The sequence below is a fragment of the Roseibium denhamense genome (genome assembly GCF_009711415.1).
In the GTDB taxonomy this organism is placed as follows: domain Bacteria; phylum Pseudomonadota; class Alphaproteobacteria; order Rhizobiales; family Stappiaceae; genus Roseibium; species Roseibium denhamense.
The window spans coordinates 1-57,257 of record NZ_SMLZ01000103.1 but is presented as its reverse complement, the minus strand read 5'-3'; the positions used below and the strand labels follow the sequence as shown (position 1 = coordinate 57,257).

The following is a 57,257-nucleotide window of genomic DNA, read 5'->3' as shown; positions in this document are numbered from 1 at the left end:
ATTGCCGGCCTAGGCATCCCGGCAATTGTTCTGCGTTACAATGGCCGCCACCATGCCAATGGCACACCAGGATACAACTTTTCAAAAACCGTTTATCCCTTCTTCCTGCTGCCGGTCATTTTGTTCGCTGCCGGACTTCTTCTCTACAGCTTCCTCGATCCGGTCAGCGGATCTCAAACAACCTCGCTTGTCTGGCTCATAACCGCGTTCGTGTTCTTGTTTTACGCACACGGCCATTTCATGATTTCCATTAATCACAGTATTGGCCGATACTCGCAAACAACAAAAACCACGGCACTGGGGTGTTTGTTTCAACTGCCTGCGACAGCGTTGGGCGCCTATTTCTTTGGCGCTCCTGGGGCAATGGTGGGTTACCTTGTGCGTCAGGTTCCGCTCTGCGCTGGACTGGTCACGGCGTTGTCAAACGGGCAATGGGACAGCACAGCGGTCACACCACAGATGAAGCGCTACGGCTTCAACAACTGGCTCTCCTCGCTGTTGAACATTTTTTTGCGCACCCGTGTTGAACTGCTTTTTATCGGCGTGTTCTTTTCAGTGACAGAGGTTGGATACTTTGCAGTCGCAATGGCGTTTCCAAGCCTCATTGCACAGATGTCCGACTATCTATCCGCAGGATTAACGCCCACATACGGTAGTCTGAAAGACAGTGAAGCTCTCGAAAAACTTCAACTATCTTACGAACGGGCCTTGCGGGGGCTGGCCTTGTTGCTGGCTCCCATCAGTTTTGGCGGCGCAGCCGTTGTTCCGGAACTGATACCAATGGTGTTTGGGCATGAATTTGGCCCGGCGGTGCTGACGTCCGTACTCTTGATCGCATTCACGTTGCCGCAATCGCTATCCGCGGTACCATTGTCGATCATGCTTGCTTGGGAACAAGATCAACGGCTTCTCGTTCTTAACTGCCTGGCCGCGGTGGCGCTTGTTGCCCTAAACTTGGCAATCACACCCTTTTTTGGAGGGCCGGGCGCAGCATTGATCAAGGGTGGTGTCGGATTGGTCTTGTTTGTATACCTGCTCCATCATTGCCAAGTCAGGCTCGGCTTGCAAAGCTCGTTAGGCGCACTCGGCGCTATCGTTGCCTCTGCTGCCATGTGCGGGTTCGTCGCTTATGCGATTGTGTCTGCGCTCGGAGGGCTCGCAGGCTTGGCCGTTGCAATTCCCGCCGGTGCCTTGGTGTATGGCGTGATGCTGCGCCTGACCCGGGCAATTCCGGCAGACGACCTGGATGTGGTAAGCGGCGGCCTTAAGAAAATCGCTCCAGCGAAAACCCATGCAATGCTGGATCTCTTTCTGTCATATCTGGTCGTTCGCAATCAACAGGACGCGGGCGATACGCAGTAACTGTCGAAATGCCCGTTGATTAAGCTCCCGCTCACGGGTCTGCGATATCCTTGACCAAAACCTTACCCTAAAGAGGCTGAATTTGCGCCGCTCCCAAACTGCCCCTCTGTGCTTCCAAGGAATTTCGGCACTTCTCTCTCTCCCCGATTCCGGAACGGCCGGTGAGACTGGTGTCCTTCTTTGCAGAACCTGGGGAACGGACGAACACTGTGCACGTAAATTGTACCGTATTCTTGCCAGTGAATTGTCGGAGCGCGGTTATCCGGTTTTGCGCTTCGACTATCCAGGAACCGTGGATTCTCTGGACACACCCAGCGGCGAAACTTTTGATGATTGGGTCTTTGCTGCAAAGCAGGCTGAGCAGGAACTCCGCGACAGAACAGGTTGCAAGCGGGTTATTGTCCTGGGACTGGGCATTGGCGCACTTGTGGCGCAGACGCTGGCGCATGAGCTGCCAACGATTGCCGGTTTGATATCGGCTGCGCCTGTAACAAACGGCCGGCGTTTCATCCGTGAGATCAAACTCCGCGCCAAAATCATATTCGAATCCGAAGGGCTTTCTCTATCGCTCTTAAACCAGGACGCCGTGCAGGCAAATGGAACGGTCCTGCCGAGCGGCGTTGTTGAGGGTATTGATGCACTCAAAGCGGACATGCTTCCTGTCCGCGCGGACTTGCCAGTTCTAGCGATTTTCCGGGATACGCCAGGTGAGGTGAAGTTTCGCGACGCCCTGCAAAGTATCTGCGCACAATTCACATACAGGCCGTTTGATGGATATGACGCGCTGATGGCCGATCCCCTGCTTTCGCGCGTACCTGAAGAATTCATTTCGGACGTGATTGCGTGGATCGCTGCAACTGCACCACTTCAGTCTGAAAAGTCATTGCCTGCAATGGCCGGGAAGTGCGCCTTATCCGGGCCTTCTTTCAATGAGTTCGCCGAGTTCACACAAACAGAAACAAAGCAGCTTTTCAGCATTACCTGCGCACCGAAGGACGCCGGTGAGGACACCCCCGTCTTCATCATCGGAAACACCGGCGGGTTCGATCATCATGGCGGCCGGGCGCGCGAGAATGTCCTGTGTTCCAGGAATCTTGCGTCTCATGGGACTGCCGCTGTGCGGTTCGACGGAGCTGATACCGGGGACAGTGACCCGAAAGCAGGCTTTTCCGGCGTGGTCCTTTATTCCGACGTCGCAACGCAAGATTTTATCGACATTTTGAACACAACAGAGCAACAGTTCAAAGGTCCGGTGACACTTGTCGGCCGCTGCAGCAGTGCCTATTCGGCCTTCCATGCCGCCGCGCGCGATGAGCGGGTGACCCAACTCGTTTTGATCAATCAGCTCAAGTATCTTTGGGACCCTGACGAGCCTGTCGACCCGAAGAATATGGGGCACCGCTCCATAGCTCAGTACAAGAACCGGCTAAAGAACAAGCAGACCTTCGTCCGATTGTTCAAAGGCGAGATCCGGCTGAAGGCCGTCGCAATCGCCTTCGGGAAAATCTTCCGGGAAAAAATCTCCCAGTATTCCGCAGCTGTTCTGCCCGGTGCTTCCAAGTTCGGGCGCATGCGGGAGGAAGTACTTGGCATCTTCGAAACCCTGAGGCAGCGCGGTACAAAGGTCCATATTCTATGTACCGTTGATGACGAGAGCGTTGATCAGCTCAAGGCGTATTTCGGCGCGGATCTAAAAGGGCTGCACAAGTTCCCGAATGTGACGGTCATGATGATCCCAGACTCCGATCATAACTTCCTGCCGGACAAGGCCAGGCAGGAAATCGGCACCTATCTGAGCACCCTAGCGCAATCAAGCGCACCGAAGGACCTGACGGACGCTGCCTAATACCAAACTCAATAAGCAAGACCTGGTCATCAAAGGCTGATATGCGCAGGTCTCGAGAGGTTCAGCGCCTTCAACCGGATTGAGCCGGGCGGCTCTTGATGCGTTCTGGAAAGACCAGGCTCGAAGGCAAACTCGACCCGCTTGCCCGGGGCGATATGGGTCCAGTTGTCGCTCGGGCGCAGTCCGGGACACTCAAAATGGGCAAACCACAAGAACCGGTCAGACGTGATCGCCAGTTTTGTTGTGCCACCACTTTCCTCAAGCACCTCAGCCTCAATAGCGGCATCGATCCGGCTGGATCGTGAAAACGCACTCGTGAAGTGAAACGTTTCGGCGAGACAGAGGCCCGTCTCAGGGTTCAGTATCCGCACAGAAGCCACATCGTGCGATGGAGGACCGAAACGATAGGCATATGTTACGTCAAAAAACGCGCCAATCAGTTCGGCGGCATTAAGGGTTTGTGCGCTCCGGGCTTCCAAATCGGCGTTCAGGCTGCCTGAGACGACAGGGGTTTTCCCCTCGCGATAGCACTGCAGCTCGATGGTGACGGGCCGGTCTTCGGGCAACTCGTTGATCAGATGAATGGCGAGCCCGTTCGTCCCCTCATCCGTGACCGCCAGCTGAAGCGGACGGAAAGCCCGTTTCAAGGCGAAATAGACCGGTTTGGGGGCTCCGTCCGGATCCACCACGCCCCAGCCGGCGCCCGGCAGAAGATCCTGATACGTCCAGACCAGGCCGCCCCGGCAATTTGATCCGGCGCGCCGCCATTCCGCAAAGGTCTGTTCCATGACATCGCAAACAACCGCGCGGCCCAAATCCAGATAGGCCGCAGGATCACCATAGCGGAGTTGAAGCGGATCGACCCCGTAGAGGGTCTTCAGATAGTGATCGCGGACATCTTCAAAATCCCAGCCCGCGCCCCGGTCACGCGGTACACGCTGCTTCCAGCGCGGATCATGGCTCGGCGCGACCGGCAAATCGCGGTCGAGCGTCGCCTGGTCTGGAATATTTGAGAAGGCCAGGCATTCGGACGCGAATTTGACGTCCGCCCTGCGGGCATCGTCGAGCGGCTTCAAATAGGCCCCGACACCGTAGTAATGGGCAACACCCTCATTCGGAGAAAATGGCAGCACGCCGCGCATTGGCGAGTTGGCAACATAGGGAACATCCGGGCGATGAGTTGCGGCCAACGGCGGCAATATGTCTTCACACAGTGGCCCCTTCCACCTAGCTTCCGGCAGCCCCATCATCGCGCCCTGCTGATAGATTTCACTGCCGCCACACAGCACGCCAAGCGAAGGGCAGCCTTGCACGTGAGACAGCTGGTCTGCGACTTCGGCCGAAACCTCGGCGACGAACTGCTCGTCCTTCACCGGATAATCATAGTTGGCGAACTGAAAATCCTGCCAGACGAGGATCCCGAGTTCATCGCAAAGCTCAAAGAACGCCCGGCTCTCGTACAGCATCGTGCCGCCGATCCGCAGCATGTTCATTCCCGCATCGCGCGCCGCTTCCAGAAGCGGGCGATACACGTCCCGGTCCGACCTCAGGCCGATGATGTCTGCATTTGTCCAAACCGCCCCGCGGGCAAATACCGGAACATCGTTGACGACAAGGCCGAAGGCATCTCCGTTGGGACCGCGGTCAATTTGAAGGGACCGGAACCCGGTTTTCCCAAGGGAAAAAACATCGCCGTCTGCCTCTACTACAACGTCGTAAAGTGCCGGTGTGCCATGGGTATGCGGCATCCAGGGCTGAACGGATCCAAGTTTGAGGCCGGCTTCAAGCTTCCCATCGCTTCGGCGTGTGAACTCTGATCTTTCGGTGCCGCAAACAAGATGTGCTTCGCCGCTCAGGCCCGGCATGTCGACGGCAACGGACAGCACCCCGCTGCCATCGGCACCGACCGTGCTCTGCAGGCTCAACAGCTTGCAGCTCTTTGCACCGACCGGCCTCAGCACTATCGGACGATAAGGACCAACCGGATGGATTTCCGGGCACCAGCCGGGCATGCGGCCGAGCAATGTTGTCCGGAAAAGGCGCAGGCCTTGCGAGTTTGCAAGCTGCGGTTTCCAGCGGGCACGCGGGCCCTTCTTGGCCAAAAGGGGCTCAAGTGCCCGGAAACAGATGGAAATTGTATTGGCAGCGGGAGCTTCTTGCGTCAGCTCTGTCATGATGGTGTAGCTGCGGAACATGTTGGCGGTCTCAAGGACACGCTCATCATTCACATAGATTTCCGCAACAGTGGCCAGACCGGAAAAATCGATCACATAAGTGCCCGGATTGGCAGTAAACCAGCATTTGTACCAAACATCTTTGGAATGCAGCGGGACCGGGTTCTCACGATCAAAACGGCCAGCGTCACGGAGTGCCTGTGCGGCTGTGCCGGGAACCTTGGCATCAACCCAGTCCCAACCGTGCTCGATCGCGAAGGCCGTTTCATATGCCCCCGGCTCGGTCACCATCAATTGCCAGCCGTCAGTGAGCTGTCTCTCTTCCAGCGCGGATCCTTGAGACATAGCGGCCTCTTGTCAGGGAAATGATGAGATCGTCAGGCGGCAAGAGCCGACGAAATAGCGATGTTCTTGTCAAGGCTTTCTACCATCGCATCCCAGGCGTCAACACAAGGCTGCAGGGCGGGCACAAGCTTATCGAACTTCTTGCGCATGACGGCACGCGCCAGTTGGAATTGCACGGCTTTTGACGTTGTAGAGATTTTCCGGGCCTGCGCTGACGCTTCCGCCAATCCGTCAATCTGGTTGCCGCTCAGCCAATCGAGATGGGCCGCGAACAGTTCGTAGTTGGCGCCCATCTGGCGCAGTGTATTGAAGGCATAGAGATGGAAATACTCAAATGGCCTTTCCGCAACAGCTTCAACTTGGGCTGGAAAGACTTCAGCGAATGCCTTGACGGGGTTGCTGGCCGGGCGCCGCTCCAAATGCTGCTTCAAGAGAAACAAGGCCGTTGCGCGCACATGGTCTTCAGTCCGGCGGACCTCGGGAAACTTCACGAATTCGGTGTAGGGCAGGAAGGGCAACGCGCCTTCTGGAGCGTTTCTCCAGAAAATACCATCGAAATCCTCGCCTTCCAGCCGGTGCAGACCAAGACCATGGAAGTAGTCCATCGACCGCTGCTCAAAGTCGATGCGGTTGATGGCAACCGTTGTCTTGCCGTGAGCCTGGCGGTAGCCAATACCGTGTGTGTCCGGCAAATAGTAGCTATCGACTTCGACCAGCGACAGGCGTCCGCGTGCGATCTGCTCGGCAACGTGGGTCTCGACACGATCATAAATCGCAAGTTCGGTGACCCGCAGCCCGTACAGCCGTTCAAGATCTTCCAGCGGCACCTTGAAGAAAGTGAACTGATCTCCTTCAAAATCCTGGGTGATCGAATACCCCAAGCAGGCCTCGGGCGCGTATCCAAGAGCTGGCAACACCTCGATCCAGACATCGAGGTAGCAATTGGTTTCCGGCCAATCCCGGTCCTGCGCATGCAGGGCATGCCTTTGGTAGCTCGTAGGGTCGAGATCCGGGAAGATCTTGTTCGTCATAGTTGCCTTTCGCCTCAGCTCTCCGGTCAGAGACACTTCGGCCAAATCGTCAAGTTCAAACCACATTCACCCCAGCAGGCTGGTGTCCTGCTTGTTCACCAGCAGCATCGTTGATGTGTTGCCGAGAATACGATCATTGGAGATCATGAGCTGCGCGGAATGCGCATCACGAAGATGCCGGCCGAGGCTGAACGGCGTTCCGTTCTTGTAGCCTGCAATCCCGCAGATCAGCATGCAGTGATTGATGATGGTCAGGATCGTTTGCGACGTGCCGATTTTCACGTTGTTCATGGCAACAGAGAAGCTCATGGCATTCAACGCGTCTTCGTTCCCCTTGCACTCGTCGAACTGCTTCAAGCCTGCAACCACATTGGCTTTGACCAGCTGCAACAGACTGGAAGCCTCAGACAGGCGCAAGGCGCCCGGAGGCACCTGGCCCGGTGTCTTGCGGGCAGCCGCTTTCACGAAACTCTGAGCGCGTGCAAATGCGTCAGCGGCAATGCCGTACCAAAGCGCGCCCCAAAGAAGGTGCGAGACGGCGAGCATGCTCTGAGCCGCGATCTCCGCAAATGGTCTCGGCAGGATCTGTTCCGCTGGGGCTTCAGCCTTGAAAATAAACCCATCAGAACATGTGCCGCGCATGCCGAGCGTGTCCCAGACCGTCGTTCTTTCAAGGGTGAATTGGTCTTTGAGGAACACGGTCGCGACTTGATCGGAATGGGCTGCGTCTGGATGACGCCGGGACGTGACCATGATCGCATCCGAATTGGCGCCGTAGGAGATGACTGTTGCATCCTTCTCCAACCGGGCAATGCCGCCTTCCTCTTCAATCGCGCACAACGAGTTTCTCAAGTTGCCGCCGATGCCCGCCTCACTGGTCGCCGAGGCGATCAACAATTGCTCGTCGCAGATCCGGCGCTGGAAATTCGCATGCCACTCGCTTCCGATTGCATGATCAGCCAAGCTCGCGATCTGGATCTGGTGCATCGCATAGGTCATGGCTGTCGCGGAACAGGCCTGGCCAAGGATGGTACAAATATCAGCGACCTCGATCAGGCTGGCGCCCTCACCGCCGTTTTCCGGTGCAATCATCACACCCAAAAGGCGCTCTTGCTTGAGGGCTTCCATACCTTCGGCAGGAAACCGGCCCTCTTTGTCGACCTGATCGGCAAATTCGGCAGCGACTTTCGCAGCCCGTTTAGCCCGGTCGGCGAGCGCCATGGGGGAGATTTTACCGGCAACGTTCATGATCAGGCCGCCTGTTCTTCAAGGATCTCGGATACAGCCCCTTCAATCGCCTCGATCGAAGAGAAGGATTTGCGGTTCAAAAGATGTTCAGGAAACTCGATGTCGAATTCTTCCTCGAGCGCCAGCATGACCTGCACCGAAGCAAAGGACGATAGTCCAGCATCATAAAGGTCGGCTGCATCGGCGACGTCGGTGACCGCAACAGGAAGATTGCCGTGTTTAGCCAGGAGACCGCGGATAGTGTCATTCATTTTTATGTCCTTTCAAACTCTGCGGCCCTATCGCTTGGGTCCGGAACTCGCAACGTGTTGTAGAGCAAAAAGTCATAAATGACACTTAAGTCACATAGTAAATAATAACGAAGTTCCGCATAAATTTTTTGTTTACGTTAATGCAGAAATAGACATTAACTTTTATTCACTTACAGCCCTTTTGATAGACATCTTATGGCCTTCTCATCTGGAAATCCATCGCAGCTGTGCTTGTAAAAAATCCGCTGGATTACCGCTTCGGGAGAACTACGAAATCCAAGTGCCCGACACACAACTCTAACGTTCCACTCAGAATCCTTTGATGACGGTCGGCCCACCAGTCTGCGATCTCATTTTCCGCGCCTCCGCAACTTTCGGCAAGGGACCGCCAGCCGTCCAGCAGCATCAGAAGAAAGTCCACATCATCCGGCCCTGCCCGCCAATCGGACCGGCCGGACACAACATTTGCACCGGCAGCTTTGAATGCTGCAATGGCGTAATCTGCCGCGCCGGGCCCCAGAGCGGCCCCAAATCCCTTGTCCGTAATCTGGTGCTGGTCATGCGCCTCATGCACAGCCGGATCAGCTGGATGCTCTGGCGAAAACTGAACACGCCCGTCATATGTCAGGCTTGCGAGAAACGGCACGCCGCACGCCATGACAATCTCGACGAGCCGATCCACGAATTCCACGGAAACCAGGTCCAGAAACGCACTCGTGGTGACGGCGTCAACCTTGCCCCATGGCAACGTCTGCAGACCGGCATTCAAATCCAGCTGTAGCGTTTCCACCTTGGCGTTCGGAAATTCCGAGCAGCGTTCCCGCGACCGTTGCAACAGTGCTGGATCATAGTCAGACAAGACCCATTCAATCGTGCCAGGCAGCGCGCGCGACAAAGCCGCCATGGTCGACCCGGCACCGCTTGCCAGATCGAGGATACGAACATCGCTTTTTGGCAGACAATCGAAGAAGCCGTGCTCCACGGTGCTGTTCCGTGCAGCCAAATCCAATGGCTCCCGCAAGGCCAGCCAATCGCTCGAAAATCCGCTCACACTGCATACCCTTTCAAAACGCTCTCAAACTGTTTTGCCGTATCCGCCCAGGCCGGGAAATCAGCCGATGCTTTCCGGGCTGCGTCGGCGAGCCTATGCCATTGAGACCGGTCTACAATCAAGCTCTCAAGGGCTGATTTCATCGCGGGCACGTTGCCGGTTTCACAATAGATTGCCGCACCCTTGGGCAGGGTCCCGCGAACAGCCCCTTCCCCACTGCCAATCACCGGCAGGCCATATGCAATCGCCTCGGTGAAAGCCATGCCGTAGCCTTCATATTGGCTCGCCAGTACAAAGACATGCGCACTCCGGTAATACGCGTCGAGCTGTTCTTGCACGACACTTCCGTGGAATGTCACACGATCTGTGAGAGCGGCTGCATGGAGCTGGCTCTTGAGCGCTTCATAGCAATGGGGGGCAGCTTCGACACCGCCCACGACATCGAGATGCCAGGCATATTCTTTCAGGTCTGCAAGTGCATCGAACAGAAGATCATAGCCTTTTCGCGGCACGACCGTTCCAACACTCAAGAGCCTGACCATATCACCTGGGCGGCCAGCTCTGACGTCCGGAATGTCGGTCCCGGGAAGGGCAATGGTTATCCGGGATTTGGGAATGTTGAAGAGGTCGCCGAGCTGCTCTGCCGTGCCTGGGCTCGTCACAATGACATGATCCGCAAAGGAAAGTGCCTTGGCTTCCGTGTGTTCAAGACCTCTTGCCTGATCCACCGGAAGACCGTTTTCCATGCACAGGGGATGGTGCACCAAAGCGACAATCCGGTGCCGTTCTGAAATCGCTTCGGCGACATCCCCCATGGTGCCGAAGGCAAGCCCATCGACGATTATGGTGCTGTTCGCCGGAAGGCTTAAGAGGGTCTCTTTTGCTTCATCCAGCGTCCCCGGCGCAGGAAATGGGAACCCTTCGCCAAGGGGCACGGGCTGCAAAGGCCATCCAAGCGCTTCCAGCTCCGCTATGATACGCCGGTCATATCCATACCCGCCGGTTGGCGTATTGAGATCGCCCGGATAGGCGAAGGCTGTGATCGGCATCAAATCAGATCTTTGCCTCATACCAGGCACGGGCGACATGGGATTCGGAAATGGTGACCCGGATCGCATGTAATTCACCACCCGGACGGCCCAGCCGGTCATCGCGCGCGGCCTGAGACAGGTGATCATGCACATGCTTGGTCAGGAATTCGGTTGTCGTATTGACGCCTTTGAACTCCGGCACCTCATCCAAATTCTTGTAATTGAGCGGACCAAGAACCTCTTTCAGTGCCTCATGCGCCCGCCCGATATCAATAACAACACCGTTTTCATCAAGGGTCTCGGCGAGAAAGGCTGCATCGATCACGAAGGTCGCCCCGTGAAGGGCCTGAGCTGGGCCAAAGAGGTCTCCCTTGAAGGAATGGGCGATCATGACATGGTCACGGACTTCAACTGCAAACATAACGGGTTCCTGAAATTGGGGATGGGAGGGAAGGACTTATTGCGTGGGCTGGTCATAAACCACGACGGCGGCCAGCACATCTGCGTTTTTGTTCAGTATGGTGGGAAGGTGCTCCGGGAGATCCAGGAAACGGATCTCGTGCGTGATGAGACTGTCCAGCACCGGATCCGCCAACAGGTTGAGCGCGAGTTCAAGGCGGCGGCGGAATGTCCAGCGGGCCTGCCGTTCAGCCGGAATTGTTCCGACCTGACTGGAAACGAGCCTCAAACGGCGGCAATGGAAATCGCCCCCCAGCGGCGCGAGAACGCCGCCCGCCCCATACCAGCTCATCTCGATGACGCTGGCATCATTCCCGGCCGCCTTCAAGGCGGTCTCCAACCCGGCTGACGAGGCTGAAGTGTGGAAGACAAGGTCCTGATTAATTGGCGCTTCTTCCGGGAGTGCAAAACGCGCGCCCAGCTTTTCCGCGATGGAGCGCCGTGCGGAGTTTGTGTCCACGACCGTAACCGCTGATCCGGCAATACGCGCGGCCACGTATGCAGTTAGCAGGCCGACAACCCCACCGCCAACCACGCAGATGTGATCCCCAGGTGATGGTTTTCCGTCCCATAAAGCGTTAATTGCCGTTTCCATATTGGCCGCTAAAACTGCCCGTTTTGCAGAGACTTGATCCGGCACGGGCACCAAATGTTGCATTGCGAGGGAAAAGACATTTTGGTGAGGAAAGAGCGAAAAGACGGTTTTTGCCAAAAGGTCGGGCGCCCCATCGCTGACCACACCGACATTGGCGTATCCATATTTGACCGGAAAGGGGAAAGCCCCTTCCTGAAACGGCGCCCTCATGCGCTCCCATTCGGTTTCGGGCACCTCACCACGATAGACGAGGCCTTCCGTGCCACGGCTGACACAGGTGTACAGGGTGTCGACCAAGACCTCACCTGTTTCATGTCCAGCCATCGTCGCCATCCGCATCTCACAGCATTGCGGACCAGTGTACCAAAGCGCTTGCATTTCCCGTGTGCCGTGGGTCACCGGCCAGATCTCCATCAGAATCTTATCTTTCGCTCGATGCCGACAGCATCGGTCAACAATTGGACATTTTGACATGCGCACTATTGCGATGATCAGCCAGATTGGAAGTCACAAAAATGTTTCAAGCCACTGACGCGCAAGTCTCGGGGTCTCGAACATCCCCCATCACGGCCAGGCGCATGATTTTCGCCGCTCTCGTGGCCACAAGTTTTCTTGCTCTTGCCGGGCTTATGGCCTTCACACTCTCTCCGGGCGGCTATTCGGTCCTTGATCTGATGGTACTCGGATGTTTCATGGTGACCCTGCCATGGACGATTATCGGCTTCTGGAATGCGGTCATCGGGCTCCTGGTCATGCGCCTCGCATCAGACCCGGCCGCAGCGGCCTGTCCGATCACAAAGGCAGACCCCAAAGCGCCCGTCACCAGCTCGACCGCGTTGTTGTCCTGTGTTCGCGACGAGGATGTCGGTGAACTCGAAATCAAGTTGAACGCCATGGCGGCCAACCTGGTCCGGTCCGGCTTCCAAAACCATTTCAGCCTATATGTGCTCAGCGACAGTTCGCAGGACGCAATCGCCCGTGAAGAGCGTGATATGGCCAACCGGCTCCGCGACCGGTACAGCGGACAATTGACCGTGGTGTACCGCCACCGGGACGACAACACCGGCTTCAAAGCCGGAAACATCGAAGACTTCTGCGACCGCTGGGGATCACAACACGATTACGCCCTGACGCTTGATGCCGACAGCTATATGTCTGCCGATGCCATCCTTGAGCTTGTCCGGCATATGGAAGCCAATCCTCAAGTCGGTATTCTTCAGAGCCTTGTTGTTGGATTGCCGGCCGAAAGCGCCTTCGCCCGCATATTTCAGTTTGGCATGCGCCTTGGCATGCGCTCCTACACAATCGGCAGTGCCTGGTGGCAAGGTGATTGCGGACCGTATTGGGGTCACAATGCGCTTATCCGGTTAAAGCCCTTCATGGAGCAGTGCCGGTTGCCGCTCCTGCCCGGCAAAGGCCCGCTCTCCGGTCCAATCCTGTCGCATGACCAGGTTGAAGCCGTACTGATGCGGCGCGCCGGGTATGAAGTGCGCGTAATGCCTCAGGAAACTGGAAGTTACGAGGTCAACCCGCCGCATCTTCTTGAGTTCATCCGGCGGGACCTGCGCTGGTGCCAGGGCAACCTGCAGTACAAGCACCTGCTTCGTATGAAGGGATTGCTGCCGGTGAGCCGCGCACAACTCGTGCTGGCCATGCTGATGTTCCTCGGCTCTCCTGCCTGGATCGGCTTTATGGTCTCCGCAGCCCTTCTGGGAATGACAAGCGATATATCTCCTTACCGCGCGGACACCGGCGCCGTACTGTTTTTCACGGTGCTGACCATGGTGTTTGCACCGAAGCTTGCCACTGTCGCGGATATTATCGTCCGCCGCGATCTCCGGCGGGCGTTTGGCGGGCCCATCCGGATTGTCGCGAGCGTAGCCGCTGAAATCGTTTTTGCAGCAATGCTTGCTCCCATCATGGCGGTGGCGCATACGATTTTCATGGGCGGGCTGGTGTTTGGAAAAACCATCGGCTGGGGCGCCCAGGCCCGCGGTGTCACCCGCCTTCCAGTTGGCCTCAGCATCCGCAAACTGTGGCCTCAAACGGTGTTCGGCCTGCTCGCCTTGGCCTGGCTTACAACGCAGCCGCTGTCGCTGACCTGGCCAATCGTCCCGATCGCCATTGGGCCTCTTCTCGCTGTCTTGATTGCAATCAGCACCTCCACACAGGTGCTGGGACTTTTGGCGGCAAAGTCGAGCCTTTGGCGCATTCCCGAAGAAACAAACCCGCCGCTTGAGCTGTCAGAGCTCGCGCTACCGGCCTTGGCACGCAGCCGGGCTGTGGCGCAACCCGCGCCAGCCGATCCGGCACAGGGAGAACCCGAACCGGCAAAAGCCGCCTGACACTGCCTCTGAAGCTTGCGTGATTTAGCTTAAACAAGAAACCGGTCCTGAATGACTTCAGGACCGGTTTTTTGATTGTTGGTATATGCAGGCGGTCAAGCGGCGTTGGACGACGCCAGCGGATGCGTCAAAAGCTCGTAAATCGCTTCGGCATCTCCTGCACTGCGCAGGCCATTGATGACGGTGTTATCACGCAATTGGCGGGCAATTCTCGCCAAAGCCTTAAGATGATCCGCACCTGCGCCTTCCGGCGCGAGCAGCAGAAACACCACATCGACCGGTTGATCATCCAGGGAATCAAAGTCCACCGGCTTGTCCAGCTTAGCGAACACTCCGACCAACTTGTCGAGCCGGGTCAGCTTTCCATGCGGGATCGCGATCCCATGACCGACCCCAGTTGACCCAAGACGCTCACGCTGGAGCAGCGTGTCGAAAATTTCCCGTTCGGAGAGACCGGTCAGTTCAGCAGCTTTTCCAGAAAGTTCCTGAATCGCCTGCTTCTTGCTCTTTGCCTTCAGGCAAGCAATGACCGCATCTTTACCCAGAAGATCACTAAGATCCATTCTTTTGCCTACATATTTCCGGCGTCCGGCTTCCAAGGGGAAGCCGGCACCATCTGTATCACTATTCGGCAGCCTGGTTTGCTACCAATGCTGGGTCTATCCAGCCTATATTGCCATCTGAGCGGCGATAGACAACGTTGACACCACCGTTTGCCGCATTTTTGAACAGGACAACCGGTGCTTCGGTTAGGTCCAGTTCCATAACGGCCATGCCGACAGTCATTGTCTTTACCTTTGCCGAGGTTTCGGCAATCACCAGAGGATTGAAGTCGACGGGGACTTCCTCTTCCTCATCCGGTGAGGCCAGCACGTACGACGCCGCCTCGATCGCCTCGCGGCCGGAGCCGTTGTGGCTGTGATGGTCCTTCAGTTTACGCTTGTACCGTCGCAACCGTTTTTCAATCTTGTCCGATGCGAGATCGAAACTGTTGCGCGGATCCTGATCCTGTGCCGACACCTGGAGCACAACACCGGTGTCGAGATGCAGACTGCATTCAGACTTAAAGCCTGTACCCTCCCTGCTTAGCGTAACGTGGCCTGTGAAACCGCCGGCGAAATACTTCGATACAGCGTCTTCGATTCGGTCGGTGATGTGCGTGCGCAAAGCCTCGCCAACATCAACATTTTTACCCGAAATCCGCAAAGCCATGGGGACCTCTTCTTCTTCTATTGACCGATAATCATCGATGTTACCATCGACGTTGGGACGCGATACGCCCCAAGATCACAGAATGGACCAGTCAGCGCCGAAGCGCCATCCCCTCTTTCATCACGAGGGCGGTGCTATACTGGTGCTTGCCGGGAGAGTCAAATGTTTATAAAACTGCCTCATCCGGTTACTGGATCCCCCCAATATTTACCGGAATTGCTTCAGCAGAAATTTTTCTCCACTTACGGAAGACTGAAGGATTAATCATCCGGAACAGGCCGGAATTCGGCTAAACACGTGAATTTTTTTCCCGCCGCCGTTGGACGGACGACCCGATTTTCATGGCTTCACGATATTTTGCGACGGTGCGCCGGGCGATATCGACGCCGTCATCCTTCAGAATCTTGACAATGGTATCGTCGGACAGAATTGCCTTCGGATCCTCGGCATCAATCATCTGCTTGATCCGGTGGCGGACCGATTCTGCCGAGTGCGCATCACCACCAACGGTGGCGGATATGGCTGAGGAAAAGAAATACTTCAGTTCATAAATTCCACGCGGTGTCGCCATGAATTTGTTCGACGTCACGCGGCTGACGGTTGATTCATGCATGCTGATTGCGTCAGCCACCGTTTTCAGATTGAGCGGACGCAGATGCGATATGCCGTAGGTCAGAAAGCCATCCTGCTGCCGGACGATCTCCGAAGATACCTTCAGAATCGTGCGGGCCCGCTGATCAAGGCTTTTCGCCAGCCAGTTTGCCGTTTGCAGCGAATCGATCAGGTATTCCTTTTCGGTTGCATTGCGGGCCGTCTTGATCACCCGGGCATAATAGGTCTGGTTGACAAGGACTTTGGGCAGGTTGTCGGAGTTCAGTTCGACCGCCCAGGTGCCGTCATTTGCCGGACGCACAAACACATCCGGAACAACGGGTTGCACGAGCGAGGCCCCGAACACGCTGCCGGGTTTCGGATCCAGCGCCCGAATCTCGGCCACCATGTCCATCAGATCCTCGTCATCGACCCCGCATATCTTTCGAAGGGCCTGCAAGTCCCGTTTGGCAAGCAGTTCGATGTTTTCGATCAGCGCTTCCATGGCCGGATCAAAACGGTTTTTGTCCACCAGCTGAAGCTTGAGGCACTCTGCAAGATTGCGCGCAAAAACACCTGCGGGCTCAAAAGTCTGCACCACGGACAAGACGCTTTCGACCCTTTCCAGATCAACCCCGAGCATATCGGCGGCTTCCTGAAGGTCGGTGAACAGGTAGCCGTTTTCATCGAGCGAGTTGATTAGATGACCGGCAATGAGCTTGTCGGCTTCGTCCGACAAGGCAAGATGCATCTGCTCTTCCAGCGAGGCGCCAAGGGAGGTTTCTTCGGCGACAAACGCCTCCAGATTATAGTCCTCGGAGGCTGCACCCGATGTCGCGTTCTTGTAGCTGTCCCCCGCCTTCAGCAAAGCCGGGTCCGGTGATGCCGGGACACCCGGTTCATCCGGAAACACATTGCTCAGATCGGTATCCATCCGTGAGGCAATGGCTTCTGACCCCGTTTCGAGATCGCTCTGCATCCAGTCATTCGGATCCGTCTGGCCGTTGGAATCGCCCGACCCCTGATCCTGTCCGGATGTATCTTCTCCGCCATCGGGAGCTGAGTCGGTCTCACCCTTTTCGAGCAGCGGATTCCGCTCAAGTTCGGCTTCAACATAGGCAACGAGGTCCAGATTCGACATTTGCAGCAGCTTGATCGCCTGCATCAATTGCGGCGTCATAACCAGCGACTGGCTTTGCCGCATCTCTAGCTTGGTCGAAATTGCCATTGAGTCCCAGGCGCCTTTTAGGTCTTTTGGTCTGCTTCTTGCTTGTTCATTGCAAGTGAGCTTACACCGTAGCCTGAGCTATGTCATCAAAGCGTAAATTGTTCGCCCAGATAAAGCCTGCGGACGTCCGGATTGGTGACAATGTCCTGAGGCAGTCCCTCGGTCAGCACCTCACCGGCCGCAATAATATAGGCGCGATCAATAAGGCCCAGCGTCTCGCGCACATTGTGGTCCGTAATCAAGACGCCGATGCCGCGCTGAGTGAGATGGCGGACAAGCTGCTGGATGTCTCCTACGGCAATCGGGTCAATGCCCGCGAAGGGCTCGTCCAGCAGCATGAAGGAAGGTCGGCTTGCCAGGGCGCGCGCAATCTCTACACGGCGGCGTTCACCCCCGGACAAGGCGATGCTCGGCGATTTGCGAAGATGCGTCAGACCGAACTCAGCCAGCAGCGAATCCAGTTCCTCCCGCCGTTTCTTCCTGTTGGGTTCAATGACTTCCAAAACCGCCCGGATGTTCTCTTCGACGGTCAACCCGCGAAAGATCGATGCTTCCTGAGGCAGATATCCGATCCCCAGACGAGCCCGCCGGTACATCGGCATTTTGGTAATATCAAATCCCTCAAGCGAGATCTGGCCCTGATCGGGACGGATCAACCCGGTGATCATGTAGAAGGTTGTCGTTTTGCCCGCGCCATTGGGGCCAAGAAGACCAACGGCCTCGCCCGGTTTGACTGAAAGGCTTACATATTTGACGACTTGGCGGCGCCCATAGGTCTTTCCGATCCCCTCAACGACCAAGGCCCGCGAAAGATCCGTCCGGGCCATATCCCGCGCCGGATCCGCGCCCGGGAGTCCATCTAGGTCAGAAGAAAAGCTCTTCACAAATGTGCCATCCATGCCGTGATCTTGAGCGCCTCACATAAGGTCTGACCGCAGCGCTGTCGAGTCAGACCTATGGAGCCATTGTCAGTTTTGCACGCTGTTGGGTTGGATGCGCACTTTGACACGGCCGGTTCCGCCATTTGACGGCGCCGCCTGCAGATCGGCCTTGCCCGTTTTCAAATTGACGGTAAGCCGGTTTCCGACAACGACGTTCGGCCCCTGGCTGAGCACGACTTCCTGGCCGGTCATGATCATGATTTCACGGGTCATGTCAAAACTGGCGGCATTACCGGTTGCTGTCTGATCCTTGGACGAAATGTAAACCCCGCCGGCCGCCTCTAGCCGCGAAATCTTCTGCTGCACCGCCTGACCGCCATCATCTGTGCCAGATCCGGCGTAGAAGACTTTCAGCCGCTGCGTTTTCAGGCTGGTGTCGCCCTGGGTTACCAGGACATCGCCGACAAACGTCGCGGTACTGTTCTGGTCTTCCACGCGCAGTTCGCTGGCCTCGATTTCGATCGGCGCCCCGTCATTGGCGCCGAAGCCTGCAAAGGCATCGGAGAATGTCTGCCCGTGAGCAGCAGTCGCGAGGCCGAACATGACTGCAGCCGCAGCCATGACGTTTTTGAAAATATGCGAAGCCATTGTCTATTGCCCTTCTGCCGCCGGGTTCAGCGTCATCTTAATTCCGTCCGTGAACCGGACCAAGCCTTTGTCTTGATCGTAGGAGAGTTTCCCGGCAACAACATGGCCTTGATCCGAACGGATTGAAATTGGTTCATCCGTAGACAGGGCACCGTTGCGCAGATCAATCGACACTTCGGCAAGATCAATGGTGTAGCCTTCGCTCCACTCAAGCTGAATACCGTCAAATAGCCGCAGCCGCTCGGCTGCATTGTTGTAAGTGCCCTTAAGGGCAATAATGTCCGCACTCTGGTCCGCACTGAGCACGATTTCGGCGCGGATCGTGTCGAGATCTATGATACGCGGGTCACTGAGGCGCTGTATGGCACGGCGCGCGGTTACTTTGTAAGACCGGTCACCGTCATGTCCGGACAATTCCGGGTGATCCATCACCAGACCCTCGCTGGTCAGGATCACATTGGACGCTCCAAAACCGCTCAAAACGTTAAACAGGACCACAAGGCCGGTCATTCCGGCCAGGATCAACAAACCGAGACCCGGCAGCATCCAGCGGAGCACTTTCACGAGAAGGCTGTGACGCCGGGCCGATTTCTGCGCCCGGGTCTCAGCGTAGCCCGTGGCCATGCCGGCTTGTTCCGCACTCGATATGCTCAACGTGGATCTCCGATCAGGCTTGGGTCTGGCGCGGGCTTGGCCGCATCGCCGTCAGCCTCATGAATGTGCAAATATGTCGGTCTCTTCCCAGCCCGCAAGATCCAGTTCGGCGCGAACCGGTAGAAACTCAAAACAGGCCTTGGCAATTCCGGCCCGCTCTTCGCGATCAAGCATAGCCTCCAGCCTCTCTTTCAAGGCATGAAGGTGCAACACGTCCGATGCCGCATAGGAGAGCTGCGCATCGGAAAGCGTGTCGGCAGCCCAGTCCGAGCTCTGCTGCTGCTTCGACAATTCAACGCCCAGGAGCTCGCGGGTAATGTCTTTCAGCCCGTGACGGTCCGTGTAGGTGCGCACCAGTTTCGAAGCAATTTTGGTGCACCAGACAGGGTCAACCTTAATCCCGAGATAGTGCCGCAGCACAGCAACATCAAACCGTGCGAAGTGAAAAATCTTCGGTTTGGAAGCATCTGTCAGCAGCGTTTGAAGATTGGGCGCTGCCGTCTGGCCCCGCGCGATCTGGACCACATCCGCTGATCCGTCTCCGGGCGACAGCTGAACCACACACAACCTGTCCCGATGCGGATTGAGGCCAAGGGTCTCTGAGTCTACCGCGACGGCCTTTGCATTTTCATAAGCGCTCAGATCTGGAAGATCGCCCTTGTGGTATCGGATGGTCATGTGTCGTTCATCTCCAATGGCGGCAATCCGATCCATATGTAGGGGCATTCCGCAAAAAACCAGACTGTTTGACCGTCAGGTAGAACATGCAGGCAGCCGACGCAAGCGGCGCGGCCATTCCAGAGCTGCCTGCTGCGCACATAAAGTTACCGGATCCTGGATGGATTGCCAGTTTAGCGCGGTCCACCGGCAAGATCATCGATGATCGGGCAGTCCGGCCGCTCATTGCCCTGGCACGCCTCGGCAAGGCGCGACAGCGTTGTTTTCAGCGCCTGCAGCTCGGCGATCTTTTTATCGACCTCGCTCAGCTTTGCCTCTGTCAGCGCCTTTACATCCGCGCTGGCCCGGCCAGTGTCCTGGTACAAGGATAAAAGGTCACGGCATTCCTCGATCGAGAACCCGAGCCTGCGCGCACGCTGAAGAAATTTCAGCTGGTGAACATCCGTCTCGCTGTAGTCCCGGTATCCGTTGGCCCCACGCAGGGGCTGCACAAGACCGATTTCCTCATAATACCGGATGGTTTTGCTCGGGAGCCCGCAGTTTTTTGAAGCCTTGCCGATATTCATGACCCCATCCTCACAGTTTCACATTGCGGAGCCGCAAGGCATTACTGATGACCGAAACCGACGACAGGCTCATCGCCGCGGCGGCGAGCATCGGGGAGAGCATGAGCCCGAACACGGGATAAAGAACGCCAGCTGCAATCGGGACACCGGCCGAATTGTAAAGAAACGCGAAGAAGAGGTTCTGCTTGATGTTTCCAACGGTCGCGCGGGCCAGTCTGCGCGCCCGCAAAATCCCTTCAAGATCTCCCTTCAACAAGGTCAGGCCGGCGCTTTCTACAGCCACATCCGCCCCCGTCCCCATGGCCAGTCCGACATCTGCGGCCACCAGCGCAGGCGCGTCATTGATCCCGTCGCCTGCCATCCCGACCTTGCGGCCGGCCGCTTTCAAGGTCTCGATCAAATGCTGTTTGCCCTCCGGCAAGACCCCCGCCTTCACGTCGTCGATACCCAGAGCATTGGCGACCGCCTGTGCGGTTCGCTCGGCATCCCCGGTCGCCATGATGATCGCAACGCCCTCTGCGTGAAGACCATCGATGGCCGCTCTTGCATTTGGCTTGATCGGGTCGGCAACCGCGACAAGCCCGAGCAGGTCGGCGGACCCCGGCTGTGCTTTCACCAGGAACATGACCGTCTTGCCGAGTTCGGCCAGCTCTTCCGCCCGGTCCCGGGCAGCCGTTAGATCAGCGCCAAGATCCTCTGCAAATGTCGCGTTTCCAAGGGCAAAATCATGACCTTCAACAATTGCCCGAACGCCCTTGCCCGTCACAGCGGCAAAGTCCCCGGCCGATGCTACCTGCAAATTCCGCTCTTCCGCAGCGCGCAAGATGGCCTCTGCAAGCGGATGCTCGGACCCTTTTTCAAGGCTGGCCGCCACGGAGAGAATTCGGTCGCCGGACGGCTCTCCGGCCGGCACGACATCAGTAACGACAGGCCGGCCCTCGGTCAGTGTTCCTGTCTTGTCGACCACAATCGTGTCCACCGACGCCAGCCGCTCCAAGCTTTCGGCGTCTTTTACAAGCACGCCTGCCCGCGCACCCCGGCCAGTTGCGGTCATGATAGACATCGGTGTTGCAAGCCCAAGCGCACAGGGGCAGGCGATGATCAGCACAGAGACGGCTGCGACAATTGCATGGACGAAGGACGGTGATGGCCCCACCAACCACCAAACCGCAAAGGCCAGAACCGCCACGGCCAGAACGGCTGGTACGAAGTAGCCCGCAACACGGTCCGCAAGACCCTGGATTGGTGCGCGGGATCTTTGTGCCGCAGAAACCATGTCGATGATTTTGGCAAGCATCGTGTCGGCCCCGACCTTTTCCGCCCGCATCAAGAATGTGCCGGACTTGTTCAAGGTGGCACCGGTCACGTGATCACCAGCGGTCTTTTGAACCGGCAGCGGTTCACCCGTCACCAGGCTCTCGTCAATTGACGAGCCGCCCTCGGTCATGATGCCGTCGACAGGAACGGCCTCACCAGGCCGGACCCTGACAACATCGCCGGACATGATGTTTTCCAGCGGTGCGTCATATTCGTCGCCATCGGGCGTGACGCGGCGTGCGGTCTTGGGCGCCAGGTCCATCAACGCACGGATTGCATCGCCGGTTTGCTCCCGCGCCCTCAGTTCCAGAACCTGCCCGACAAACACAAGGGCCACGATCACAACGGCCGCCTCGAAATAGACCGGCATATGACCGCCCGCCATTTTGAAGCTGTTCGGGAACACGCCGGGCAGGAAGGTTGCCACCATCGAATAGAGATAAGCTGCCCCGACCCCAATCATGATCAGCGTCCACATGTTGAAGTGGCGCGTCTTGAGTGACGTCCAGCCACGCTGGAAAAACGGCAAGGCCGCCCAAAGCACGACGGGTGTTGCCAATACGGCCTCGATCAAGATCGCAGTGCCCTCGCCGATCCAGGACCGGATCGGAAGACCGATCATCGGCCCCATGGTCAGGATCAGGAGCGGGACAGCCGCAAGACAGCTAACCCAAAGCCGCTTTGTAAAGTCGATCAGCTCATGGTTTGGCTCATCGGAAAGACCGCCCATCGGCTCAAGCGCCATCCCGCAAATGGGGCACGTCCCTGGTCCGTCCTGAATGACTTCCGGGTCCATCGGGCACGTGAACTGCGCTCCCGCCTGGGGCTTTTGCGCATCCTCTTCCTTCTTGCGCCTTGAATTGCCGGACACGTAAAAATAGGGGTCCGCATCAAAGCGGTCATGACACTTCGGATTGCAAAAATGATAATCTGTCCCCTTGTAGGTCAGGGAGGGCTTTTCCTTTCCGAGCGTCACGGACATTCCGCATACCGGGTCGATGGCCTTTTCGTCAGCAATCGTTCCATCGATTGCAGCTTGTGCATCAGTCATGCGGATTTACCTTTTGAAAAACGATCCTGTTGCCCCTGGTAAAGCTTCCAGTCACGGGAAGGTCAAGCACGGAGAATTGCTTAGATCAGCGGGCGTTACCGGAAGCGGGCGACCGCCCGGTGTTCTTGACACCTGCTGAAAACACCGGGGGACTTGCCGCGAGCCGCACCGCTCTGCAATTATGACAGCACCAATGCAGCGAAACGGGTGGGCGAAATGAGTGAAGCATTCGATGCCAAGGTCCATGTCGAACAGATGGAAACACTTATGGGCCTTGAAATCGAAGAGGCCTGGCGGCCGGTGGTCATTCAGCATATGACGGCCATTCAGGCCGCAGCCGAGACCGTGATGGCGTTCCCGCTTGAGGACGATATTGAAGCTGCGCCGGTCTTTACCGCATGAGTTCCGCCGAAAGCCTTCTGACTGGAAACAGCCGCGAAATTATCGATGCCGTCAGCTCCGGCTCCATCAGCGCGCTTGAAGTCGCACAGGCCTCCCTGCAGAGGATCGAAAACCTCAACCCCCGGGTGAACGCCTTTACCGACGTGCTTGCGGACCGGGCAACGCGGCAGGCAGCGGCAACCGACAAGGCGCTGGACAAGGGTGCGCAGCTGCCGCTTGCGGGCCTTCCCTTTGCCGTCAAAAACCTGTTTGACGTTGAGGGCGTCACGACACGCGCCGGTTCCAAAATCAACCGCTCCAACCGGGTCGCCCGTGCCGATGCAACGCTTGTGCGGAAACTGTCGGCTGCTGGTGCCACTTTGATGGGCTGTGTTCACATGGGCGAATACGCCTATGATTTTACCGGCGAAAGCGCCCATGATGGCATCTGCAAGAACCCTCATGACCTTGGCCGCATGACTGGCGGATCGTCTTCCGGGTCGGCTGCGGCCTGTGCATCCGGCATGGTTCCTCTGGCATTGGGCTCGGACACCAACGGCTCTATCCGGGTCCCGGCGTCCTTTTGCGGATTGTTCGGATTGAAACCGACCTATGGGCGTTTGTCACGCCATGGTGCCTATCCGTTTGTCGGCAGCCTGGATCATGTCGGCCCGCTGGCGCGTTCCGCGGATGATCTGGCCATGATCTTTGATATTCTGCAGGGGCCGGATCCGCTCGACCCTGCCCAGGCAGACCGCGCCCCTCTAGAGACAACGGACCTACTTGCCAAAGGCAGTGACGGATTGCGTATCGCGGTCGCCTCCGGTTACTTCCGGCAAAAAGCAGAACCTGCTGCCCTCAACGCTGTCGACAAGGTGGCGCGGGCCCTTGGCAACACGGTTGAGATCGATATTCCCGAAGCCGCACGGGCGCGGGCCGCCGCCTATGTCATTACGGCCTCGGAAGGGTCGAACCTCCACTATACCCGCATCAGGACCCAGCCCGGCGACTTTGATTCAGAAACGCGGGACCGGTTTTTGGCCGGCACCATGGTGCCATCGGTTTGGGTTCAACAGGCCCAGCGCTTCCGCAGTTGGTTCCGCAAATTGATGCAGGGGATTTTTGAGCATATCGACATCATCCTGGCGCCCGCCACGCCGTTTCCGGCCCTGGAAACGGGGACAAAGACGATCACGGTCGATGGGGAAACCATGCTGGCACGGCCGAATATCGGACTGTTTACCCAGCCCATTTCCTTCATTGGCTTGCCAGCCGTCTCCGTGCCCGTCTGGCTGGACGGGGCAACGCTGCCCATCGGCGTCCAGATCATCGCACCGGCCTGGCGGGAGGACCTGGCACTCAGGGTCGCCCATCAGTTGGAACAGCAAAAAGCCGTCAGCGCTCCCATTGCCAAACCGTCCTGACCCAAGACCGGGCTGGCGGCCACTGGGGTCAACCGGCTATGGGAGTCAGGCAGGCTACCGGGGTCATGCAGCCATTGCGTCCTTGAGAGCATGTGACACGCGGCGGCACGTATCGGCATATTCCGCCGACGTGCGGAAATCATCGTCCCTTGGATAAGGCGCGGTCATCGGCAGATCCGCAACGATCCGGCCCGGTCCGCTCGTCATGATAAGGATCCGGCTGGATAAATAGACAGACTCAAAGACAGAGTGGGTCACAAACACCACCGTCAACCCGAACTTTGACCAGAATTCCAAAAGCTCGTTATTCAACTTGAAACGGGTGATTTCATCGAGGGCGGCAAACGGCTCGTCCATGAGCAAAACCTTCGGCTCCGTGACAAGCGCACGCGCAATGGACACGCGCATCTTCATGCCGCCGGACAACTCTCTCGGATAGCTCTTTTCGAACCGCTCCAACCCGACAAGCTCCAGAGCGGACATAACCCGGCCGCGGGCTTCCACCTTGCCGATGCCGCGCACCTTGAGCGGCAGCCTCACATTCTCAAAGACGGTTGCCCAAGGCATCAAGGTCGGCTCTTGAAAAACAAAGCTCAGATCGTGGTCCGGCACGGACATGGTGTCGTCTGCCCAGTTGAGACGTCCGGAATTGGGTTCACTCAGACCGGCCAGAAGCCGAAGCGCCGTGGACTTTCCGCAGCCTGACGGCCCCAGCAATGAGACGAACTCGCCCTGCCGGATCTCAAGGGACAAGTCTTGAAGCGCCACCGTGCCGTTTTCAAAGGTTTTGGTGATATCCGAGAACGAGACAATTTGCGGGGCAGATTGAGGAAGCATGTGACCACGGCTGGTTGGGATCGGGCATCAGTCAGAGCCGCATGTTTGCACCTTTTGGTGCCCAAACGAAAGCCTATGTGAGGCCGGTATCATCTCGCCGCGCGAAAACCGCTGCAAAACGAAAAAAGCCCCGGAGAACCGGAGCTTTTTTCGTTTGTTTCGGATCGAACTGGATAATCTGAAACGTAAATTTGGTGCCCAGGAGAGGACTCGAACCTCCACGCCCGTAAGGGCACTAGCACCTGAAGCTAGCGCGTCTACCAGTTCCGCCACCTGGGCTGTGAGGGCGGCTTTTAAGCGGCGGGCCTGACCTTGTCAATCATGCTGGCCGGTTTTTTTGATCTTTCTTCACGAGCCCTTCACACGCCCGAGGCTTCAGGCTAGAGACTGGCTACAGCCCGGCCTATATATAAGGTCAGTGCTCCTTTACGACGCGACAGAAGGCATTACAGGATGTCCACACCACTCAATGGAAAACTCGTAACGGTTTTCGGCGGTTCCGGTTTTTTGGGACGGCATATCGTTCAGGCGCTGGCCAAGCGGGGATACCGGGTACGTGCGGCCGTCCGGCGGCCCGATCTTGCCGCTCACCTTCAGCCTTTGGGAGCGCCGGGCCAGATCATGCCGATCCAGGCAAACCTACGGTACCGCTGGTCGGTGGAACGGGCCGTGGATGGGGCCGACGCCGTCGTCAATGCCATCGGTATTCTGGCGCCAACCGGAAAACAAACCTTCGATGCCGTTCAGGCCTTTGGTCCACGTGCGATTGCGGAAGCTGCACGGGGCGCAGGCCTGAATGCCATGACGCATATCTCGGCGATTGGCGCGGATGCCGAAAGCCGCTCAGCCTATGCCCGCACCAAGGCCGCAGGCGAAGCCGGTGTGTTTGAAACCCTGCCCGACAGTGTGGTGCTGCGTCCCTCCATCGTTTTCGGCCCGGAAGACAACTTTTTCAACCAGTTTGCTGACATGGCCCGCTTCGCACCGGCCCTGCCGCTGATCGGCGGCGGCATGACGAAATTCCAGCCGGTTTATGTGTGCGATGTGGCCGAGGCGGTTGCACGGTCGGTTGACGGGGACCTGACACCCGGCGCGGTCTACGAACTGGGCGGGCCAGAAATCAAGACCTTCAAGGACTGTATGGAGGACATGCTGGAAGTCACCCGCCGCAAGCGGGCGCTGCTCACGATCCCGTTCCCGATCGCATCCGCCATGGGCAAAGTCTTCCAGCTTTTTCCGGGCGCGCCCCTCACTGCTGATCAGGTCGAACTGCTGAAAACGGACAACGTGGTTTTGCAGGACGCCAAAGCGGATAACAGAACGCTGGAAGGCATGGGCATAGAGCCTGCAACCCTTGCCGCCATTCTTCCGACCTACCTGGACCGGTTCCGCGAACACGGCCAGTACGACGCCCACCGGCCTGCCTGATCGGTCTGGAGGCGCTAAACAAATGAGAAGGCGGGCTGGCCCCGCCTTTTTAGTGCGCATGTGATTGCTGACTGCGTCTGCTTCACCTACCGTAGGCCGACTGCGGGGGGCTCATGACACGACTTGCCAAGATCACGCTATTGTTCGTCGTATTCGTCGACCTTTTGGGACAAGGACTGGTCTTTCCGATCCTGAACAGCCTGATCATGGAGCCGGGCACATCCATTCTGCCGCAGGACACATCCGTTGCGATGCGCCATTTCAACTATGGCCTGATCATCGGTGTTTTCTTTCTCAGCTGGTTTTTGGGCGCGCCCTACATCTCGAAACTCTCCGATGTGATCGGCCGGAAAAACGCGATTCTGATCTGCCTTTTCGGGGCGCTCGGAGGCTACGGCCTCACGATTGCCGCGCTTTACATGAACAGTTTTATCTTGCTCATTCTGGGACGGGCAATCACGGGCCTGACTGCCGGAAACCAGCCGATTGCCCAGGCAGCCATGATTGACGGCAGCGTTGATGACGAGGACCGCAACCGCAACATGGGCTACATCATCACCGGGGTCAGCTTCGGCCTTGTCGGTGGTCCGGTCATCGGCGGGTTTTTATCGGATCCGATCCTGCTTGGCAGCCTCGCCAGCATAAAACTGCCGTTCTTTGCCTGTTTCGTGCTCGTCGCAATCGCAATCGTTTTCGTGATGGTCTTCTTTAAGGATCAGAAAGACACCGCCAAGGAAGCCGAAGCGTTCCGTTTCCGGCCGGCTGAGATCTTCGAACTTCTGTGGAGGATCAAACGCTATCCGATTGTCATGCGCCTGACCGTCGTCTTCCTGTTCTTCCATATCTCGAACCTGTCGTTTTACATTTTTGTCGACAATTATCTCACCAGCCGTTTCGGGTACGGAACCCTGGGGGGAAGCATGGTGATGCTGACCATTGGGTTCGCGCTTGCTTTCTCCAGCACCTTTCTCGTCGTTCCGGTGCAAAAACGTCTCAGCAAGGAAGCCATCCTGGGCACGACGTTTACGGTGTGGGCGATATCATCGGCGGTGTTTGTCGCCCTGCCCGTTGCAGCCCTGACATTCATTCCGATCTTCTGTTTCTATTTCGTCTTTGGGATCGCCTACCCGACCTTTCTCGGGCTCTATTCCGGTGCGGTGGGCGACGAAGAACAAGGATGGGTGATGGGTGTGACGATCGCCGTTTTCACACTGGTTGCCGGGATCATCTCCTTGCTTGGCGGCGAACTTATTGGCATCAATCTGGATCTTCCATTCTTTGGGGTCATCGCGGCCGCAATCATCGGTCTCATCGTGATGTTCCTTGCCTGGAACACGCCCGAGCTCAAGGCGCTGACGCGCAAACCGGGCAGCTGAGGCCCAAGGCCCCAGCCGCAAGTCTCTTAATTTTTCCAGTAGGCCGCGCCAAATCGGTCGTGGCGCAGCTCGCGATAACCAGACCCGGTTCGCATAAGGCCGATGTCCTCCAGCTCATGCTCATTCAGGCCATCCAGAGCCTTAAAAGTTGCCCTGCGCTGCATATGGCGGCGAAATCGGTCTGCCAGAGAATGAAGGGCAGACAGGAGTAGGCTGCGGTTGTGAGCGCGGCTGCGGAATACGGTTGTGATCTCAAGGCTCATCTCTCTTCTCCATCGGGGACATGTCCCGTTTGCCGGGAACAAGGAGACCATGACAGCCCATACCTGACAGCTGTGAGTCAGGTTTGATCTTGTTATGTTCCCGGAGTAGATTTTTTTTGCATCAACCTGAAAGAGCGATTCTCATGAACCCGATCGAACGCGCGCTCGGCATTTTGCTGCTGATGACGGGCGGCAAGCTTGTCCCGGCCACCTATCTGGCCGAGCGCTTTCAGGTGTCCTTGCGGACCATCTACCGGGATATTGACCGATTGATTGCGCTTGGCGTCCCGGTGGACGCAGAGCGCGGGGCGGAAGGCGGATACCGGCTTGCAAGCGGCTATCTTCAACCGCCCGTCGCGCTCACCCGGAACGAGACCGCCGCCCTTTTGTCAGCCATGGCGCTCAGCCGCAGCAGCCGCACCGTGCCGCTCGCAGATGATCTGGCGTCAGCTGAAAAGAAACTCCTGGCCTCTCTTCCAAAAGCCGTTCATGGCCTCTTGAAACAGGCAGACCGTATTGTCGGCATTGAGCCACTGCCCGCGGACATCTTTCATTCCGGCACCAAGGCCGACCCCAGCGACGCCTGGCAGCTTGCGCTTGACGGTTTCATGTGCGGTATCCTGGAGAGCAAACGTGTGCGGTTTGATCACGTCAACCCCGCACGCAAGACGGTAAAGGCCCATGATGTGGAACCCTATGGGATCATGTTTGACCGGGATCTGTGGTATCTCGCCGGACGCTGCGTGGATACGGGTGTTTTGAAAGTCTACCGCGCCGACCGCGTCCGGCAACTGGAGATCAGCGGACTGTTTTTCCGGCCCGACAAGATGTTTTCCGTCCAGACGCTGCTGGGTGGCGCCTGGCTCTCCGACGCGATGCGCCGCTGGGAACAGGAGGAGGCGATTGCGAAGATCCTGATCACGCCGGCACAGGCCCGCAAGCTGAGTGCCGACTGGTACTACCGCCATGCGGTGTTTACACCGGCCGGTGAAGACAAGATCCTGATTAGTATCCCGTCCACGGACCGAGGCCGGATTTTGCCGCTTGTCCGCTGGCTCGGACCGGGCGCCGAACTGCTGGAACCCATGGACCTGCGCCAGGACTTGGCAGAGGAATTGGACGCCCTCTCAACCCTTTACCGGGAAGCCCCTGCAAAGGCAGCAGCGATGCCGAAACAATCAGCCGAAAAAGTATAGACCGGCGAAGCCCGCCAACCCTACGAAGATCCGCCACCAGGCGAATGGGGCAAACCCATGCCGGGAAACGAAATTGAGCAGCCCTTTCACGACAAAAATTGCCGCCACAAAAGACGCAACAAATCCAATGGAGATGATCATGATGTCATCCGTGGACAGCACGTTGCGGTTCTTGAAAAGATCGTAGGCAAATGCACCGGCCATCGTGGGCATGGCCAGGAAGAATGAGAATTCCGCCGCAGAGCGCTTGTCTGTTCCCATCAGCAGGGACCCTGCAATGGTTGCGCCCGAGCGTGACACGCCAGGCACCATGGCCAGACACTGGCAGAAACCGATCTTGAGGCACAGAGACACGGGGTAGTCCATGACGTTTGTGTATTTCGGCGTCAAAGGCAGACGGTCGATCCAAAGCAGGATAATGCCGCCGACCAGAAGGGTCGTACAAATCAGCGCCGGTGTTTCAAACAAGACCTCCTTGATGAAACCATGCGCCATGACCCCAATAACCGCCGCAGGCAGGAACGCAATCAAAATACCGAAGACGAATCGGCGGCTTGCCGGATCGCTGGGCAAAGACGTGGCCAGTGCCCAAAGGCGGGCCGAATACACAGACAAAATAGCCAAAATCGCCCCGAGCTGAATGAGGACTTCAAAGGTTTTACCGGTGCTGTCGAACCCTAGAAAATGGCCCAGCAATAGGATATGCCCGGTCGAGGAGACGGGAATGAACTCCGTCAGGCCTTCAACAACCCCCAAAATCAGAGCATTTACAATCGTTTGGCCATCCATTGTGTATCACGTCTCCAAATGACTTGCTGAAATCCGGTTTCGACCGGTAAGTGTCTCGGTCCAAGGCCGCCGCTTATTTGCCGGAGCACGGCTCCGCCGTCAAATCCTTGATAACCATATGTGAGTCACACTTCCGGATTAACGACACATTGATCCGGCTTAGTCTTGCCACAGTTCAGGCTCTAAACCCCTACATGCTGACGCTTTATCATCATCCGTTCTCACCGTCGTCCCGGTTCGTGCGGCTCATTTTGAGCGAATATGGCGCCACGTTCGAAGAGCGTCACGTCAACCCTTGGGAGCGTCCGCAGGAACTGCTGGTACTGAACGCTGCCGGGAGTGTTCCTGTCATGGTGGAAAATGAAGGACCGGCCATCTGCGGGGCGGGTCCGATCATGGAGTATCTAGACGAAACGCGCGGATATGCCGTGGCCGACAGGCGTTTGATGCCTGATCATCCCGAAGCCCGCGCAGAAACGCGGCGCCTTGTTGACTGGTGCCTTTCGAAATTCGATCAGGAAGTTGTGGGGCATCTGGTCCGCGAGCGTATCTACAAGCAGATCATGCCGAAATCGAGTGGCGGCGGGGAACCGGATTCCGCGGCTCTCAGGGTCGCACGCGCCAACATCCACCATCACCTGAAGTACTTCGGTTATCTCGTGGCGTCCCGCCGTTGGCTTGGCGGCGACCGTTTGTCTTTTGCGGATTTTGCCCTGGCCGGTGAACTGTCCTGTGCCGATTATCTCGGCGAGGTTGTCTGGTCCCAGGAAGAGGATGTCAAAAACTGGTATGCAAGGGTAAAATCGCGCCCGAGCATGCGCCCGCTTCTGGCAGAAAAGGTCCTTGGCATGCCACCTGCGCCAGCTTACGCAGACCTCGACTTTTGAGTTGCGAATGCGATTGTTTTGGATACGAAGACCGCAAAACTGATCACGGCCTTGCGGGACAAGGCACGATCCCTCGGATTTGATGACATCAAATTCGCCCGAGCCGACAGCATTCCGGATGCGGGCGAGCGGCTTCATCACTTTGTGGACCTCGGCTACCACGGCACCATGGCGTGGATGGCGGACACCGCCGAGCGCCGGTCCTCCCCCCAAAACCTGTGGCCGGACGTGCAAACCGTAATCATGCTGGCCATGAATTACGGCCCGGGGGATGCGCCGGAGGATCATCCGCTGCGGCATCTGGACGACAAGTCATCGGCAGGGATCTCCGTTTATGCGCGGAACCGCGACTACCACGACGTGATCAAGGGGCGGCTCAAGGAAATTGCTGCATTTCTGGTGTCGCGTGCGGGCGGTGATGTGAAAGTCTTCGTCGACACCGCTCCGGTCATGGAAAAGCCAATAGCGGAGGCTGCCGGCCTTGGCTGGCAAGGCAAACACACCAATCTGGTTTCCCGCAACCTTGGCTCCTGGTTCTTTCTCGGCTCGATATTCACCAGCCTTAACTTGCCGGAAAGCGGGGCGGAACGGGATCACTGCGGCTCCTGCCGGGCGTGCCTGGACAGCTGCCCGACCGATGCCTTTCCCGCGCCCTACCAGCTGGACGCCCGCCGCTGCATTTCCTACCTGACGATCGAACATCCCGGCCCGATCCCGGCCGAATTCCGGACTGCGATGGGCAACCGGATCTATGGGTGTGATGACTGCTTGGCCGCCTGCCCCTGGAACAAATTTGCCAGTGCGGCGCATGAAGCAAAGCTCGTTGCCCGCGATGACCTGAAATCTCCCCGTCTAACGCAGCTACTCACCCTGGCGGATCAGGAATTCCGCAAGTTCTTCTCAGGATCGCCAATCAAAAGGATCGGACGGAACCGCTTTATCAGAAACGTTCTGATTGCGGCTGGAAACTCGAAAGATCCCTCGCTCCTGGAGCAGGTGGAGCCTCTGCTACAAGACCCAGACCCGACAGTGCGGTCTTCTGCGGTTTGGGCCTTTGGCCAACTGGCAGATCAGGCGGATATGGAAATGCGGCGGCAGGCAGCTCTCAAATCCGAAACAGACCCTCTTGTCCGGGAAGAATGGAAGACCGTTTAAGGCCCTCTTGCGTCTCAGGCGGGGCCATACACCTTAACCACTTCGGATGTTCTGCCTATCAAGAGTCGATCTGGCTTTCAGTTTGCGCCATAGTCATGGAATGGACAAACATCGTCCCCATATCAGCGAAGCTGTCGTCTGACAGCTTTTCAAGGTCTTTGATTTGGAGCCAAGATATTGTTTTCCTACTCCCCTTCCCGGCGCACGGTGATGCGCAGCCGCGCTGGTGTTCTGACACTGAGCGCCGCGTTCCTTGCGGTCTCGACTGCAGCGTTTGCTCAAAGCACTGGCGCAGATGCGTTTTCCGCTTATGTGGAGCGTCTTGAGGCTCTTGGCATCAAGATCTCGAACGGCACCGTGGATTACAATGCCGGCACCCTGACCGTTTCGGACATGGTCATGGAACTGGAGGGCGAAATTGAAGGCGTCTCCTTGGAGGGCGCTGATGTGTCCGGTGGCTCGGGAACCGATTCAGCAGATCCCTCCGAGGTCACGGACATCAGCTACAGCTTGACCTTTTCCGCCGGCACCCAAACGATTGAAGGCTTTGCCGCGGAAGATGATGTGTTTTCATCGGATCGCTGGATCTACTCTGATGACACGCAGTTTGACATTTCAATCTCCGCGGAGGGCGAAGGCCACCTGAAGCTGGACACGCGCCTCGCCGGGGCCGAGATCAGCAATTACACTTTTACAATTCCCGAATTGCCTGAAGAGGATGCGGAGCGTCAAGTCAGCCGCTGGCTGCCCTTCCTGCGGTCGCTCCTGCTGGCGTCCTATGATGACGCCACTGTCCCCTCGACTGGCGCCACTTTTGAAGCCTATGAGGTGGAGGATGGACAAGAGCTGCTTGTCATGTCCGGCACTTTGCAGATGAACGGGTACCGCATTTCCGGTGCCAAAGACGGCAAGATTGGATCTTATGAAATTGATGAAATCACGCAGTCTTTTTTGACGCGTGACGCCGCCTCCGACAGCATGCTCTCCCAATCGACCAAGCAGGCGCGATCCGTTTACGAGGATATTGATGCCGCCGCCATTCTAGATCTGATTGACCCGGACGTTCCAGAGACCGATCAGCCGCGCACACTCATCGGCTCGGGCACGACAGGACCATATGAGAGCACCCAGGAAATAGCACCGGGCGTTGCCTTCACGATTTCCGTCGGCAACAGCAGCCTGGAGGACGTAACCGTCACCAAAAAGGACAACTCCGTTCTTGCGCTTTTTGACCAAATCCTCTCCGACCAAACGCCCGCACCGGAAGACCTGATTTCAGATATCTTTCAGGTCTACCGCTCCTTTGGTGTCGCCGATGCCCGGGCCAGCGGTATCGGCATCGAGTTTCCGAACCTGGATGACCTGCAATCCGGGGCCACGATCAAGATTGATATTGAGGAAATTGCCGCAACCGGCCTTGATGCGGGTGGCATCGGCGAATTGATGGTCGTCGGCCTGAATGCCCCGGATTTGCCCGATGACGCTTCGGTAAAACTTGATTGGGCAGCAATTGGTGACATCGAATTCGCAGAATATGAACCGATGCGCTCCATGATCAGCACCTTGATGGCCGATCCCAATTACGGTGAGCAGAACCCTATCGAAGTTGCCCGGGCATTCCTGCCAAGATCCTTCGGCTATGAGCTTGAGGGGCTCGACCTTTCCCTGCCAGAGACCGGACGGACGCAAATCGGCAAGTCGGAATTCCGCATTTCGACCACCGTCCCACCGATCCCCACAAGCATCTATGCCAAAAACGAGGACATCACGGTTCCGGTCAGCGCTCTGGATGATGCGGAAGCACAGGCTTTCCTGACCGATCTCGGCATTGATGAAATTGTCTGGTCGGACGAAACGCAGCTCTACTGGGATGAAGCGACCAAAGACCTGCGGCTTGACCGTTTGATGGTCACGATCAAGGACCTTGGCGCTGCGGAAGCGTCCATCCGGTTTGCGAATGTGCCCAAGGAGCTTTTTGAAGACCCGCAAGGCCAGGGCCAGATGGCTGCGATCCTGGCGCAGTTTGTGGACGCACGGATCGAGTTCATTGATGATGGTCTTACCGGAAAAGCGCTGCAGTTTGCCGCAAAAGACGCGGGTGTGTCCGAGGATGTCATCAAGGCGGTTGCTGTCGATGAGGCCCTGAAAGCGACTGAAATGCTGAACAATCCAGACTTTGCGGATATGCTCGAAACGGCATTGAAGACCTTCCTGGACAACCCCGGCACATTCACTGTGACGTTGTCGCCGGAGAATCCAGTTCCCCTGGCGCAGATATTGGGAAGCCTTGCAGCTCCGCAAACCCTTCCCGATTTGCTCAACATTGACATTGTCGCCGAGTAACAAAAATGGGCCGCGTTTGCGGCCCATTTTTCATGCATCGTTCAGTTGTGCCGGGCACCGCGACTCAAGCAACGCTATTCAGCAGCTTGCCTGTGATGCGCCGGCGCGATCCGCGCGGCGCAGAACTTGAACTCCGGAATTTTCCCGAACGGATCCAGCTGCGGGTTGGTCAGGAAATTGGCGGGGGCTTCAAAGAAGCAGAATGGAATAAACAGCATGCCTTTGGAAACATCCCGGTCGGCGCGCAACGTGAGCGTGATCGCGCCCCGGCGCGTTTCCACTGTTACTTCCTGACCGGTTTCCAGCCCCTGTGCCGAGATATCGCGGGGGTTCATGGAGACGACAGGCTCAGGCTCAATCGCATCGAGGACCGTTGCCCGCCGGGTCATGGCACCCGTATGCCAATGCTCAAGCATCCGGCCGGTCGTCAGAACAAGCGGGAAATCGGCGTCAGGCAGCTCGCTCGGCGGGACCAGATCCGCCGGGACGATCTTCCCGCGCCCATCGGCAGTGGGGAAGGACTGGCCAAAGAGGATCTCGTTGCCCGGTTCATCCGGTCCGTCCGCCGGGTAGGTGACGGTGCCATCGCGCTCAAGGCGGTCCCAGGAGATATTAGCGAGTGAGGCCATGTACGCGCGCATTTCCTCATAGATGGCAGGCACGCCGTCGTAGGTCCAGTTGAGGCCGAGCCGGTTTGCCAAATCGATGAGGATTTGCCAATCCGCGCGCGCGTCTCCCGGCATGGGCACACATGGACGGCCAATCTGCACCTGGCGATTGGTGTTGGTATAGGTGCCGAGCTTTTCGGCATGGGCCGAGGCAGGCAAAATCACATCGGCGTGCCACGCGGTTTCGGTCAGGAAAATATCTTGAACGATCAGATGCTTGAGCGTAGTGAGCGCCTTGCGGGCGTGGTTTTGGTCCGGATCGGACATAGCCGGGTTTTCACCCTGGATGTACATCGCCTCAATACCGCCCGCGAGAATGTCATCCATGATCTCAACAACGGTGAGGCCCCTTACGGGATCCAGTGTGCGCCCCCAGGCATCTTCAAACTCCGACCGGATATCCGCATTTTCCACCGGACGGTAATCCGGGAAGACCATGGGGATGAGACCGGCGTCCGACGCCCCTTGCACGTTGTTTTGGCCGCGTAGCGGATGAAGCCCTGTGCCGGGACGGCCGATCTGTCCGGTGGTCAGGGCCATGGCGATCAGGCACCGGACATTGTCGGTTCCATGTACGTGCTGGGAAACGCCCATGCCCCAGAAAATGATCGATTTCTGACTGGTGGCATAAAGACGGGCCACCTCACGCAAAGTCTCTGCTGCAATCCCGCAAACCGGCTCCATGGCCTCGGGCGTGAAGTCAACGATCTTTGCCTTCAGCGTTTCAAAGCCGTCCGCATGAGCTGCAATATACTGTTCGTCGTAGAGCTCTTCGGAAATGATCACGTTGAGGATGGCGTTCAGCATGGCAACATCCGTGCCCGGCTTGAATTTCAAGCCGTAATCGGCATGACGCATCAGGCCTTGGCCACGCGGATCCATCACAATCAGCTTGGTTCCGTTCTTTGCAGCCTGCTTGATATAGGTGGCCGCCACCGGGTGGTTTTGTTCCGGACGTGCGCCGATCACAATCATGCAATCCGCTTCGGCCGCGGCCGTGAACGGGGCCGTGACCGCACCTGATCCAATGCCCTCCATCAGCGCCGCCACCGATGACGCGTGGCACAAGCGGGTACAATGATCGACATTGTTGGTTTGAAAACCCTGCCGGATCAGTTTCTGAAACAGGTAGGCTTCCTCGTTCGATCCTTTGGCCGAACCAAAGCCGGCGATGCCAGCACCGCCTTTGTCCTTGAAACTCTTGCTCAGACCATCAGCTGCGCGGTCCAAAGCCTCGTCCCAGGAAGCTTCCCGGAACACGTCCAGGTAGTTGTCAGCTGTCAACGAAAGATCTGCCCGCTTCGGAGCATCCTCCCGCCGGATCAGCGGCTTGGTCAAACGTTGCGGGCTGGCGACATAATCAAACCCGAAACGGCCTTTGACGCAGAGGCGGTTTTCATTGGCAGGCCCGTTGCGGCCATCAACCTTGACGATCTTGCCATCCTTGACGTTGACCGATGTCAGGCAGCCGACGCCACAGAAGGGACAGACACTGTCGACTGTTTCCTCTGCATACACTTCGCGCCGCTTTGCCGTCTCATCGAGAAGGCTTTTCTCCATCAGCGCGCCAGTCGGACAGGCCTCCACGCACTCCCCGCAGGCAACACATGTCGAAAGCCCCATGGGATCAGCAAGATCGAAGACAGGGACTGTATGTGATCCACGGTCTGCCATGCCGATCACGTCATTAACCTGAACCTCGCGGCACGCCCGTTCACACAGATTGCAGGCGATACACGCCTCGAGATTAACCGCGATCGCCGGATGGGACACGTCCTGCGCGGGTTTTTCGCATGGTGCGAACCGGCTGTCCGCAACGCCGATGGCATCCGACCATGTCCAGAAATCACTCTCCGGATCGGGATGCTGATCACGGCTTGGTTGGTCGGCGGCGAGCAATTCAAAAACCATCTCGCGGGCCTTGGAGGCCCGTTCGGTCGCGGTGTGAACCTTCATGCCTTCCGCCGGGGTCCGGATGCAGGAAGCCGCAAGGGTCCGCTCTCCCTCAATGTCCACCATGCAGGCACGGCAATTGCCGTCGGAGCGGTATCCGGGCGCATCCTTGTGGCACAGATGCGGGATGGCGACGCCTTCGCGTTTAGCCACTTGCCAGATTGTTTCACCGGCTTCTGCGGTTACATCCCGGCCATCCAGAGAGAACGTGATCGCACTCATTGCTGAAACTCCTCCGGGAAGAACCTTAGAACCGAGGCAATAGGATTACTGGCGGCCTGGCCCAGCCCGCAAATCGAGGCCGAGCGCATCACTGCATCCAGATCCGCGATCTTCTCCCTGTCCCAGTCACCATGCGCGAGGAGATGCTCCATCTTCTCGGTGCCAGACCTGCACGGAGTGCATTGACCGCAGCTTTCATGTTTGAAGAACCGCATGAGGTTGAGTGCCACGTCCCGCATGTCGTCCTGATCGGAGAATACAACAATTGCGTGGCTGCCGATGAAGCATCCGTGCTTGTCGAGTGTCCCGAAATCAAGCGGCTCATCTGCAAGGGACGCGGGCAAAATGCCACCCGACGCGCCGCCCGGGAGATAGGCCTTGAAGGTGTGACCATCTTCCATGCCACCGCAGAACTCTCCGAGCAGCTCGTTCATGGTGACGCCGGCCGGGGCCAGCTTCACGCCCGGTTCCTTGACCCGCCCGGACACGGAGAACGACCGGAACCCTTTGTGCCCGCGGCGCCCTTGCGCGGCAAACCACTCAGGCCCCTTCTCAACAATGTCCCTGATCCAAAACAGCGTTTCGACATTGTGGTTGAGGGTCGGGCGGCCGAAGAGACCAACCTGCGCAATGAAGGGCGGGCGATGGCGTGGCAGTCCCCGTTTGCCCTCAATCGACTCGATCATCGCGCTTTCTTCACCGCAGATATAGGCCCCCGCGCCCCGGCGCAGCTCGATATCGATTGACGTGATGATCCCAGCCTCCCGAAGGGCTGCAATCTCCGCTTTCAAGATATCCAGAACCGCAGGGTATTCGTCCCGCATGTATAGGTAGATCCGGTCCGCAGAGATCGCGTGAGCTGCAATCAATGCACCCTCCAGCAACCGGTGGGGATCCCGCTCCAGATGGAAACGGTCCTTGAAGGTACCGGGCTCTCCCTCGTCGCCATTGATCGTCAGGTATTTCGGGCCGGGCAGATCATTGACGATTTTCCACTTAGTGCCCGTTGGAAAGCCCGCACCGCCCAATCCACGCAATCCGGCGCTCAGAAGCTGCTCTGCAATCTGTTCAGCACCGAACTCGCCGGAGCGAACCTTTTCAAGCAGCCGGTAACCGCCATTGGAGCGGTAGTCCGCCAAGCGGGTATAATCTGGGATGGCCGCGTCCACCGCCCCTTCAAATAGGGCGGCCCGGACTGACATTTCGGATGCAGTGTCGACAGCCCGCTTGCCCACCTGCACCGCAGGGGCCTGGGCGCACCGGCCTATGCACGGCACTTTCTGGATCCGGACGCGGGCAGGATCAACGCCACCTTCCAGCGCCGCAGCAAGCGCGTCCGCGCCCTTGAGCGCACAACTGACGCTGTCGCACACCCGGACCGTAAGCGGCGCAGGTTTTTGCCCACCTTCCCGCACAATGTCGAAATGGTGGTAGAAGCTGGCGACTTCATAGACTTCAGCCTGGGAAAGCCGCATTTCTTCCGCAAGCGCCCGCAGGTGCCTGGCTTCCAGGCAGCCGAAAGCATCCTGGATTTTGTGCAGATGCTCGATCAGCAGATCACGCCGGCGCGGCTCGTCTCCAAGCAGTGCCAAAACCTCGCCATGCGCACCATCATCAAGCTGACGCCCTTTTGGCTGGGACGGCTTCCGTGAAAGCCCCTTGCCGAAAGACATTGGCGTACCTCCCAAATCATATCATTGGGACGAGTTTATCGCTGCACCAGAGGGATGTCTGTTTGAAAAACGACAGCCGGTTTTCAAAACCTGCCGGTTTAGGAAAACTGCAAGCGCCGGGACTCAGACCGTCAGATGCGAGAAAGCGGCAATGACTTTCTGGTAAACGGGCCTTTTGAAGGGAACGATCAACTCCGGAAGTCGGCTGGCCTCCTCCCAGCGCCACTCGCAGAACTCCGGCGAATGCCCGTCAGGCGGCGTCAAGATGTTGATCTCGTCATCGCGCCCGTCAAAACGGTAGGCGACCCATTTCTGGGCCTGCCCCCGATACTTGCCCTTCCGTGTCGTCCGGATGACCTCGTCCGGATAATCATAGGCGAACCAATCGGGCGCTTCCTCAAGAAGCGAAACCGAAGAAACGGATGTTTCCTCGTAAAGCTCGCGGCGCGCAGCCGGTTCGGCCGCCTCCCCCTTGTCGATACCGCCCTGCGGCATCTGCCAGGCAAACTCGTAGGCGTTGCGGTCGGAAGACCCGTCAGACCGTTTGCCGATCCATACCTTACCGCTTGAATTGATCAACATAACGCCGACACATGGCCGGTAGGGAAGGCCCTCAGCCGGCGTTGGAAAACCGGACCCGAAATCGACTTTTGTCACAAATCCACCTGTTTAAAAACGTGCTACTCGTCCCTGTCGATCGTGGCACTGACGGGTACAAGTAGCAATCCGCGCTGTTCAAGACTGCGGCTCCACTCTTCCAGTTGGCGTACGGTGACCGGCAAGGCCGATCCGGCCGCAACAGCCACGCCGCGTGCGCGGGCGACCCCCTCAAGCTGCAACAGCTTTGCATCAATACTGCTTTCGCGCGGCACTTCATCCAGAACCACATCAACAGCACTAAAAGGAATACGCACCTTGTCGGCCACCTGGCCGGCGACACTGCGGGACGAGGTGCCGTTGTCAAAAAACGCCAAACCCCGTTCCTCCAGCTTTTCAAGGAGGAATTGCATGGACGTGTCAGTGGACGTAAACCGAGCGCCCATTTCCGGGATCACACCCACGTAGTTCGTGACCCGTGTGAGCAGATAGGCAAGCCGGTCAAGCATCTCGTCCGGCCGCAAACTGACCAGCAGCGTGTGCGGGCCGGGATCATTGTCCGGAAAATCGAACGGCTCCAGCGGCAATTGCAAAACCAGCTCATGACCCTTGGTGCGCGCCTGCTGCATCCAAAGATCAAGGTCCCCGCCATAGGGCGCAAGCCCGAACGTCACCTCGGCCGGCAGCTTGTCGATCGCATTTTGGGTTCCGGTTTCGCTTAGACCCAAACCGTTGATGATGACCGCAATCTTGGGAATGGAGGAAAACTCGGTGACGATGGGCCGGGCATAGGCATCAAGCGGGCGCACGCCCGCGTCACTGACTTTCGGCAGGAAACCGTAGTCAGACCGTTCGCTCACACGCGGGTCCGGGTTGATTGAGAGACTGTTGAGCGGCGCATCGGGGCCGAGGCCATCCGGCCGGATGATCATCTGATAGCGCGGGCCAAGCAGATCGCCACTGATTTGAGGACGCAGGTTCGGCCCAAGGTCCCCACCAACGGTCGGCCGGATTTCGACCACCTCGATATCCTGAGAGGTGACGCCTTCGACGATGTTGTCCAGAGGGAGAACGGCAACCGGCTCACCGCCCAGCGGATCGTCAACCACCATGATCCAGATGAGAGTTGTCGCCGCGATCACGCTGAAGATGCCCGCACCGATCAAGCCGAAGGGAAGACGCACCAGGCGTCTCTTGCCCATTCCTAAGGGAGCTGAAAGGTCTTCGCTCGACATCTTGCCTACGGTCCTGGAGCCGATGGACTACCGGCTGCACTTCATTGTTTTTGTGATACGCAGAACAAGGCGGAAAGGTAAATGTGCGCCGCCAAGCGGCGCACAGTTTTCTTGTCAGTTTTTGACAGCGGCGCTGTCTGACACCGGAGGGAAGGCACTGTTCACCTGAACGCCGCGGAGCAGATCAAACGCCAGGTTCAACTGTGTGTCTTCGTCAGGGTCGGAGGGAACATAGGCCTGGCTGCCGGACTCTTCTTCGCCATCAGCCTCAAGGTGGCCCCGCAAGCCAGCTTCGCCCTTGGTGTCCACGCGGCCAACCAGATCCTCCGGCAGCTCCTGCAGAGCCTCAATGTCCGGATTGATCCCCTTGGCCTGGATAGAGGTTCCAGACGGCGTGTAGTAGCGGGCCGTGGTCAGCCGGATCGCGCCGTTTGCGCCAAGCGGAATGATCGTCTGCACGGAGCCCTTACCAAAAGACCGCGTCCCGAGGATGGTTGCCCGGCGATGGTCTTGCAGTGCACCCGCCACAATTTCAGACGCTGAAGCGGAACCACCATTCACCAGAACAATGACCGGCTTGCCGTTCGTCAGGTCACCGGCGCGCGCGTTGAAGCGCTGGGTTTCGTCCGCTTCCCGGCCGCGGGTGGAGACGATTTCGCCCCGGTCGAGGAAGGCGTCCGATACGGCAATCGCCTGATCAAGCAGACCGCCCGGATTGTTGCGCAGATCGATCACGAAGCCCTTCAGCTTGTCATCCCCGATGCTTTCCGACATTTCCTCAATGCCCTTCTTGAGGCCATCGAAGGTCTGTTCGTTGAACTGTGTGACGCGCACATACCCGATGTCGTCTTCTTCACGCCAGCGGACCGAGCGGATGCGAATGATATCCCGGGTAATCGTGATATCGATCGGTTCATTCACGCCCGAGCGCCGGATGGTGACCACGATATCGGTCTTAACCGGCCCGCGCATCTTCTCGACGGCTTCGTTGAGGGTGAGGCCCTGAACCTGTTCGCCGTCGATATAGGTGATCAAGTCTCCTGCAAGAACACCCGCTTTCGCTGCAGGAGTCTCGTCGATCGGAGAGACGACTTTCACCAGACCATCTTCCATGGTCACTTCAATGCCAAGACCGCCGAACTCGCCGCGAGTCTGCACCTGCATGTCCCGGAAGCTCTTGGGGGACATGTAGCTGGAATGCGGGTCCAAGGACGTGAGCATCCCGTTGATGGCGCTTTCGATCAGTTGTGCGTCGTCCGGGACCTCAACATAATCTGACCGCACCCGTTCAAAAACGTCACCAAACAGATTGAGCTGCCGGTACGTATCCGTTGCAGCAGCATTGGCAGCTCCTGAAACGTTGAACGGCATTTGGGACAGTGTCGTGACTGCAGCCGCCCCCATGAGGGCACCCACCAGCAGCAGGGAAGCTTTCCGTATCATCCGCGAGCCTTTTCTTCTTCTGTGCGAGCCCACCAAGATGCGGGATCGATCGCACGGCCGTCCTTCCGAAATTCAACATACAATATTGGCTGGGTCGAGCCCATGCCAAACGTTGACGCACTTGCCCACCGGGTTGCGCCCATCTCACCGACCGGTTCGCCGGCGAGAACGAATTGCCCCAACTCTGCATCTATCCGGTCCATTCCGGCCAGGAGCACATGGTACCCGTCTCCGGTGTTCAGGATCAAGAGCTGGCCGAATGACCTGAACGGTCCTGAATAAACCACCCATCCGTCAGCCGGTGAAGTCACATTAGACCCTGGCCTTGTGGCAATAGATTGACCTTCCGTCACACCGCCGAATTCATCTTCCTGTCCGAAGTCCTTTAAAAAGGTCCCGGCAACAGGAAGCGGCAGCTTGCCCTTAGCCTCTTCGAATGCCACAGCTGGCGCAAGTCTGGCAGGATCAGAAAACGGGTCAAACTTGCGCGAGGCTGTCTGCTCGTTTTCCAAAGCCGCTTGCCGCGACTTCTCCGCCGCCTCGCGGGCGCTGGCAATTTCTTCTTCCAGCGTGGCAATAAGCTCTTTCAAGGACCCAGCCTGCGCTGCCAATTCCTGTGCGCGGGCCTGCTCCGTCTCGAGCGTCCGCACTGATTTTTGATGTTCCTGCCTTTTGGCACTCAAGAGAAGTTCCAGCCGCGACTTTTCCTCAGCCAATCGCATCGCATCGCCGCGCAGGCGCTTCTTTTCGTCTGCAATCACCGATTTGAGCCTGTTCAACTCGGCAAGATCTGCAGCAAGTGCCTCGGTTTCCACCTTGAGTTCGGGCATCACCGCATTCAAGAGAATCGCGCTGCGGACCGCCGATAAAGCATCGCTGGGCCGTACCGCCAGGGCGGGTGGAGGTCTTTTCCCAAGACGTTGAAGGGCTGCAAGAACTTCGGCCAAAATATCGCGCCTTGCGATTAACGACATGCGAACGGCGTCCTCATTTTCTCCAAGACTACGTAGGCGCCGTTCAGTGTCCGTCAATTCGGTTTCAAGCCCTTTGATGGTGTCGGCCGTGTTGATGATCTTTGCATTCAGTGTTTCGCGGTCACGATCAAGCGACCGGATTTCACGTGCGATGGCTGCCTGACGATCTGTGGACAGATCAATATCGCGCGTCAACGCAGCCAGTTCCTGTTCCCGGAGAGACTTGCGCTCCAGCGCAGCGTCGACTTCCGCAGATATGGTGCGCGCAGCCTGTTCCGTCTCATATGCGCTGTCTGTGGCAAGCGCCGGCGCTGCGAAACTCAGGGCGAATACCATCCCGATGCGCAAAAGCCAGGCGTTCCGCCCAACACCGCTACGTTCAGGCCGCATGCCCTTGCTGCAATCCTCCACCAAACCGGTCACTGCTCCCAATAAATCAAGTGACAGCGTTATACGGCGCCCGTTAACGAAGAGTTTACCATGATGCCTCCGGACATCGGAAACCTTCGCAACCCGCGATCACTTTGCCGTGGTACGTGCCGAATACGGCGACACGCAGGCAGCGGTGCTGGTGACATCATGTCACGCGGATGCCTTTCCCAGAATTCCCAAGGTTGAGTTGCTCAAGCGGAGCCGGCCATTCGGAAGCCAATTTATCTCTCCGATCAATCAATAATGCCGGTAGACAAGATCTTCCGGCTCTGGCCGGGCGGCTCTCGGATCCAGAACTCCCCCCAGCCGCTCCGCCAGCTTTCGGGATCGAATGTTGTCCTGATCCACATAACTGACGAGCGAGGGCAGCTGCCGTTCGTCGCGGGCCCAGGTTGCCATGCGCCGGGCAGCTTCAAACGCCAGACCTTTGCCTTCGGCTTGCGGATAGACCAACCAGCCCAACTCGTGCTCCGGGAACAAAGGCCCATGATTGATGCCAACCTGCCCGAAACACATACCGGACTGCTTATCTGTGATCATGAGAGCGCCGTGCCCCATCAAGGACCATTGCGCGGTGTCATGACAAAAAAGTGCCCAGGACATTTTTGCATCGAAAGGCCCACCCATCCCGGCAGAGCGGTCTGACGTCATGAAGTCAAAATAGTCCGGCCAGTGCTCCATCGTCATCGGGCACAAGTGCAGGCGTTCCGTTTCCAGGACAGGAGCATTCGACAAAGCGCGACCTCATATTGCGGCAAATTACAGCTAGACCAGCGGTGTCAAACCCGATGATAAGGATGCCCGGAGAGGATGGTCATGGCGCGGTAAATCTGTTCGGCCAGCAGGATCCGGGCAATTTGATGAGGCCAGGTCATGGCACCGAGGGCGAGTTTTAAATCCGCCCGCTCCAAAAGCTCCCGGCCGTGACCATCGGCACCCCCAATAGCGAAGAATACCTCAGGAACACCCTGATCCTTCCAGGCCTCTAGCTTTTTTGAAAAGGTATCGCTGGACAGATGTTGACCGTTCTCATCAAGAACAACCAGCTTGGCCGCTGGCGGTAAAGACTGGAGAATCAATGAAGCTTCATCGCTTTTCCGGTCCTGAGGTCTTTGCTGGCGGCTTTCCGGAAACTCCTTGAGCTCAAGACCCGAGATGCCCAGGCCTTTTCCGGATTTCCGGGCGCGTTCCATATACCGGTCAAACAAGTCTTTATCTGCGCCGGCCTTCATCTTGCCGACGCATGCGAGGGTAAAGCGCATAAAAGCTCCGCCGGAACGCTTTCCGGTTTTTGTCTGCGTATTAGAACCGGAACAGGCTGGCCCCGCATCGGGGCCTGCCGCTTCCGTTTTACCCGATATATTGCGGTGCTTCGTCCGTCTCTGGCGCCCACATCTTTTCAAGATTGTAGAAACCGCGAACCTCCGGACGGAAAATGTGAATGATCACGTCTCCCGCATCGATCAGCACCCAATCGCATGTGGACTGGCCTTCCACCGTCGCCGTTCCGGCTCCAGCGGTTTTCAGATCCCGCAACAAATGATCCGCGATCGCACCCACATGCCGATGGGAGCGCCCGGACACGATCACCATGTGATCGGCCAGCGAACTTTTGCCTGCGATGTCGAGGGTAACAAGGTCCTCAGCTTTGGAGTCTTCGAGACTGGAGAGGACCGCATCGAGGAGGTCTGCCGCAAGGTCTGCGCCTACGGAAGCCTGCAGAGGGGAGGACACTGGTGCCCGCCCGCTATCAAGGGTCATGGTCAGGTGTATTGCCTTTCGCCGTTTATCCGTCCGTATCCAACGTCGTCACGAACCGTTACGTCCGACTGCACACGTCACCCGTTTTGGGTACGGAACCGGTTGACCGATGCATGGCCGTGCCCATCACGGCCGCCCCTATAATACCGCTTCCCGTTTGGCATTTTCAAGACATCGGAAATTTCTTGGAAAACCCTGTGTTTACTATGCCTGCCGTTGCCGCAGGTCCGTGGACGAGCTTTGGTCCAAGGGTGTGTGTAAAAAGGTCCAGGTTGGAGCAGTCATGTCCGGCAGGCGCGCCGCGCGCTCCTCAGGAAGCCTATATTTTTCAAAGCTTTTTGCCATGGGTGAGGACAATACGGACAGCGAAGCCCCAGGACGGTCGACGATAGCAACCGGAACAGAACCGACAATCTGGCGCCAGTCCTGCCACTTGTGGAAGCTGGCAAGATTGTCGGCGCCCATCACCCAAACGAATCGCACTGCCGGACGCATGGCCCGCAAGGCCAACAAGGTCTTGGCCGTATAGGGCGTGCCGAGAACCGTCTCAAAGGCGGTTACCTTCATGCGCGGGTGATCCGCAAGTGCGCTGGTCATGTGCAGGCGCATTTCCAGCGGCGCTAGATCGCTGTGGCTCTTCAGTGGATTGCCCGGCGTCACCAACCACCAGACTTGATCCAGACCGAGCCGCTTCAGAACCGTTGCGGCAACCAGCCGGTGACCGGAATGCGGGGGATTGAATGACCCGCCGAAAATGCCAATCCGGTTTCCGGGCTCACAATGCGGCAGTTTGAGCCAATCGCGATCCAGTCCGCTGCCAAGATTCAAAGGACTCATGGCCGCGTCTGGCCTGTCCCATGTACCTTGTATTTGAAACTGGTGAGCTGCTCGACACCAACCGGGCCGCGCGCATGCATCCGCCCTGTGGCAATCCCGATTTCCGCCCCCATCCCGAATTCACCACCATCTGCAAACTGCGTAGACGCATTGTGCAGGACAATGGCCGAATCGACTTCAGCCTGAAAGCGGTCCGCGGCAGCCTGGTCTTCCGTGATGATGCAATCCGTGTGATTGGAGCCGTATTTCGCGATATGGGCAATCGCCGTATCCAGATCCGGAACGATCATCGCGGACAGGATTTTATCCAGGTACTCGGTCGACCAGTCTTCTTCCGTTGCCTCAAGAATTCCGGGACCGAAGGCACGGATGCCATCATCGCCGCGGATTTCACATCCCTCCTGGTTCAAGGCATCCAAGATGGCCGGGAGGTGGCTTCCGGCAATATCCTTATGCACCAGCAAGGTTTCCAAGGCGCCGCAAATACCCGTCCGCCGCAGCTTTGAGTTTTTGACAATCGCAACGGCCTTGTCCAGATCCGCAGACTTGTCGACAAATATATGAACCAGGCCTTCCAGGTGAGCAAAAACGGGAACGCGCGCTTCCGTTTGAACACGTTCCACCAGGCTGCGCCCGCCGCGCGGGACAATCACATCCAAATTGCCGTTAAGGCCTTTCAGCATCTCGCCGACAGCCGCCCGGTCTGTGACTGGGACGATCTGAATGGCGTCTTCCGGAAGACCTGCCACAGCCAGACCTTTCTGCAAGGAAGCATGAATGGCGCGGTTGGAATGGATCGTGTCGGAGCCGCCGCGCAGAACAACGGCATTGCCGGCCTTGAGGCAAAGCGCCCCGGCATCCGCAGTCACGTTCGGGCGGCTTTCGTAAATCACGCCGATCACCCCCAAGGGCGTGCGAACGCGTTCAATCTTTAATCCGTTTGGACGCTCCCAGGCCGCAATGACATCTCCGACCGGGTCCTTGAGCGCAACGATATCTTCCAGCGCGGCTGCGATTGCCTCAATCCGCTCTTCTGTCAATGTTCCACGATCAAGAAACGCCGCTGTTTGGCCATTGGCCTTCATGGCGTCTACGTCCCGCGCATTCCCATCCAAGATCTCCGGAGCCGCTTCGCGGACTGCGGCCGCCATAGCACGCAAGGCCCGGTCTTTTACCTCACCTGGAGCTGTTGCAAGGATCCGTCCGGCGGCCCGGGCCCGCTGCCCGATATCGGCCATGAGCGCCTCGGTTGTCATTGCCTCAACACGTTCCAGCATGCCTTCAAACTCCATCTGCACCGGTCGGCCCGGATGCCCTTTTATCGTGTTCCGTTCAAGAACGCATCTTCCAGGACAAGATCGTCCCGGTGGATCATTTCAGCCCGGCCCGGATATCCAACGATTGCCTCGATCTCGCGGCTATTGCGGCCGGTGATCAGCTGCGCTTCATCGGCATCATAAGCAATCAACCCGCGACCAATGACCTTCCCGTCCGGCGCCAGAACGCGCACAGCATCGCCGCGGGTAAAGACGCCAGCTACCCGGGTCACCCCAGCCGGCAGAAGGCTTTTGCCCTTCTTGAGGGCAGCAAGCGCACCATTGTCCAAAATGATTTCGCCACGTGGCTCCAGTGTCCCGCCAATCCAGGCCTTTCTGGCATTGCCGGGCGTTGCCAGGGCGGGAAACCAGGTGCACCGGGCGCCGCCTGCCAACCGCTTGAGCGGGTTGAGTTCCTTGCCGGACGTGATCACCATGGCGGTGCCGGATTGCGTGGCGATTTTGCCGGCATCAATCTTTGTTTTCATACCGCCGCGCGAGAGCTCAGAGCCCGCACTTCCTGCCATGGCCTCGATCTCCGGTGTAATTCTGGGCACCTCGGGCAAGAACACCGCAGACGGATCTTGCTGCGGCGGCGCGGTGTAAAGGCCATCAATATCTGACAGGAGGACGAGGCAATCCGCGCTGGCCATCGTGGCTACCCGGGCTGCCAACCGGTCATTATCGCCATACCGGATTTCGGACGTGGCAACGGAATCGTTTTCATTGATGATCGGAACCGCGCCGAGTTTCAGAAGCGTTCCAATCGTGGCGCGTGCATTCAGGTAGCGCCGCCGCTCTTCCGTGTCGCCAAGGGTCAGGAGGATCTGCCCTGCTTTGCGCCCGTGTTTTCCAAGAGCTTCCGAATAGGCCTGCGCCAGGGCGATCTGCCCAGCAGCTGCGGCCGCCTGGCTTTCTTCTAGCTTCAAAGGCCCCTTCGAGAGACCCAGAATACCCCGGCCAAGCGCAATGGACCCGGACGAGACAATCATCATCTCGGCACCATCTTCGGCAAGCATGACAAGGTCGGAAATAAGGGCTTCCAGCCATGTCCGTTTCAACTCGCCTTCTTCGACGAGCAGCGCGGAACCGATCTTGACCACAATACGCTTGTAGCCGGAAAGAACGCGGGAAGATGACATTACGGATGCCAGCTTTCTTGTTCGGGTGCCGGCACCTGGTTGGCCGCTTCTTCCTTGTCCCGGTCAATCGCGCGGACAATCATGCGCAAGGCGCGGTCCACATTCAGTCCCGATGCGGAAGACAGAATGAGGGGCTTTTGTCCGCAGGCAGCTTCCAGCGACGCACTTTTTTCAGCGATCAGGTCGTCCGTCAGGGCGTCGCATTTCGACAAGGCCACGATTTCCGGCTTATCGATCAGCCCGGCGCCATAAGCAGCTAGTTCTCCGCGCACTATTCGGTACGCTTCGCCGGGATCTTCCTCACCGGACCCGTCGACCAGATGAAGCAGAACCCGTGTGCGCTCGACGTGCCCGAGAAAACGGTCGCCAAGCCCTGTTCCCTCGTGGGCACCTTCAATCAGTCCGGGAATATCGGCCATTGCGAAGCTGTGCCCGTCAATCTGAACAATTCCCAGATTGGGATGAAGCGTTGTAAACGGATAATCCGCGATCTTGGGCTTTGCCGCGGAGACCGTTGCGAGAAAGGTCGACTTCCCGGCATTGGGCAAGCCGACCAGGCCCGCATCGGCAATCAGTTTCAACCGCAACCAGATCCACTTTTCCTCTCCCTCAAGGCCCGGGTTTGCCCGGCGCGGCGCCTGATTGACAGAAGATTTGAAATGGGCATTGCCGAAACCGCCATTGCCGCCCTTGAGCAGGACAACGCGCTGGCCGAGCTCGGTCATGTCGGCAATCAGCGTTTCATTGTCTTCTTCGAAAATCTGCGTGCCGACCGGCACCTTCAAGACGACGTCACCGCCATGGGCCCCGGTGCGGTTCTTGCCCATGCCGTGAATGCCGGTTTCGGCCTTGAAATGCTGCTTGTAGCGATAGTCGATCAGCGTATTGAGCCCATCAACGCATTCGATGATGACATCGCCGCCCTTACCGCCGTCGCCGCCATCCGGCCCGCCATACTCGATATATTTCTCACGGCGGAAGGAGACACAGCCCGCGCCGCCATTGCCGGACCGTACATAGATCTTGGCCTGATCGAGGAATTTCATTTTTGTTCTCTTTAATCCTAACTCAGGCCCGACCAGATTGATCAAAGACCGAATACAAAATCCGCGCGCTGCAATTCCTTGCGGATGGCTGGCAGCGTTGCCTCGCGTGCCGCGCTGGCACACCCCACTTCCCCAACTGTCCGAAAGCCGATCCTGTCCATGACTTTCAGCGATGCAGGGTTTTCTGTCATGGCCTCGGCTGCGATCAGATCATGGCTGGTGTTTTCAAACACCCAGTTGATCGCGGCGGGCAAAGCCTCATGCATATATCCCATGCCCCAGAAGGGCCGTCCCAGCCAATAGCCGAGTTCAGGGGTTTCTTGCAACTTCTTGAACCCAATACAGCCGATCATTTCACCTTCACGGTCAATGTGAAAGGCAAGTTCAGGGGCGATACGAACATCACCCCAGTTCTTTACGGCATTTGCGAGGTAGGCTTTGCCTGCCTCCATGTCGTAAGGATACGCAACACGCGCGAGCATTTTGGCGACTTCGTAGTCGCCAAGCAAGCGCGCGCAGGTTTCCAGATCGGACAAACGCGGAATGCGGAGCACCAAACGGTCTGTCGTTGCCAAAGCCTCGATCATGCTGCTGTTTTCCGGCGTTCGAAGTCTGATCTTTGAAGACGGAAAGCTGTTGCAGGCAGCGTCTTCGCGCGGGAGGGGATGAACAAGGGTTTAGGACCCGCCGCTTTGAAGCCGGTCTTCGTCAGGACCTTGATCGAGCCTGTATTTTCATCAAGTGCCGAAGACAATATTTCCGTTTCGCCGCTGGTCTTGAAGAACCAGTCAACAAGCGTTCCTACCGCTTCCGACATGTAACCGCTTCCCCAATAAGGCTCACCCAGCCAATAGCCCAAGGATGCCTGTTCGCCGGGACTGCCCAACGACACCGCACCAATCATCCCCGTCCCATCATCGATTGCGACCGCACGCTCGCCGTCTTCCTGGAAAGCGGCGGTTTGGTTCACCCACCACTTTGCATCCGCCATAGTGTAGGGATGCGGCACACGTCCGAGGTTGCGGACGACCTGGAAGTTTCCAACAAGACTTACAATGCGGCCCATATCTGCAGAGGTTACGGGCCGGAGCCAAAGTCGGCCGCTGCGCAGGCTCGGCATTGTCATCCCCCGACCCTCAGCGCTTCGAAGTCAGACCGCTGCAGACAAACCACAACATTGGCGACCTTCCGGTCGAGCGCTTTGGCATACTTTTCCGTCATCGCATAGGGCTTGAACCCGAACTTGCGCAACAAGCCGCGGGACCGGGTGTTCTCTTCAAAAACGCGCGCTGCGATCGCCTCCGTCCCATACGTTTCGAACGCCCATGCGAGCACGGCTTCCACAGCCTCACTGGCATAGCCGTGCCCCTGGAAAGCGCGCCCGACCCAATAGCCAAGCGTGGGCAAATCGGGAAGGTCTTCAAGATCACCCGCCGCTTCGATGGCGACCGCGCCGATGAAGACCCCACCCAGCGTGATTGCGAACACTGCTTCGGTTTGCATCGGATCTGATCCGATGATCTTTGAAACGAACGTCTCGGCCTCTCCTTCGACATAGGGCCAGGAAGCCCCAGTCAGCCAGCGTACGATTTCAAAGTCCTTGCCACCCAACTCGGCTATGACCGCAGCATCTTCATCGCGCAAGGGGCGCAAGACCAAGCGGCGGGTTTTCAACTCCGGCAACAATGTCATAGTCCCTGCCCCCATCCTTTCAATGACTTCCAGACCGCCCGCTCCAGCGTGTACCGTTCGATCGGAACAGACCCGCCGGCCCCGATCGACCGGATCATGGACTGATCCCGGTACTGGAAACCGGACTTGATGAGGACCCGGCGTGAGGCCGGATTGGTGACCCTGCAAGATCCTTGCAGTTCCTGCGCATCGGTATAGGTGAACGCATGGTCGACCAGAGCATGCACCGCCTCTGTTGCATAGCCCTTGCCCCAGAACGGCTCGCCGAGCCAGTAACCAATGTGAAGGGGACCGCCCGGCTCAACATTCGCATAACGGATCAATCCAATAAGCCGGCCGGTGGTTTTCAGGCGGATCGCGAAACCGGCATTAAGTTCCTGGTTGCGCAAAGCCTTTTCAATCATCGCCCGGCCATCCAGGGCGGTGAATGGATGCGGCATTGTGGACAGATTGGACGCCACGGTCTTGTTGTTGGCCAAAAACACCAGATCTGCCAAATCGTCCGTGCGGGGCTTATTGAGCCGGACACGAACCGCTTCCTGCGGCAACGGGGCCGCTGCCAGACTGCTTTCGTCTAACAATCCATCGCTTTCAACAACCATTTTTTCCTCCAGCCAAAACAAATCAAGGGAAAGATGGCGTCCCATCTCCCCCTTAAATCTTCGACTGGTCTGGTTGCTGACCTGTCTCGAATGGCCGGGGTCTTATGGGACGCCGGCGCTTCGAAACTTCACGTCGGCTTTACTCCGCAGCTTCCGCCACTGGGACCACATTGATGAAAGTTCGTTTGTTGGCTTTCGCCTGAAACTCAACTTTGCCTTCAACGGTCGCAAAAATGGTATGGTCTTTACCCATGCCTACGCCGGTGCCCGGATGCCATGTTGTGCCACGCTGGCGCGCAATGATGTTGCCCGGAATAACGGCTTCGCCACCGAACTTCTTGATACCAAGACGGCGGCCGGCTGAGTCGCGGCCGTTGCGGGATGAACCGCCTGCCTTTTTATGTGCCATCGTTAGAACTCCTCGTTCTTCGAATTCTCAATCAGATCTGGTTACTTTCGAACAGCGGCTCAGTTGCCTGCCAGTTCCTTGGCCTGATCAACCCAGTTGTCGCGCTCGATGCGGCCCTTGAAATTAAGGACCTCGTCAACGCGGGCGATGTCATCCGCAGAGAACTTGATGATCTGCTCATAGGTAGTGATCCCAAGAGCGTTCAACTTCTTCTCAAGAACCGGACCTACGCCGGAGATCTTCTTCAGATCATCCTTGCCTTCCGGGGCGGTGAAGAGCGGTGCGGCTTCTTCAACAGCAGCCTCCTCGGTATTTTCCTCAGCCTTTGGCGCGGCCGCTTTCGGCGCTGCCTTCTTGGCCGGCTTTGCACCACCGGTCAGGATATCGGTCACCTTGACGAGGGTGAATGCCTGACGATGGCCGTTGCGGCGGCGGGAATTCTGGCGCCGGCGCTTCTTGAAAATAATCACTTTGCGGTTGCGGCCTTGGTCGACCACTTCTGCAACGACGCTTGCGCCTTCAACGGTCGGGGCACCAACAGTGGTGTCCGTGTCGTTGCCAACCATCAGCACTTCATCAAAGGTCACGGTGCTGCCGGCTTCGGCGTCAAGTTTTTCGACCTTCAGGAGGTCGTCAGCGGCAACTTTATACTGCTTGCCACCAGTTTTGATCACTGCGAACATGTCTCGCACGTCCTTCTTTTCGTTTTTGAACACGTTTGGGCGTTGTGCCCAAACTGTCTTTCGGGTCGACCTGAGGCGCCTGTCCGGTCAGATTTCCCTGAAGAGGACAAGGTCTTTTGTGCGGGGTTTGCGTGAAGCATGAAAGCCCAGCAGGCCATGGACGACTAGCCAGGCCCGAAAAGCAGACCTTTTCGAGCGAGCCGCACTATACGCAGCAATCCTTTGGAGTCAACGCGAAAGTGGCCAAGGCGGCCGAAACGGACACACCCTGGCCTTCCTTATGCATTGGCGTCCGGGCAGGCTCACCCGTGCGGCCCCTGCACTAGAGGAGATTTACTACCCTGGCCAACATACTGGTATTCCCAGTTGACAAGGCTGCAATGTCCGTCGTGAGGGTTTCGAGGCCCGTAGCCCTCGCCTGAATGTCAACGGATGCCGTCTGAAGATCCGTAATGTTGTTTTCTATTGCATTCAAACGGTTTTCGGCCAGTTTGCTTTTGGTTTCTATGCCGCGGATCTCTAACACCGTGTCCTTCAGATCGACCGATTTTCCGGTCATGGAAAAGCTTGCACCCGTTATGCCAACATTCAAGGTTGTCATGGACAGCGCCATCAGCGGCTTGATGAAGATGTCCGCTCCCATCGACAGAAAAAATCCGGACCCGGCCGAAACATTCGTGTTTGCACCCCAGAAAAAATTGGTCGACGAGCCCTCACGCCAGGTGCGTGTCGCCCCCTTTGTGACCGTGAAATCATTGCCGTTGATGGTGCGCGTTGCTGTCGCAACGTTTTCAATTAGATCGCCCGTTCCGTCTCCGGCATCCAGAATGATGTCCTTCGACGGCCCGCTTTGAACCGTTACGGTGTCCTGCGCCGAGGCAATGGTGACAGGCGCGCCTGCGCCCGTCGTCTCTAGCGTCATCGGACCTTCGGATTCGATGGACAGTGGTCCGTTTGCCCTTTGATGGAAAGCTTCTGTTTCGACATACATCTTCTCATTCGACTTGATCAGCACCCGCCCGTCACACGCCAGCAAAATACCCTGGCTTCCACCATCGGCGGTATGGAGCGCCCGGTCTGTACTTCCCGCGTCTTCCACATGCTGTGCAGGGTAATAAGCAGCCTGCTGCCCGGCGGCGTGAGCTGACTCCTCCAGATCCGAATACTCGCCGAGCCTGAAAACAGCCCCGAGCCTCACATCATCTGCGCTTGCGGTTTCCTCATCGGTCTCGCCTGGAACATAGATGTATGTGTTTTTGGCGGCCCGTGACGTCTCAACGGCCTCATTTGGAGACGCGTTGTCATTCTCTGGCGCCAGCAACTCCGTGATCGTTTCGGCATACATTGTCTCGCTCCGTTACCCATGATTATGCGCTAACGGCTCTAATCTGTGTTCTTTTGGAAGGAGACACCTGTGCCGGGCGGCACAACAAACGCCGCGGCAGCCGCGGCGCTGGCGAAGTGCCGCGGGACGCCAGATCAAATCTTGCAGTTTATGTCCTGAATATCAGCCTTGATGCTGCCGATCTGGCTGTCAATGTATCCAGCACGGGCGCTCAGCATCTCCGTCGTTGCCGATACATCCGACATGTCAACCTGCAGGGTGTTCAGTTCATGATTAATCTGGCGCAGCTTGGAATTGACGATCTGCGATTCTGTCTGAACACCGCGCAACTTCATGGACACCTCCTCCAGGTCAACTGTTACGCCTGTCCAGCTGACACTGACCCCGGTAAAGGCCAAGCCAAGCGTCGTCCAAGACAAGGACATCACCGGCTTTATGAAGATATCAGCGCCCATGGACAGATAAAAGCCGACGCCCGCGCTGATACTGCACGTAGCCCCCCAATAAAAACTGGTGGTCGTTCCTTCGGTCCAGGAGCGTGCCGCGCCTTTTGTCACCGTATACTCATCCCCGCCGATTTTGCGGGTTGCGGTTTTCACATTCTCCTCAAGATCGCCGGTGCCGTTACCCGCGTCGATGGTAATGCTTTTGTTGTTGCCGCTGGTGATCGTAACCGTGTCGTTGATCGACTTAAGATCCACAGTCCCTGAGGCCCCTGTGGTTGAAAGGGACATATTTCCGGTCGCCTCAACGACGTAATCACCATCCACATCGTGGTGAAAGGCCGCGCTTTCAAAATACATCCTTTCGGCAGTCTTCAACAGGATGCGGCCGTCGCACGCAAACAGGATGCCCTGGCTCCCGCTTGCCGCATTTTGAAGAGCCGCGGCGGAACTGCCCTCATCGTCGATGTGCCTCGATGGATAATAGACCGAAAGGGTTCCGGCGGTTTCGGCAGCTTCTTCGAGATCCGAATAGCCTCCCAGCCGGATGAGCGTTCCAAGCCCCGCGTCATCCGCGGTATTCTGGGCACTGCCGATGGCCCCTGGAACATAAAAATATGTATAGGCCGTCTGGTAGTGGGAACCCGTGTCCGCCTCCATCAAGGCCTTATCGTCAGTTCTTGCAAGAAGCTTTTGAATGTCGACCGTGTTGATATCGGTCTGACTTTGGGTCTGCAGTGACATGACGTACTCCGCTCATTGGCCGCAGATCTCTCCACGCACCGATACACGCTTTTGGATACATTGTGAGCAATTACTACTTTGCCAACTTATTAATAAGAGTGGCGCGACACAACTCTATTTTAAGTAGTTTTTTCTATTTTTTCAATTATTGCGCGATTGCGGCAAAATCTGCATTAAAACCGTCGCAATCCCGGTTTTTCCGGTCCGCTGCGGTCATACAAACAGTGGTTTTTCACACCCTAAATCAGGGCTTGCGGGCCGGGCCGGGCTTGGTTATGGTCCGCGCCACTTTAACGCCCGTTTGTCGTTAAGTGCCGCGGAGAGGTGCCGGAGTGGTCGAACGGGGCGGTCTCGAAAACCGTTGAGCGCGCAAGCGTTCCGAGGGTTCGAATCCCTCTCTCTCCGCCATTTTTCTTGATAAGTTATTGATTTTCAATCGCCAATTTTTGGCGTGAATTCTCAGACCATCATCCAGCCCATCAGTTGACAGGTTTATTCACAGCCCTGGCGTTCAATCCGTTTTTTTTCGCCTCAGGCTCTTGCACGACAACGCAGCAGTGCCTACCCAATATGTAACTCGGTTCATTTATCTCATCCGGGTTCATCACCAGCTTGCGCAGGACGTGCTCGCCAACCGAAACCGCTCGTTTACCCGAGCGCGACTCAGGAGGCTTGCATGTGCGCGGCACGGCAGACTGATCTCTTTCCCGCCATTGATCCTTCCATCTCGGAAGCGCCATCCGAACAGTCACCCAGAGCTTCCCGTCCGGCCCGGCCGGCGCTTGCTCGGCTGAAAACAAAATCAAAGCAGTCCGGCGCCCCCCAGAGACTTGGCCCGAAGAAGGCTGAAGTCCTTTCTTCCTGGATGACAGTCGGCAACGTTGCCGCCTTTTTTGCCGTGAGTGTGCCCACCATTTGGCGGTGGAACAGAAACAATCCGGAGTTCCCAAAGGGCTATGTACTCTCTCCCGGAACGACCCGGTGGCATCGGGCTGAGATTGAACAGTACTGCCTGAAGCTGCGGGGTGTGACTTCATGAGTGCGCCCGTTATCGAAAAGCCGGCAAAGCGGCAGACCCTCAAGAGCGCGCGGCTGGCGCGCGCCCACTGGCTCTATTCAATCGAAGACGTGATTGCACTCTATCTGGTTTCCAGACAGACCGTCCGGAACTGGATGCGCTACGGATTGAAAGCCATTGAGGCTCAAAAGACCCTGTTTCTCGGTCAGGATCTGAACGAATTCCATGCCCGGCGGCGCAAGGAAGTCAAAGTGCCCTGCAGCTTTGAAGAAATCTACTGCGTTTGCTGCAAGCAAAAGCATTCCTTTCTCATCGAACCCTTCACAGTCGAGCAGCGAGGCAAGTTCCGAACGCTTGTCTCCATCCAATGCCCCGAGAC

General features: G+C 57.5%; 53 protein-coding genes and 2 tRNA genes (1 of these 55 running past the window's edge). 13 read left to right on the top strand and 42 right to left on the bottom strand.

The window, feature by feature from the left end:
* Positions 1–1,362, top strand: the 3' portion of a protein-coding gene (locus tag E1180_RS08525; RefSeq protein ID WP_155190755.1) for a lipopolysaccharide biosynthesis protein. The gene continues 159 nt to the left of window position 1, outside the view; only the last 1,362 of its 1,521 coding nucleotides appear in the window; the start codon falls outside the window, past its left edge; it ends in the stop codon at positions 1,360–1,362.
* 82 nt (positions 1,363–1,444) lie between these two features.
* The gene (locus E1180_RS08520) at positions 1,445–3,208 is read left to right on the top strand and encodes an alpha/beta fold hydrolase (RefSeq protein WP_280115232.1); all 1,764 of its coding nucleotides are present in this window, start codon (positions 1,445–1,447) and stop codon (positions 3,206–3,208) included.
* Between the two features lie 29 nt (positions 3,209–3,237).
* Here E1180_RS08520 and E1180_RS08515 read toward each other — a convergent pair whose 3' ends face one another.
* From E1180_RS08515 to E1180_RS08480, 8 genes are all read right to left on the bottom strand, one after another.
* Positions 3,238–5,727 carry a glycosyl hydrolase 2 galactose-binding domain-containing protein gene (locus tag E1180_RS08515; protein ID WP_155190753.1) on the bottom strand — a complete coding sequence of 830 codons (2,490 nt, stop codon included), beginning with the start codon at positions 5,725–5,727 and terminating at the stop codon, positions 3,238–3,240.
* A 32-nt stretch (positions 5,728–5,759) separates the two neighbouring features.
* Entirely contained in the window at positions 5,760–6,758 is a 999-nt protein-coding gene (locus tag E1180_RS08510) for a DUF1839 family protein (protein ID WP_155190796.1), read from the bottom strand.
* A gap of 66 nt (positions 6,759–6,824) precedes the next feature.
* A complete protein-coding gene (locus E1180_RS08505) occupies positions 6,825–8,006 on the bottom strand; it encodes an acyl-CoA dehydrogenase family protein (protein WP_155190752.1) in 1,182 nt (393 codons plus the stop codon).
* A 2-nt stretch (positions 8,007–8,008) separates the two neighbouring features.
* Entirely contained in the window at positions 8,009–8,257 is a 249-nt protein-coding gene (locus tag E1180_RS08500; protein WP_155190751.1) for an acyl carrier protein, read from the bottom strand.
* A gap of 250 nt (positions 8,258–8,507) precedes the next feature.
* A complete protein-coding gene (locus E1180_RS08495; protein WP_155190750.1) occupies positions 8,508–9,308 on the bottom strand; it encodes a class I SAM-dependent methyltransferase in 801 nt (266 codons plus the stop codon).
* Complete coding sequence (locus tag E1180_RS08490; protein ID WP_155190749.1) at positions 9,305–10,357, bottom strand: glycosyltransferase family 4 protein; 1,053 nt, start codon at positions 10,355–10,357, stop codon at positions 9,305–9,307. The genes E1180_RS08495 and E1180_RS08490 overlap by 4 nt, the downstream gene beginning before the upstream one ends.
* Before the next feature lie 4 nt (positions 10,358–10,361).
* Complete coding sequence (locus E1180_RS08485; RefSeq protein ID WP_155190748.1) at positions 10,362–10,760, bottom strand: 6-pyruvoyl trahydropterin synthase family protein; 399 nt, start codon at positions 10,758–10,760, stop codon at positions 10,362–10,364.
* Between the two features lie 36 nt (positions 10,761–10,796).
* Positions 10,797–11,807: a zinc-dependent alcohol dehydrogenase gene (locus tag E1180_RS08480; RefSeq protein ID WP_155190747.1), complete on the bottom strand. Its 1,011-nt coding sequence runs from the start codon at positions 11,805–11,807 to the stop codon at positions 10,797–10,799.
* Between the two features lie 101 nt (positions 11,808–11,908).
* On the opposite strand from E1180_RS08480, the gene mdoH reads away from it, so the two are divergent.
* A complete protein-coding gene (gene mdoH, locus E1180_RS08475) occupies positions 11,909–13,738 on the top strand; it encodes a glucans biosynthesis glucosyltransferase MdoH (protein WP_155190746.1) in 1,830 nt (609 codons plus the stop codon).
* 95 nt (positions 13,739–13,833) lie between these two features.
* On the opposite strand, the gene ptsN is transcribed toward mdoH, so the two are convergent.
* From ptsN to E1180_RS08430, 9 genes are all read right to left on the bottom strand, one after another.
* Complete coding sequence (ptsN, locus tag E1180_RS08470) at positions 13,834–14,301, bottom strand: PTS IIA-like nitrogen regulatory protein PtsN (protein ID WP_155190745.1); 468 nt, start codon at positions 14,299–14,301, stop codon at positions 13,834–13,836.
* A gap of 61 nt (positions 14,302–14,362) precedes the next feature.
* Positions 14,363–14,950 (bottom strand): ribosome hibernation-promoting factor, HPF/YfiA family, encoded by a 588-nt coding sequence (gene hpf / locus E1180_RS08465; protein ID WP_155190744.1) that lies wholly within the window; start codon positions 14,948–14,950, stop codon positions 14,363–14,365.
* 289 nt (positions 14,951–15,239) lie between these two features.
* Positions 15,240–16,769, bottom strand: a complete 1,530-nt coding sequence (rpoN, locus tag E1180_RS08460; protein ID WP_155190743.1) for an RNA polymerase factor sigma-54 — start codon at positions 16,767–16,769, stop codon at positions 15,240–15,242.
* 86 nt (positions 16,770–16,855) lie between these two features.
* Positions 16,856–17,596 carry an LPS export ABC transporter ATP-binding protein gene (lptB, locus tag E1180_RS08455; RefSeq protein ID WP_244314011.1) on the bottom strand — a complete coding sequence of 247 codons (741 nt, stop codon included), beginning with the start codon at positions 17,594–17,596 and terminating at the stop codon, positions 16,856–16,858.
* Positions 17,597–17,737: 141 nt separating this feature from the next.
* Positions 17,738–18,298 (bottom strand): LptA/OstA family protein, encoded by a 561-nt coding sequence (locus E1180_RS08450; RefSeq protein WP_155190741.1) that lies wholly within the window; start codon positions 18,296–18,298, stop codon positions 17,738–17,740.
* Between the two features lie 3 nt (positions 18,299–18,301).
* The gene (lptC, locus tag E1180_RS08445; protein WP_208997018.1) at positions 18,302–18,952 is read right to left on the bottom strand and encodes an LPS export ABC transporter periplasmic protein LptC; all 651 of its coding nucleotides are present in this window, start codon (positions 18,950–18,952) and stop codon (positions 18,302–18,304) included.
* Positions 18,953–19,009: 57 nt separating this feature from the next.
* Positions 19,010–19,630: a ribonuclease D gene (locus E1180_RS08440; protein ID WP_155190740.1), complete on the bottom strand. Its 621-nt coding sequence runs from the start codon at positions 19,628–19,630 to the stop codon at positions 19,010–19,012.
* Positions 19,631–19,803: 173 nt separating this feature from the next.
* A complete protein-coding gene (gene cueR, locus E1180_RS08435; RefSeq protein ID WP_155190739.1) occupies positions 19,804–20,196 on the bottom strand; it encodes a Cu(I)-responsive transcriptional regulator in 393 nt (130 codons plus the stop codon).
* A 10-nt stretch (positions 20,197–20,206) separates the two neighbouring features.
* A complete protein-coding gene (locus E1180_RS08430) occupies positions 20,207–22,564 on the bottom strand; it encodes a heavy metal translocating P-type ATPase (protein ID WP_155190738.1) in 2,358 nt (785 codons plus the stop codon).
* A gap of 216 nt (positions 22,565–22,780) precedes the next feature.
* Between E1180_RS08430 and E1180_RS08425 the strand changes: the two genes are divergently transcribed.
* Together E1180_RS08425 and E1180_RS08420 are read left to right on the top strand one after the other, a co-directional pair.
* Positions 22,781–22,966, top strand: a complete 186-nt coding sequence (locus E1180_RS08425) for a DUF4089 domain-containing protein (RefSeq protein ID WP_155190737.1) — start codon at positions 22,781–22,783, stop codon at positions 22,964–22,966.
* Positions 22,963–24,369, top strand: coding sequence for an AtzE family amidohydrolase (locus E1180_RS08420; RefSeq protein WP_155190736.1), 1,407 nt, complete (start codon positions 22,963–22,965; stop codon positions 24,367–24,369). Before E1180_RS08425 ends, E1180_RS08420 begins: the two co-directional genes overlap by 4 nt.
* A gap of 63 nt (positions 24,370–24,432) precedes the next feature.
* Here the strand turns inward: E1180_RS08420 and E1180_RS08415 are convergent, their stop codons facing one another.
* The gene (locus tag E1180_RS08415) at positions 24,433–25,206 is read right to left on the bottom strand and encodes an ABC transporter ATP-binding protein (RefSeq protein ID WP_155190735.1); all 774 of its coding nucleotides are present in this window, start codon (positions 25,204–25,206) and stop codon (positions 24,433–24,435) included.
* Between the two features lie 192 nt (positions 25,207–25,398).
* Positions 25,399–25,485, bottom strand: a tRNA-Leu gene (locus E1180_RS08410).
* 174 nt (positions 25,486–25,659) lie between these two features.
* Between E1180_RS08410 and E1180_RS08405 the strand changes: the two genes are divergently transcribed.
* Complete coding sequence (locus E1180_RS08405; protein ID WP_155190734.1) at positions 25,660–26,634, top strand: complex I NDUFA9 subunit family protein; 975 nt, start codon at positions 25,660–25,662, stop codon at positions 26,632–26,634.
* Between the two features lie 113 nt (positions 26,635–26,747).
* A complete protein-coding gene (locus tag E1180_RS08400; protein ID WP_155190733.1) occupies positions 26,748–28,010 on the top strand; it encodes an MFS transporter in 1,263 nt (420 codons plus the stop codon).
* Between the two features lie 26 nt (positions 28,011–28,036).
* On the opposite strand, the gene E1180_RS08395 is transcribed toward E1180_RS08400, so the two are convergent.
* On the bottom strand, positions 28,037–28,273 hold the full coding sequence (locus E1180_RS08395) for a DUF1127 domain-containing protein (RefSeq protein ID WP_155190732.1): 237 nt from the start codon (positions 28,271–28,273) through the stop codon (positions 28,037–28,039).
* A 143-nt stretch (positions 28,274–28,416) separates the two neighbouring features.
* On the opposite strand from E1180_RS08395, the gene E1180_RS08390 reads away from it, so the two are divergent.
* Positions 28,417–29,469, top strand: a complete 1,053-nt coding sequence (locus E1180_RS08390; RefSeq protein WP_155190731.1) for a helix-turn-helix transcriptional regulator — start codon at positions 28,417–28,419, stop codon at positions 29,467–29,469.
* Here the strand turns inward: E1180_RS08390 and E1180_RS08385 are convergent.
* Positions 29,452–30,258 carry an undecaprenyl-diphosphate phosphatase gene (locus E1180_RS08385; RefSeq protein ID WP_155190730.1) on the bottom strand — a complete coding sequence of 269 codons (807 nt, stop codon included), beginning with the start codon at positions 30,256–30,258 and terminating at the stop codon, positions 29,452–29,454. The two genes, E1180_RS08390 and E1180_RS08385, sit on opposite strands and share 18 nt — an antisense overlap.
* Positions 30,259–30,452: 194 nt before the next feature.
* Between E1180_RS08385 and E1180_RS08380 the strand changes: the two genes are divergently transcribed.
* The 3 genes from E1180_RS08380 (at position 30,453) to E1180_RS08370 (ending at position 34,643) form a co-directional block, all read left to right on the top strand.
* Positions 30,453–31,145, top strand: coding sequence for a glutathione S-transferase family protein (locus E1180_RS08380; RefSeq protein ID WP_155190794.1), 693 nt, complete (start codon positions 30,453–30,455; stop codon positions 31,143–31,145).
* Between the two features lie 18 nt (positions 31,146–31,163).
* Positions 31,164–32,300 carry a tRNA epoxyqueuosine(34) reductase QueG gene (gene queG / locus E1180_RS08375; protein WP_155190729.1) on the top strand — a complete coding sequence of 379 codons (1,137 nt, stop codon included), beginning with the start codon at positions 31,164–31,166 and terminating at the stop codon, positions 32,298–32,300.
* Positions 32,301–32,510: 210 nt separating this feature from the next.
* Positions 32,511–34,643: a hypothetical protein gene (locus tag E1180_RS08370; RefSeq protein WP_155190728.1), complete on the top strand. Its 2,133-nt coding sequence runs from the start codon at positions 32,511–32,513 to the stop codon at positions 34,641–34,643.
* A 74-nt stretch (positions 34,644–34,717) separates the two neighbouring features.
* Here the strand turns inward: E1180_RS08370 and fdhF are convergent, their stop codons facing one another.
* The 21 genes from fdhF to E1180_RS08265 all read right to left on the bottom strand — a co-directional run bounded on the left by fdhF (position 34,718) and on the right by E1180_RS08265 (position 55,860).
* The gene (gene fdhF / locus E1180_RS08365; protein WP_155190727.1) at positions 34,718–37,486 is read right to left on the bottom strand and encodes a formate dehydrogenase subunit alpha; all 2,769 of its coding nucleotides are present in this window, start codon (positions 37,484–37,486) and stop codon (positions 34,718–34,720) included.
* Positions 37,483–39,159: an NAD(P)H-dependent oxidoreductase subunit E gene (locus E1180_RS08360; RefSeq protein WP_155190726.1), complete on the bottom strand. Its 1,677-nt coding sequence runs from the start codon at positions 39,157–39,159 to the stop codon at positions 37,483–37,485. The genes fdhF and E1180_RS08360 overlap by 4 nt, the downstream gene beginning before the upstream one ends.
* Positions 39,160–39,282: 123 nt before the next feature.
* Positions 39,283–39,816: an RNA pyrophosphohydrolase gene (locus E1180_RS08355; RefSeq protein ID WP_283404625.1), complete on the bottom strand. Its 534-nt coding sequence runs from the start codon at positions 39,814–39,816 to the stop codon at positions 39,283–39,285.
* A gap of 23 nt (positions 39,817–39,839) precedes the next feature.
* The gene (locus E1180_RS08350) at positions 39,840–40,991 is read right to left on the bottom strand and encodes a divergent polysaccharide deacetylase family protein (protein ID WP_208997017.1); all 1,152 of its coding nucleotides are present in this window, start codon (positions 40,989–40,991) and stop codon (positions 39,840–39,842) included.
* Positions 40,992–41,105: 114 nt separating this feature from the next.
* Positions 41,106–42,434, bottom strand: a complete 1,329-nt coding sequence (locus tag E1180_RS08345; RefSeq protein WP_155190725.1) for a S41 family peptidase — start codon at positions 42,432–42,434, stop codon at positions 41,106–41,108.
* A complete protein-coding gene (locus E1180_RS08340) occupies positions 42,431–43,798 on the bottom strand; it encodes a murein hydrolase activator EnvC family protein (RefSeq protein WP_208997016.1) in 1,368 nt (455 codons plus the stop codon). Before E1180_RS08340 ends, E1180_RS08345 begins: the two co-directional genes overlap by 4 nt.
* A gap of 279 nt (positions 43,799–44,077) precedes the next feature.
* Positions 44,078–44,575 (bottom strand): GNAT family N-acetyltransferase, encoded by a 498-nt coding sequence (locus E1180_RS08335; protein ID WP_155190724.1) that lies wholly within the window; start codon positions 44,573–44,575, stop codon positions 44,078–44,080.
* 44 nt (positions 44,576–44,619) lie between these two features.
* The gene (gene rlmH / locus E1180_RS08330; protein WP_155190723.1) at positions 44,620–45,102 is read right to left on the bottom strand and encodes a 23S rRNA (pseudouridine(1915)-N(3))-methyltransferase RlmH; all 483 of its coding nucleotides are present in this window, start codon (positions 45,100–45,102) and stop codon (positions 44,620–44,622) included.
* Positions 45,103–45,190: 88 nt separating this feature from the next.
* Complete coding sequence (rsfS, locus tag E1180_RS08325) at positions 45,191–45,601, bottom strand: ribosome silencing factor (protein WP_155190722.1); 411 nt, start codon at positions 45,599–45,601, stop codon at positions 45,191–45,193.
* Between the two features lie 204 nt (positions 45,602–45,805).
* A complete protein-coding gene (locus tag E1180_RS08320) occupies positions 45,806–46,438 on the bottom strand; it encodes a nicotinate-nucleotide adenylyltransferase (protein WP_155190721.1) in 633 nt (210 codons plus the stop codon).
* Positions 46,435–47,715, bottom strand: coding sequence for a glutamate-5-semialdehyde dehydrogenase (locus E1180_RS08315; protein ID WP_155190720.1), 1,281 nt, complete (start codon positions 47,713–47,715; stop codon positions 46,435–46,437). The genes E1180_RS08320 and E1180_RS08315 overlap by 4 nt, the downstream gene beginning before the upstream one ends.
* A gap of 41 nt (positions 47,716–47,756) precedes the next feature.
* On the bottom strand, positions 47,757–48,896 hold the full coding sequence (gene proB / locus E1180_RS08310; protein WP_155190719.1) for a glutamate 5-kinase: 1,140 nt from the start codon (positions 48,894–48,896) through the stop codon (positions 47,757–47,759).
* The gene (gene obgE / locus E1180_RS08305) at positions 48,896–49,942 is read right to left on the bottom strand and encodes a GTPase ObgE (RefSeq protein ID WP_155190718.1); all 1,047 of its coding nucleotides are present in this window, start codon (positions 49,940–49,942) and stop codon (positions 48,896–48,898) included. The genes proB and obgE overlap by 1 nt, the downstream gene beginning before the upstream one ends.
* Before the next feature lie 41 nt (positions 49,943–49,983).
* Positions 49,984–50,529, bottom strand: a complete 546-nt coding sequence (locus E1180_RS08300) for a GNAT family N-acetyltransferase (RefSeq protein ID WP_155190717.1) — start codon at positions 50,527–50,529, stop codon at positions 49,984–49,986.
* A complete protein-coding gene (locus tag E1180_RS08295) occupies positions 50,526–51,062 on the bottom strand; it encodes a GNAT family N-acetyltransferase (protein WP_196220564.1) in 537 nt (178 codons plus the stop codon). Before E1180_RS08295 ends, E1180_RS08300 begins: the two co-directional genes overlap by 4 nt.
* Positions 51,063–51,064: 2 nt before the next feature.
* Positions 51,065–51,634 carry a GNAT family N-acetyltransferase gene (locus E1180_RS08290; RefSeq protein WP_155190715.1) on the bottom strand — a complete coding sequence of 190 codons (570 nt, stop codon included), beginning with the start codon at positions 51,632–51,634 and terminating at the stop codon, positions 51,065–51,067.
* Positions 51,631–52,236, bottom strand: coding sequence for a GNAT family N-acetyltransferase (locus E1180_RS08285; protein WP_208997015.1), 606 nt, complete (start codon positions 52,234–52,236; stop codon positions 51,631–51,633). Before E1180_RS08285 ends, E1180_RS08290 begins: the two co-directional genes overlap by 4 nt.
* Before the next feature lie 139 nt (positions 52,237–52,375).
* Positions 52,376–52,645 (bottom strand): 50S ribosomal protein L27, encoded by a 270-nt coding sequence (gene rpmA / locus E1180_RS08280; protein WP_155190713.1) that lies wholly within the window; start codon positions 52,643–52,645, stop codon positions 52,376–52,378.
* A 59-nt stretch (positions 52,646–52,704) separates the two neighbouring features.
* The gene (locus E1180_RS08275; protein ID WP_155190712.1) at positions 52,705–53,328 is read right to left on the bottom strand and encodes a 50S ribosomal protein L21; all 624 of its coding nucleotides are present in this window, start codon (positions 53,326–53,328) and stop codon (positions 52,705–52,707) included.
* A 322-nt stretch (positions 53,329–53,650) separates the two neighbouring features.
* Positions 53,651–54,673, bottom strand: coding sequence for a hypothetical protein (locus E1180_RS08270; RefSeq protein ID WP_155190711.1), 1,023 nt, complete (start codon positions 54,671–54,673; stop codon positions 53,651–53,653).
* A 134-nt stretch (positions 54,674–54,807) separates the two neighbouring features.
* Complete coding sequence (locus E1180_RS08265; RefSeq protein ID WP_155190710.1) at positions 54,808–55,860, bottom strand: hypothetical protein; 1,053 nt, start codon at positions 55,858–55,860, stop codon at positions 54,808–54,810.
* Positions 55,861–56,178: 318 nt separating this feature from the next.
* On the opposite strand from E1180_RS08265, the gene E1180_RS08260 reads away from it, so the two are divergent.
* Positions 56,179–56,268 (top strand) — tRNA-Ser (locus tag E1180_RS08260).
* 627 nt (positions 56,269–56,895) lie between these two features.
* On the top strand, positions 56,896–57,257 hold a 362-nt coding region (locus E1180_RS08250), incomplete at its 3' end, for a hypothetical protein (protein WP_208997014.1).

What these genes read in the sequence shown, in the direction of transcription:
- E1180_RS08515 (WP_155190753.1), bottom strand. Translation starts at nt 5,727, where the DNA reads ATGTCTCAAGGATCCGCGCTGGAAGAGAGACAGCTCACTGACGGCTGG.
- E1180_RS08510 (WP_155190796.1), bottom strand. Translation starts at nt 6,758, where the DNA reads ATGACGAACAAGATCTTCCCGGATCTCGACCCTACGAGCTACCAAAGG.
- E1180_RS08505 (WP_155190752.1), bottom strand. Translation starts at nt 8,006, where the DNA reads ATGAACGTTGCCGGTAAAATCTCCCCCATGGCGCTCGCCGACCGGGCT.
- E1180_RS08500 (WP_155190751.1), bottom strand. Translation starts at nt 8,257, where the DNA reads ATGAATGACACTATCCGCGGTCTCCTGGCTAAACACGGCAATCTTCCT.
- E1180_RS08490 (WP_155190749.1), bottom strand. Translation starts at nt 10,357, where the DNA reads ATGCCGATCACAGCCTTCGCCTATCCGGGCGATCTCAATACGCCAACC.
- E1180_RS08485 (WP_155190748.1), bottom strand. Translation starts at nt 10,760, where the DNA reads ATGTTTGCAGTTGAAGTCCGTGACCATGTCATGATCGCCCATTCCTTC.
- E1180_RS08480 (WP_155190747.1), bottom strand. Translation starts at nt 11,807, where the DNA reads ATGGAGATCTGGCCGGTGACCCACGGCACACGGGAAATGCAAGCGCTT.
- mdoH (WP_155190746.1), top strand. Translation starts at nt 11,909, where the DNA reads ATGTTTCAAGCCACTGACGCGCAAGTCTCGGGGTCTCGAACATCCCCC.
- ptsN (WP_155190745.1), bottom strand. Translation starts at nt 14,301, where the DNA reads ATGGATCTTAGTGATCTTCTGGGTAAAGATGCGGTCATTGCTTGCCTG.
- hpf (WP_155190744.1), bottom strand. Translation starts at nt 14,950, where the DNA reads ATGGCTTTGCGGATTTCGGGTAAAAATGTTGATGTTGGCGAGGCTTTG.
- rpoN (WP_155190743.1), bottom strand. Translation starts at nt 16,769, where the DNA reads ATGGCAATTTCGACCAAGCTAGAGATGCGGCAAAGCCAGTCGCTGGTT.
- lptB (WP_244314011.1), bottom strand. Translation starts at nt 17,596, where the DNA reads ATGGCCCGGACGGATCTTTCGCGGGCCTTGGTCGTTGAGGGGATCGGA.
- E1180_RS08450 (WP_155190741.1), bottom strand. Translation starts at nt 18,298, where the DNA reads ATGGCTTCGCATATTTTCAAAAACGTCATGGCTGCGGCTGCAGTCATG.
- E1180_RS08440 (WP_155190740.1), bottom strand. Translation starts at nt 19,630, where the DNA reads ATGACCATCCGATACCACAAGGGCGATCTTCCAGATCTGAGCGCTTAT.
- cueR (WP_155190739.1), bottom strand. Translation starts at nt 20,196, where the DNA reads ATGAATATCGGCAAGGCTTCAAAAAACTGCGGGCTCCCGAGCAAAACC.
- E1180_RS08430 (WP_155190738.1), bottom strand. Translation starts at nt 22,564, where the DNA reads ATGACTGATGCACAAGCTGCAATCGATGGAACGATTGCTGACGAAAAG.
- E1180_RS08425 (WP_155190737.1), top strand. Translation starts at nt 22,781, where the DNA reads ATGAGTGAAGCATTCGATGCCAAGGTCCATGTCGAACAGATGGAAACA.
- E1180_RS08420 (WP_155190736.1), top strand. Translation starts at nt 22,963, where the DNA reads ATGAGTTCCGCCGAAAGCCTTCTGACTGGAAACAGCCGCGAAATTATC.
- E1180_RS08415 (WP_155190735.1), bottom strand. Translation starts at nt 25,206, where the DNA reads ATGCTTCCTCAATCTGCCCCGCAAATTGTCTCGTTCTCGGATATCACC.
- E1180_RS08405 (WP_155190734.1), top strand. Translation starts at nt 25,660, where the DNA reads ATGTCCACACCACTCAATGGAAAACTCGTAACGGTTTTCGGCGGTTCC.
- E1180_RS08400 (WP_155190733.1), top strand. Translation starts at nt 26,748, where the DNA reads ATGACACGACTTGCCAAGATCACGCTATTGTTCGTCGTATTCGTCGAC.
- E1180_RS08395 (WP_155190732.1), bottom strand. Translation starts at nt 28,273, where the DNA reads ATGAGCCTTGAGATCACAACCGTATTCCGCAGCCGCGCTCACAACCGC.
- E1180_RS08390 (WP_155190731.1), top strand. Translation starts at nt 28,417, where the DNA reads ATGAACCCGATCGAACGCGCGCTCGGCATTTTGCTGCTGATGACGGGC.
- E1180_RS08385 (WP_155190730.1), bottom strand. Translation starts at nt 30,258, where the DNA reads ATGGATGGCCAAACGATTGTAAATGCTCTGATTTTGGGGGTTGTTGAA.
- E1180_RS08380 (WP_155190794.1), top strand. Translation starts at nt 30,453, where the DNA reads ATGCTGACGCTTTATCATCATCCGTTCTCACCGTCGTCCCGGTTCGTG.
- E1180_RS08370 (WP_155190728.1), top strand. Translation starts at nt 32,511, where the DNA reads ATGCGCAGCCGCGCTGGTGTTCTGACACTGAGCGCCGCGTTCCTTGCG.
- fdhF (WP_155190727.1), bottom strand. Translation starts at nt 37,486, where the DNA reads ATGAGTGCGATCACGTTCTCTCTGGATGGCCGGGATGTAACCGCAGAA.
- E1180_RS08360 (WP_155190726.1), bottom strand. Translation starts at nt 39,159, where the DNA reads ATGTCTTTCGGCAAGGGGCTTTCACGGAAGCCGTCCCAGCCAAAAGGG.
- E1180_RS08350 (WP_208997017.1), bottom strand. Translation starts at nt 40,991, where the DNA reads ATGTCGAGCGAAGACCTTTCAGCTCCCTTAGGAATGGGCAAGAGACGC.
- E1180_RS08345 (WP_155190725.1), bottom strand. Translation starts at nt 42,434, where the DNA reads ATGATACGGAAAGCTTCCCTGCTGCTGGTGGGTGCCCTCATGGGGGCG.
- E1180_RS08340 (WP_208997016.1), bottom strand. Translation starts at nt 43,798, where the DNA reads ATGCGGCCTGAACGTAGCGGTGTTGGGCGGAACGCCTGGCTTTTGCGC.
- rlmH (WP_155190723.1), bottom strand. Translation starts at nt 45,102, where the DNA reads ATGCGCTTTACCCTCGCATGCGTCGGCAAGATGAAGGCCGGCGCAGAT.
- rsfS (WP_155190722.1), bottom strand. Translation starts at nt 45,601, where the DNA reads ATGACCCTTGATAGCGGGCGGGCACCAGTGTCCTCCCCTCTGCAGGCT.
- E1180_RS08320 (WP_155190721.1), bottom strand. Translation starts at nt 46,438, where the DNA reads ATGAGTCCTTTGAATCTTGGCAGCGGACTGGATCGCGATTGGCTCAAA.
- E1180_RS08315 (WP_155190720.1), bottom strand. Translation starts at nt 47,715, where the DNA reads ATGCTGGAACGTGTTGAGGCAATGACAACCGAGGCGCTCATGGCCGAT.
- proB (WP_155190719.1), bottom strand. Translation starts at nt 48,896, where the DNA reads ATGTCATCTTCCCGCGTTCTTTCCGGCTACAAGCGTATTGTGGTCAAG.
- obgE (WP_155190718.1), bottom strand. Translation starts at nt 49,942, where the DNA reads ATGAAATTCCTCGATCAGGCCAAGATCTATGTACGGTCCGGCAATGGC.
- E1180_RS08300 (WP_155190717.1), bottom strand. Translation starts at nt 50,529, where the DNA reads ATGATCGAGGCTTTGGCAACGACAGACCGTTTGGTGCTCCGCATTCCG.
- E1180_RS08295 (WP_196220564.1), bottom strand. Translation starts at nt 51,062, where the DNA reads ATGCCGAGCCTGCGCAGCGGCCGACTTTGGCTCCGGCCCGTAACCTCT.
- E1180_RS08290 (WP_155190715.1), bottom strand. Translation starts at nt 51,634, where the DNA reads ATGACATTGTTGCCGGAGTTGAAAACCCGCCGCTTGGTCTTGCGCCCC.
- E1180_RS08285 (WP_208997015.1), bottom strand. Translation starts at nt 52,236, where the DNA reads ATGGTTGTTGAAAGCGATGGATTGTTAGACGAAAGCAGTCTGGCAGCG.
- rpmA (WP_155190713.1), bottom strand. Translation starts at nt 52,645, where the DNA reads ATGGCACATAAAAAGGCAGGCGGTTCATCCCGCAACGGCCGCGACTCA.
- E1180_RS08275 (WP_155190712.1), bottom strand. Translation starts at nt 53,328, where the DNA reads ATGTTCGCAGTGATCAAAACTGGTGGCAAGCAGTATAAAGTTGCCGCT.
- E1180_RS08270 (WP_155190711.1), bottom strand. Translation starts at nt 54,673, where the DNA reads ATGTATGCCGAAACGATCACGGAGTTGCTGGCGCCAGAGAATGACAAC.
- E1180_RS08265 (WP_155190710.1), bottom strand. Translation starts at nt 55,860, where the DNA reads ATGTCACTGCAGACCCAAAGTCAGACCGATATCAACACGGTCGACATT.